Origin of the sequence: Clostridium frigoris (assembly GCF_018861865.1) — a bacterium.
GTDB classification, from domain to species: Bacteria; Bacillota; Clostridia; order Clostridiales; family Clostridiaceae; genus Clostridium_AD; species Clostridium_AD frigoris.
In genome coordinates, this window is the sequence record NZ_JAHLDV010000026.1 from 1 (window position 1) to 48477 (window position 48477).

Consider the following 48477-nt stretch of genomic DNA (forward strand, 5'->3'; position numbering starts at 1 on the left):
AAACATATTTATTAAAACATTAATTTCTATTGAACCGCCGTGTACCGAACGGTACGCACGGTGGTGTGAGAGGTCGCTAAATAAACTAATTATTTAGCTCCTACTCGATTAAACTACCTATTTTGCTACCTATTGCATAACCTACAGTTCCGAGTATTAATGTACATAAAATGTATATAAAAGCATTTAGCTTTTCTTTTTCTTGAAATAGATTAAAGCCCTCATACATAAAGGTTGAAAAAGTTGTGTATGCACCTAAAAAACCATCTCCTAGTAGTAACAGTATATTATTGCTTACTCCAATTGTGCTTACAAACCCAAGCAAAAGAGCACCTGTAATATTAATTATAAAAGTACCTATTGGTAAAGAATGTTTCGACTTTTCACTTATAAATTTACCAAGGCTATACCTAACCAAACTTCCGGCGGCTCCACCAACTGCAACTAACACATATGTCATGAAATAAACCTCCTAGGTTTCAACCTAGCCTAAATCGCTAGGACTATTCTTATTACTTATGAAAATTGAAACTACTTCTCTTGCAACTATTACTCCAAAGTAAGCTGCAGCAAGTCCAAGCATTGCGGAGAACCCCATATAAGATATAGAAGAATAATAGTATCCTTGATCCATGAGACTTACAGTTTCTTTGCAAAGCGTAGAAAAAGTTGTGAAGGCACCCAAAAATCCAGTAGCAATTCCCAGTCTTAAACCTTCATCAATCACATAAATTTCAAAAGCAACAGTTAGTATAAGTGATAATAGAAAAGTACCAGAAATATTTATTAGCAATGTGTTTAGTGGTATAACTTCTTTATAATGATAAATGTGTATGTTTTTTATATAATATCTTAATATAGCGCCCAGCATACCACCTATGGCTATAAATGTGTACTTTCTCATATTTTTTAATTACTCCTTTAACAAATCTATTTTAGTGAAGTTGTATATTTATTATAACTCAAAAAACTAATATATTGCAATAAACTGTTTGTACTCCTCAAATTTATTAAAATTTTTCTATTAAATAAAATAGTTGCAAAATTTATTTTGTAATAGAAATCTTTGTTTAATCGTAGCCATTTGAAAGTTTATAAATGTTATAATATATAATGCAAGGTTAACAACTTAGAGTTTAATTTCTTTGAATGTAAAGATAAGTGACTTAAAATATATAATTATTATAAATGGGGGCATAAAAATGGAAAATCAAGAAAATATGCTAAGAATAGAGATAAAAGACGAAGCTAATACAACTATAAGCGAAATGTCTGGTATGGAAGAAATTTCTCTTATACACACCAAAAGGTATAAAGAAGGGGATAAAATATGTTTTACTAATTTATCTGTTAATAAATATTTAGTTATTAATATAGACAATGAATTATCTGAAGCATTAATATATGTTCCAGGAAATATATTAGAATTTTCTATACCGTTTGGCGATGACTCCATACCATATTCGTTATGTTCATTTAAGGATAGTACCCATATTATTGATATGCGTTTTGCAACAGAAGAGGAAATTTATTGTTATAGAAACCTTGCAAAGAATGTAATGGATAAGCGTTGCGATACAACATATTATCCTCATGTTACAGCAAATGTTGAGACTGGAAATGATGCTATTTTTGCCGCTCGAAACACAATTGATGGGCAAACGAATAATCAGGGGCATGGAGTATGGCCATATGAATCTTGGGGAACTGATCAAAGAGAAGATGCAGAGCTGTTTTTAAATTTTGGTAGAGAAGTAGAAGTGGATAAAATTGCTTTATACTTAAGAGCTGATTTTCCACGTGATACTTATTGGAGTCATATAACAATAGTATTTTCTGATGGAACTGAAGAAAAGGTACAACCTATAAAAACTAGTGATGCTCAGTTTTTTGAGTTTGACAAAAAAAGAATTAGTTGGGTTAAGTTAATAAATTTTAAGATGGCTGATGAGCCAGCGGAATTTGCGGCTCTAACAGAAATTGAAGTTTATGGTACTGATATTAAAGAGGTATAATTTGATATTGAAAAAAATGTCAAATAAAAGGTGATGAAAAACATGTTAATTTAATGAAGAATATGGTAATATGTAAAATAAAGGATGTCAGAATTTATCCTTCATATAATAAATCAAATTCTTAAACATAGTTTGAAATGTGAATAGTACAAAGAAGTTTTTGGTAAAATACATGATTATAAATTTTTATAACAAATTAACTGACGAAATGGCAAATTCTTACTTTACAAATTTTCAAATTTTGTGTAAAATAGTATTTATGTTTTGATAATATAAATTTTTGTTTATATTATGTTGAAAGATAAAATTATTTGTAGGAGATGAAGAATTGAATAGAAAAATTATTTCAGCCATGATGGCACTTACTTTAACTATGAGCATTGGATATACTAACGTATACGCAGATACAGCTTCTGATAAGGCAAAAATCCAGCAGGTTCAAAAACAAAAAAGTGACCTTGAAACTAAAGTACAGATGATGGACAGTCAAATTGAAAAAATTATGTCTAAAATTAATACTAATGAAAAAAATATAAGTGATACACAAAATAATATTAAACAATCTAAAATAGATATTGCAAAAGCCGAGGATGATATTAAAGCAGAACAATTACTTTTTGATAAAAGAATGAGAGTAATGTATATGAATGGTACATCAAGCTACATAGACATTATATTAGACTCAAAAGGTGTAGATGATTTTATATCTAGAGTAGAAGATGTAAAAACTATAATAACTTTTGATCAGAATATTATTAATGATTTGAAAACAAAAAAGGAAGCAATTGATTTAAAGAAAGTAGTACTAGATACAGAAAATACAAAACTGTTAGCTTTAAGGGTTGACAATAAAAATAAATTAGGTGGTTTAACTAAACAAAAAGCAGCACAAAATGTATTGGTAGCTCAATTAAATGCTCAAGAAACTGAGTATAAGGCTCAATTAGTAGCAGACCAAGCGGCTGCAGCAAGACAAGTAGCTTTAGCAAAACAAGCAGTTATAGATGCAAAAAATGCGACTGAAGCAAGACAAGCTGCGCAAGAAAACCAAGCTGCTGCAGCAAATCAAGTTGCATTAAACCAACAAACAACAAATGTGACTCCTAGTATAAGTCCTTCTAGAGGTGGATCGGGAGCCTCATCTAATGCACTATTATCATATGCTTCACAATTTCTTGGCATTCCTTATGTTTGGGGTGGGACAAGCCCTTCAGGCTTTGATTGCTCAGGATTTACACAATACGTATTCGCACATTTTGGAGTAAATCTACCAAGGGTTTCAGAAGATCAACAAAATGTAGGTACAAAAATATCTAGAGGAGATCTTCAACCAGGCGATTTAGTGTTTTTTGGATCACCAGCTCATCATGTAGGAATATATGTTGGGAACGGTAACATGATAAATGCACCTCACACAGGAGCTGTACTTAGAATTCAATCACTAAATAATGACTTTACATATGGACGTAGAGTTAGATAAAAAGTTTTTAGATATTTTTATTAATGAATAATCCATCTGGAAAAGCATCTATATTAATTTATAGATGCTTTTTTAGTATTTAATAATAGAATTTATCAAAATAATTTCCTAACCAATGTGAACTTTTTGTTTAGTTATCCGTTATATTAGTGTAGAAACATCTAAATTAATAGATAAAAGGGAGATAGGCTAATGCTTGAAATTAAAAATTTTTCAAAGATATATAAGGGTGGGAAAAGAGCAGTGGATCATTTTAATCTTACAGTTGAAGCTGGAGATATTTATGGATTCATTGGTCACAATGGAGCTGGAAAGAGCACAATGATAAAGTCAATTGCAGGGGTACTTGATTTTGAAGAAGGAGAGATTTTTGTTGACGGACATTCAGTACAAAAATCTCCAGTAGATTGTAAAAAAGTAATCGCATATATACCAGATAATCCGGATTTATATGAGCATTTAACGGGAATTCAATATTTGAATTTTATCGCCGACATTTTTAAAGTGGGAAAGGAGGAGAGAGAAGAGCTCATTCGAAAATACGGTGAATTATTTGAAATTGCCAGTGTACTAGGAGATTTGATTTCTTCTTATTCACACGGAATGAAACAGAAACTTGCTTTAATTTCCGCTCTAATTCATAAACCTAAACTGCTATTGCTCGACGAACCTTTTGTAGGATTAGATCCAAAAGCAACTCTGATATTGAAAAATATCATGCATGAAATATGTAAAGAAGGAAGTGCTATTTTCTTCTCTACCCATGTGCTTGACGTTGCGGAGAAACTTTGCAACAAAATTGCAATTATTAAAGGTGGAAAACTTATAGAAGCAGGAGAAACGGAAAGGTTAATTAAAAATCAATCATTGGAATCACTTTACATGAAGGTGGCAGAAAATGAAAAATAGTACTTTGATTCTTTTAAAAGCACAGTTTCTTAATCAATCTGGAGTGAATACCTTTAGATACGAGAATGATAAAAATAAAAAAAATAAGATGGTTATATTCGCTTTCGCAATGACTATAACTGTGATTATGATGGTAGTATATTGTTTTATGATGGCGTATGGGTTGGGTAGCATTGGACTTAGTGGAATTATTCCGGGATATGCATTTACTATTACAAGCTTGATTGTTATGCTCTTTACTATATTTAAAGCAAGTGGTACATTATTTGCATTTAAGGACTACGATATGCTTATGTCACTACCGGTTAAAACAACTACAGTAATAACAAGTAGATTTTTATTGATGTATGAAATGAATGTACTTTTTTGCATTCTTGTTATGCTTCCTATGGGAACTGCATATGGCATGTTTGCACATCCACAAATACTATTTTATGTGTTGTGGGTTATTTCTATATTTGTAACGCCACTTGTTCCAATGACAATAGCTGCGGCACTTGGAGCAATTATTAGTGCAATTTCATCCAAATTTAAACATACTAATATGATCAATATCATATTATCATTTGTAGTAACGATTGGTTTTATGGGCGCAAGCATGAGCGCAGGAACCATGAGTGGTGGCCAAATAAATATTAAACAATTAGCGTCTCTTGGTACAATGTTAACCCACAAAATGAATCAGATATATCCCCTAGTAAGTATATTTGAAAAGGGAGTTTGCCAGTATAATATAATTGCATTTATTTCGTTTCTTGTAATATCAGTTATATGGTATTTCGTGTTTGTAAAAGTTGTTTCTATCAAATATAAAGCTATTAATACGGGACTCACATCGCACCAAACGAAGTCTAATTATAAATTGAAAAGTTCAAAAGTAACCTCGACCTTTAGGGCATTACATCGAAAAGAGATAAAAAGATTTTTCTCATCATATCTCTATGTGCTTAATGTGGGAATGGGCGCAGTGCTTTTATTAGCACTATCCATAACGTGTTTCATATTTGGAATAGATAAATTGCAGCGGCTAATGGGAATACCAAATATAAAAGGTATAATGACTAACTTTGCACCTTTTGTGATGTCTGGAATGTTAGCAATGACATGTACAACATCAGTATCGCTTTCATTGGAAGGTAAAAACTTATGGATATTGTTATCTGCGCCAATAGAAGCGGCAACTATATATAGAAGCAAAATGGCAGTCAATATAACATTGCTATTGCCTGTATCACTATTAAGCTCGATACTAATGAAACTTTGTTTGAAGCCTAGTATTATGTCGACTGTGTGGATGTTTATCACACCACTTGCGTATGTGGGACTCACTTCTGTGTGGGGAATATATATTAACCTTAAATTTCCAAATTTTGAATGGGAATCTGAAGTAACTGTAATTAAGCAAAGTATAGCATCTTTATTTGGAATTCTGGGTGGAATGTTATTTGGTTTTATACCTATGGTAATTTTATTAATTCTACCGGGTATAGACAGAAACTTAATTATGGGAGTGATTACCCTTTTAGTTATAGGTATTACATCGATTCTTTATATAAAAGTGTGCGGAACTAAGTTGCCAAAATAAACAGTAATTCAGGTTTCATTATATATTATTAGTATGGAAATTCTTATACTATAATCATATTAGTATGGGACAAAATATGCAATGATTTTGTTAAGGTACTTTAAGACACATGGCTATTTAATGGTATAATTGAAGAAAACCTGCATTATGGAAGAAGGCCTTATCCATAAAGAAGTGGTTTTAGTAGTTAGTGATACAATAATTATACGAAAAGGGGCAAAAGATTCATGGATAAATCCATAAAAACAGATAAAGTATTCTTTAACCAAATAATAGATAAAGCAGTCTCTCCAAGAGATATGGAAGGGAAAATAGAGGAATTAGAGGAACTTATAATGATTTACAGTTGTGCTATAAAAGAAGTTAGCACTAAACTTGAAATTTTAGACTATGAATTTAAAATAAGGGGCAAAAGAAATCCGATAGAATATATGAAATCTAGGGTTAAATCACCTAGGAGTATAATGGACAAACTTATTCGAAAGAATTTAGAACCAACTATTAAAGTGGCAAGGAAAAAATTCGATGATATAGCAGGAATAAGAGTTGTTTGTTCCTTCGTTAGTGATATATATAAGATAGCTGATATGCTAAAAAGGCAAGAGGACATTACTTTAATTGAAGAAAAAGACTATATTGAAAATCCTAAGCCTAATGGGTATAGAAGCCTTCATATGGTTTTGGAAATTCCTATATTTTTTTCGGATCATGTTGAACCCATAAGGGTAGAAGTACAAATAAGAACAATTGCTATGGATTTTTGGGCAAGTTTAGAACATAAGTTATATTATAAAAAAGGCGAAGACACTGCAATACATATAAAAAATGACTTAAAAGATTGCGCAGATATTATAGCTGCAACAGATATGAAAATGCAAAATATAGAAATTGAAGTAGATAAGTTAAGTTAATTAAAAGTATTAAAAAAATATTTACAACGTAAATGATTTAACTTATTTCGGTGTGGTTTTTGATGGGAATATTTTCAATGTAAAAGTTCTAAAAAGAGGATATAATGAGTTAATGGAGATAGATATAATAAACAATATTGGAAATTTAATAGATAATGCATCAAAAGAATTACTGGTAAATATCTATTTTTATTTTAAACAAAAATATTACTATAAATAGGAAAAGTATATGTTATAAGTAAATTGCGCATATTAAAATTAATTAAGAAGACTTAAAACAGTAAAGGGGAGATTGATTATGCAAAAAACAAAAATGATTTTCACAATAGGTCCTGCTAGTGATAGTAAAAGTGTATTAAAAAAACTTATGGAAATAGGAATGAATGTTACTAGACTTAATTTTTCACATGGTACACATGCTGACCACAAAATAAAAATTGATATTATAAAAGATCTTAGGGAAGAACTTAATAAACCCGTAGCTATAATGCTCGATATAAAAGGGCCTAAGATTAGGACTCACAATTTTATAGGAGATACTGTTGAACTTGATAAAGGGCAAAAATTCATATTTAGTTGCGGTAAAGAGATACTTGGTAATAAAGAGAGGTGTTCTGTTTCTTATACAGAACTTTGTCATGACCTTAAGGTCAATGGTAGACTTCTTGTGGATGATGGTCTTATTGAATTTAAGATTGATTCAATTGAAGGAACTGAAATAAATTGTACAGCATTAAATTCTGGTTTTATAGGGAATCATAAGGGAATAAATGTTCCTAATATATCTATTGGTCTTCCTGCGGTAACTGACAAAGATAAATTAGATTTAATATTTGGATGCGAACAAGGGGTTGATATCGTAGCTGCTTCTTTTATAAGAAAAGCTGGCGATGTAATAGATGTAAGAAATATACTTAATGCAAATGGTGGTGAAAGCATCCAAATAATATCGAAAATTGAAACTCAAGAAGGCGTTGACAACATAGATGCTATAATAGAGGCTTCTGATGGTATTATGGTTGCTAGAGGCGATATGGGGGTTGAATTACCTATTGAAAAGGTTCCAATAATTCAGAAAATGATAATACATAAATGTAATAAAGCTGGTAAGCCTGTTATAACGGCAACTCAGATGTTAGACTCTATGATTAGAAATCCAAGACCTACTAGAGCTGAAGCTTCAGATATAACCAATGCTATTTTTGATGGTACTGACGCAATAATGCTTAGTGGTGAAAGTGCTAATGGAAAATATCCACTTGAAGCTGCTTTAACAATGGCGAAGATTGCAATTGAAGCAGAGTCAAATATTGATTTTGGAGATGCTTTAATTAAGAAGATTTATGAACCTTTAGATAACATATCAGATGCTATAAGTCTTGCTACGTGTACTACAGCAGATAAATTGAATGTATCTGCAATACTAACAGCAACTCAAAGTGGTTATACAGCTAGAATGGTATCCAAATATAGACCAAGGTGCCCTGTTATTGCTGTAACGCCTAGCAAGCAAGTTGCAAGAGGTTTAGCTATTAATTTTGGAGTGCAGAGTATACTTTCAATTAAGTTAACTTCCACAGATGAGTTAATGGTAGATGCAGTGGAAAAATCCTTAGCTGCAGGGTATATAAAAAAATCGGATGTTGTCATAATTGCAGCCGGAATACCTGTTGGTGAGCCTGGTACTACAAATATGATGAAAATACAAAAGGTTTAAAGTATAAAACAAATTTATTAAGAGAACATATTTATTAAGATATTCAGGGCCTAGCGTAATTGCTAGACCTTTTTATTACAATTTATAAAAAAAATATAAAAGGGGATATTATGAAAATAAAAAATATTTATTATTATTTTCTACAGGCAATTTGGTACTGTTTAATTAGTTTTATAGCGTTAACATACTGGAAAAGACTTGGATGGGCATTTGTATTGGCAGCCTTTATTTTATTATATATTGGAGATAAATTGATAACAGAGTATTTTAAACCAAAGAGTTAAAGAACTGGTGGTGATTTTTGGATATATAAATAACTATAGGACAGGCAATAATGCTTATTAAAATCTTGAGAGGTGCATAATGAACAAATTAATGTTATTAGGTGTGGCTTTATTTCTTTTCTTATATGGAGCCATAAATTATTATATAGGGTTAAGGGGATGGCAAAATTTAGGAAGCCATATTTCGTTTTTAAATAATAAAGTATATTGGATAATAATTTCAATAATTGCATCGGCGTATATCATAAGTATGATATTGTCTTCTTATATACCTTCAGTTGTTTTAAATACATTGAATATTGTGGGAGCATATTGGATGGGAATAATTTTTTATCTTATTTTAGTATTGCCTATTATCGATCTAATAAGATTTTTAAATAGTAAAATGTCGTTTATTCCAAGTAATATAAACGAAACTGCTAATTTGTCAATAATAATAGCGATGGTAGTAATTGCGGGTTTAGTCGGTCTAATGTCATATGGTACTTGGAGTGCTAGAAGTTCAAAAGTAACCAAATATGATTTGAATGTAAATAAAACATCTGGTGATCTAAAGAAATTTAAGATTGTTATGGTTTCGGATATTCATCTTGGATATGAAGTAGATAATAGAAGACTTACTGTGATGGTTAATAAAATAAATGAATTGAACCCTGATATTGTGCTAATACCTGGAGATATAATTGATATTAGCATTGAGCCTTTTGTAAAACAAAATATGAGTGATAACTTTAAAAGACTTAAAAGCAAGTATGGAGTTTATGCTTGTCTTGGAAACCATGATGGAATGGGTAGCAAGATAGAGGATGTTGTTAAAACTTTTGAGGCTTCAGGAATAAATGTACTGAGAGATAAAGCAATCTTAATAAATAATAGTTTTTATGTTATAGGTCGTGACGATATATCACAGGAATCGCAGACAAAAGTTAAAAGAAAAGAAATATCTGACATAATAAAAGATTTAGATAAGTCGAGGCCTCTTATATTAATGGATCATCAGCCAAGAGATTTTGCTGATACGCAAACGCAGGGGATTGATTTACAGGTATCTGGGCATACGCATCGAGGACAGTTATTTCCTGCAAATCTTATAACAAATGCAATATTTGAACTAGATTATGGTTATCTTCAAAAAAATAATTCGAACTTTATTGTATCTTCAGGTTATGGAACCTGGGGTCCTCCAATTAGGATAGGAAGCCGCTCTGAAATAGTTGAAATTAATATATGGTTAAAAAGATAGTTTTTTTAGTACAGAAAATTAACTTAGCAAGGTAATTGACAATACAAGTTAAAATGGAGGATTAAAATATGAAATGTAAAAGTTGTGGGGCCCAAATACCAAAATAAAGTTTATTTTGTGGTATGTGTGGGTATGACTTGAGAGGTATTAGTGATGGCGATTCTATTGAAAATCAACAATTTACACAAAAGATTGAAATATATAAAAAACAAAAGTATCGAATATATTAAGGAAAAAAATTTCAAAGAATATGCATTCAAAAGTATTGGTAATTACTGATGGGTGGACATGGGTAACTGAAGGGAATTATACTTATGTGCGTGGTAGTGTAAAGAATATTGGAAATAGAGTGATAAATCATTTTGAAGTAAATGTAAAATATGAAGATACAAATAAAAATTATCAATGTATTAATATTTCAGTTAATAATTACAAAGATTTTTTGTAATTAATGACTAAAGCTGAGTTTGTATTGAACTATAACTTTTTATATAAGCACTGACATAACTGTTGGTGTTATTTTTTTTGTGCTCTTTTAATGGTTATTAAGTAATATAGTTATAAATCTTATATACTTACTGTTTATATTTAGAGACTTAAAGTAGTTACCTTGGGTATAATATTGTTATTACATATTTGATAGGAGTTGTTAAATCTATATCCTTCTTTATTAAAGATTCGCCGTCCCGTAAAAAATCGATTTTATCAGTGGTCCATTCTTTAGTGCTAACAGGCACGGATTTATATTATAGGCTATTATTATTTTATTTTTACTCGAAACATGAAAATACTCAAAATGAAGTATATTTTTAGCCAATTATCCAAATGATAAATAAGTAAAACAACATTCAAATAATGGATACAATAAAAGAAAAAGGGAATTTATATATAATAATATTGTTAAAAAACATATTTTATTAACGGTAATATGGCTTTAAGCTTTGAAACAATAAAAGATAGACTCATTTGATAAAAATTATTATAGGATGGTGAATGTCAATTAATATACAAGAAGGGTTAATTATAATAGGTGGAGCAGAGGATAAGAAAGGTGATAAAAAGATACTTAAAGAGGTAAGTTCACATATTAAAGAGGAAAGCCAACTTTTAGTTATCGTAACAGTAGCAACAGAGTTACCAGTAGAAGTAGGTAATGAATATACCAATATATTTCATGAGTTAGGTATTATAAATATCAGAGTACTTGATGTAAGAAATAGGGAAGATGCTTTAAAAACTGAAAATGTGGAATTAATTGAAAAAGCTTCATTAGTATTCTTTACTGGAGGTGATCAGCTTAGAATAACCAGTATACTTGGAGGTACTCCCTTATATAAAAGTTTGAAGCGTAGACATTCAGAAGATTGTGTCTTTGTTGGAACTTCTGCTGGAGCGTCAGTAATGAGTGATGTTATGATAGTAACTGGATTAGATGATGAATCTCCTAAAAAATGTACTCTTAAAATGGCTCCAGGGTTAGGATTAATTACTGGAGTTATAATAGATCAACATTTTGCTCAAAGAGGAAGAGTTGGAAGGTTGTTAGTTGGTGTAGCAGAAAATCCGGAAGTTTTAGGGATCGGTATTGATGAAGATACTTCAATTATTGTAAATAAAAATAATATCTTAAGAGTTGTTGGTTCTGGTGCAGTTTATATTATTGATGGAAGTAATATAAGCGATACAAATGTGTCGGAACAATATCAAAATAATATACTGTCAATATTCAATGTTAAAATGCATGTATTAAAGGATGGAAATAGGTTTGACCTAACATCTAGAATACCTATTGCGTAAATATGTTATTATAAAATACTGTCAGTATTTCTTATTATCTTTATAGGTGGTAGATATAGATGGTAGTATCTCATTAGGAGGAGAATCACATGAAAATAATTAATCATAGGGTATTTGAGGGAAGAAATATATATTCTCATAAAAAGTGTATAAGACTTGACCTAGATTTAGAGGGTTACAGTGAAATTCCTAGCAAAGATATTTGTGATTTTAATGAAAGTTTAGTACGACTTTTGCCAGAACTTAATAAACATAGATGTGGGATAGATGAAGATAGGGGTTTTATTAAAAGACTTACAGAAGGAACTTATTTGGCACATATAACTGAACATATTATAATAGCGCTCCAAAATATGGTTGGCGTAGAAGTAAGTTATGGGAAGTCTAGAGAGATATTAGGGGATAATTATTATGTTATATATCAATATGAATATAAGAATACCGGCATTGAGGCTGCAAATATAGCAGTTAATATTGTTAATTCATTAATTAATAAAAAAATATTTGATATAGATTTAAGATTAAAAGAATTAAAGGAAATATTAATGGATGAACAACTTGGGGTAAGTACATTTAATATTTGTAATGAGGCAAAAAAAAGAGGGATTCCTATTCTAAGGATAGGTGAAGATAGTATTTTTCAATTAGGGTATGGTAAGTATTCTAAAATTATTCAAGCAACAATGGGAAATGATACAAGCGCAATAGCTGTGGGTATTGCACAGGATAAATTGCTAACCAAACAAATATTAGTTACGCATTGTTTACCTGTAGCAAGTGGAATGAAAGTTAAAAGTAGGGTAGATGTTCTTTCCTTTGCAGAGGATATAGGTTACCCAGTTGTAATTAAACCTGAGTTTGGAAACCAAGGCAAGGGAGTTATTGTCAATATAAAAGATGAAAAACAGTTATCAGATGCCTATGAACTTTTAGTTAAAGATTTTAAAGAAGATATAATAATAGAAAAGTTCATAAGTGGAAGGGATTATAGAGTATGTAGTGTTTACGGAGATATAGTTGCAGTGTCAGAAAGAATTCCTCCATACATTATAGGTGATGGTATAAGTACTATTGAAAAGCTTATTCATACCACGAACGATGATCCAAGACGAGGTGAAGGTCACGAAAAAGAATTAACTAAAATTAAAATAGATGATAGACTTATAGAATATCTTAAACAAAAGGGATATACACTAAAGGTTGTTCTTCCCGAAAAAGAAAAATTATTTTTAAAAGATAATGCAAATTTATCTACGGGTGGATTCGCATTAGATTGTACAGATTTAATATGTGAGGAAAATATAGAAATATGTAAAAGAGCTGCAAGTGCTATAGGCCTTGATATTTGTGGGGTAGATTTAATATGTGAAGATATAAGTAAACCAATAACTGACGGCGGAGTAATTATAGAAATAAATGCTGCACCTGGTATTAGAATGCATCATAATCCGTGTATCGGATCATCACGAAATGTGGCAGGTCATATAGTCGATAAATTATTTAAGGATATACCAAAAAACATTCCACTAATATCAGTGACAGGAACCAATGGAAAAACTACTACTACAAGACTCATTTCACACATACTTTCCATTGCAGGATATACTGTTGGAATGACCACCACAAGCGGAATTTATATTGATGGAAAATGTACATTTAAGGGTGACACTACAGGTCCTAAAAGCGCTCTAGCCGTTCTTATGAATTAAAGAAATAGATGCCGCAGTTCTTGAAACTGCAAGAGGTGGAATGATAAGAGGAGGATTAGCTTATGACCTTGCTGATGTTGCTGTTATTACAAACATAACTGAGGATCACCTTGGAGTAGATGGTGTAGAAACTATTGAAGACTTAGCAAAAGTTAAGGCTTTGGTTGGAGAAGCAGTTAAAGAAGATGGGTATGTTGTCGTTAATGGAGATAATGAGATGTGTATAAGTATTTTGCCTAGGCTAAAGGGGAATCTTATTATTTTTTCTAATGATAGAGACAATGCAGTGATGAGAAGTAACATCGATAAGGGAGGATATGGAATTTATGTGGATGAGGGTAAAATTTTTATCCAAAAGAGCACTCATTCTGAAAGCTTAATAGACATAAAGAGCATAGGTATAACAATGAATGGCGCTTTAAAATATAATATTGAAAATGCTATGGCAGCATGCGCAGCTTCAATAGGGCTTGGAATAAGTTATGATATTATTAAGAAGGGTTTAACTTCATTTCACTGTAATAATGAGCAAAATCCAGGAAGGTTTAATACTTATTATGTAAATGATATAATGGTGGTATTAGACTATGGGCACAACATTGATGGCTACAAGTGTGTACTAGATGGACTTAAGCAAATAAAACATAGTAAACTTATAGGAGTTATCGGTGTGCCAGGAGATAGACCAGACAGCCATATCCTAGAGATCGGTAAATGCGCAGGTGAAAGTTTTGATTATATTTTTATAAAAGAGGATGAAGATAGAAGAGGCAGAGCTATGGGCGAAGTAGCAGATATTCTACTAAGAGGAGTACAAAGATCTAAGCTTCATAACATGAACACTAAGAAAATTTTAAAAGAGAAGGATGCATTTAAAACGGCATTAGATTTTGCGAAGCCTGGAGATATAGTTATTATTTTCTTTGAAAAGCAACTAGAACCACTTATAGACATAATAAATAACAAAATTAAGGAAAGTAAAAGTGAAACTAAATTATTGATTTCTGAAAATTATATTGATAAAAAAATACAATAGTTTTTTTTCTGATTTATGTTTAAAAGATGGTTTACCACATATGTGAGCCATCTTTTAATTGTTTACCTTATATAGTTTATAGATATTTTGACTTCTACTACTTCCAATAATAATTGATTTTACTATAGAATAATATGTTATGAATAAAAGGAGGAAACGGTATTTTATGATTACAATAATTAAAAACGGAGAAGTCTATGCACCTGAGTACATTGGGAAAAAGGATATTATAATTGCGGGAGGGAAAATTGAAGCTATTGTTGAAAATATAACAATTCCACAAAACTTTGCCCCTGTAAAAGTAATTAATGCGGAAGGTAAACTAGTATTTCCAGGTTTTATAGATGCGCATGTGCACATTATAGGTGGGGGGGGGGAAGGAGGATTTAAGACTAGGACACCTGAAATTCAACTTTCTGATATTGTGGTTGGTGGAATTACCACCGTAGTAGGCTGCCTAGGTACTGACGGTGTATGTAGAGACTTAAAAGCACTTCTTGCAAAATCAAGAGCACTTGAGGAGGAAGGAATAAGTACTTATATTTATTCTGGGTCCTATGCAATACCTGTAAATACAATAACCAGTAGCTGTAAATCAGATATTATGCTTATAGATAAAATTATTGGAATAGGAGAAGTAGCTATTTCAGACCATAGGTCCTCACAGCCAACTTATGAAGAATTTATAAAAGTCGTCGCAGATGCTAGAGTTGGTGGATTGCTTTCAGGTAAAGCTGGTGTTGTGAATGTTCATCTTGGTTATGGTGAGAGAAGGCTACAATATTTAGTCAGAATGATAAAGGAAACTGAAATACCAATTAAACAAGTTATACCAACACATATAAACAGAAGCACTTCTCTGTTTGAAGCAGGAATAGAATTTGCAAAACTTGGTGGAATCATTGATATTACTACTAGTTCAGATCCGGATCACCTTGAGAAGGATGAAGTTAAGGCAAGTACAGCACTAAAAATAGCATTAGAAAGAGGAATACCAGTAGAACAAATCCAATTTACTTCTGATGGACAAGGAAGTTTACCAATTTTTAATAAAAAAAGAGAATTTATTGGCCTAGGAATTGGGTCTACTAAGTCGCTGTATATAGAGGTCAGAGATGCAGTAATTAAGGATGGAGTAGATTTAGAGGTTGCACTAAAAGTGATTACTTCAAATGTAGCTACTAATTTGAAACTATATAATAAAGGATTAGTGCAGGAGAGTAAAGATGCTGACCTTGTAATAGTTAACAAAAGTGACCTAACTATACAAACAGTCTTTGCTAAAGGGGTAGAAATGGTGTCTGATGGCAAGGTATTAGTTAAAGGAACTTTTGAAAAATAAGGTTATATACTTATCAAGAGTTAATTTATGACTGGCTGGTACAAGAGAAAACGCACAGTTAACTGTGTTCACGGAAGGATAAAAGCCTGGGAGATATTATAATAATATTTCTTAAGGCTTTTTTATTTTACTCACTTTAAAATGATGACACGAAAATATTACACGGTTTGTTAACCATTATAGGAATGCTTACAAGTTTTTATTTTTTATTATTATCACTAAAAAGTCTGCAAATTGGAACTGCATATGCAGTTCCAATTGGTATAGGAACTGTTGGCACAGTGGTCTTAGGTGCTATTTTGTTTAAAGAGCCAATTGATATTATGCGTGTTATTTGTGTTGTATTAATTGTAAGTGGAATCATTGGCTTAAAACTGATAACAATAAAGTAGTAATATAGCACAAAGCATTATAAGTTAGATTCTGTTATATCTGTTGGTTATAAAATAAATTCAATTAAAGCTACACAATATGTATTGGACGACTCAGGTTTTGAGTGAGTATTCAATAAAAGGTTATGCTTTAGATAAAAAAAGATTAAAGAATGGTTCTTTTATAGGAGAAGATCAAGTGCTTATGCATTATTCAAAATGTACGACAAAAGTGTTTTCTTTGTGGTTATTAAGTAATATTTTTATAAAAAATCAGGAGTAACTAAAGCAATTTTGTGTATGGAGATATTTACAAAAGGTATTTAGCAACATGTAATATAATCTTCTCAAGAGTCCTCAAGCGTATTAAAATGCAAATAAGGCTTTCTTTTAAAAGGATGTTGATAATATAACAACTTTTAAAGAAGCCATCTTAACTTCCCTTAACTAACATTTTTAAAAGATTGTGAAGTAATATTAAAATACCTTCTTATAAATGAAGTTTATAGTACCACTTTTCATTAAGATAAAAAGATAAAAATTCCCATCCATATAAATATTATAGGAACGAAAATATGCTTATATTTTTCAATAGATATTATGTCATTCCACAAAAAAAGAAGGTGTTAACCTTCTCTCTTATTCTATATTTTTTTATGTCTACGCAATATAGCTCCGATTATACTCAGTTTAAAACTTTTTAAATTATAAATCATCTACATTTAATACTCTCATTGCATTAAAAACTGCAACTATTGTAACTCCTACATCCCCAAATACTGCTTCCCACATCGTAGCATGACCACCAACACCTAATGTTAGTATTATTACTTTTACACTTAAAGCGAGTATTATATTCTGCCATATTACATGTTTAGTTTTTCTTGCTATTTTAATTGCACTTACTATCTTCGATGGTTCGTCCGTAATGATTACAATATCTGAAGCTTCTATGGCTGCATCTGAACCTAAACCTCCCATAGCAACTCCTACATCAGCCATTGCTAGTACTGGTGCATCATTTACACCATCTCCAACAAACAGTAGTTTTTCTTTTGAAGATTTTTGACTATTAAGTATTTCAAGCTTTTCTACTTTTTGGTGAGGTAGAAGTTCTGAATATACTTCGTCTAAACCCAGTTGTTTTCCAACTTTAGCACCAACTGTCTGACTATTCTGGATATTGCTTAATTGCGAAAGCTCCAATAGTTGCAACACTCATTAAAAAAATTTCATCAAAGACTTGTCCTCTAAGTATATTTTTTGCAGATTTAATAAGAACTTTTGAACCTACTAAAATAAATGCGATAATAAATAAAGCAAACTTAACAGAAGAATTATCATTTAAGAAGAAAGTGATAATATATAGAAATGTACCTATAAGAATCCTTAAAAGGTCTTTTGTATTTTTTATCTTTTGAACCTTGCGAGCAAGCCCTTGCGATTTACTATTTTTTTTTATTTTCCTCATCTGTTACTATTGCGTCAGGCTCAACCAGTTTCACTATTTTTACTACTTCATCTACAATTTTGTTCATTTCGTTCTTATTTTCTACTTCTAAAACTAACTTTGATGAAATGAAATCCATTGAAATTGATTTTATGCCTTGCATTTTTTTAGATTTAGTTTCAATTTTAGTTGCACAGTTCGCACAACATAAACCTGTTACAAGTAATATTTTTTTGTCAGAGTTTGTTTTTATATTTTCTGTAATAATTGCGTCAGGTCTACTGTTTTCACTATACTCTCTATTTTGCTTAATACATCGTCTAATTTATCAACATCTTTAATATCAATAGACAAAATATTAGTTATAGTATTCATTGAAGAAACGCTAACCTCTTCTAATTTCCCAACCCTATCTTCAATTTTGGATGCACAATTTGCACAACACAAACCCTCTATAAGAAATTCTTTTTTAATGCGATTACTCAATTTAAACCCTCCATCCTATTATTTTAATACTTTAATTTATGAGTATTTATTTACCCATACTATCGGCAAAAATAATATTTAATTAGAACATAGATACTTTTAATTAAGTAAAATATTATTTTGTATTAAGGATAAACTATACATAGAAAATAGTTACTAAGTCTTATATGGAAAGGAACATGAATATGAATTATGGATTTATCTCTATATTTATTCCTATTATAGTTATTGCACTTGCAACATTTACTAAAAGAATTATATCTTCACTTGTAGTTGGTATTTTAGCGGGTGGTATTATGCTTGCAGGTGGCAACATAGTTAAAGGCATTATTTTATCTACTGACCATCTAGTAAAAGCAATAGCGTCTGAGGAAAGTGTTTATATTATATTATTTCTATTTGTATTTGGGGCATTCGGAGAAATAATGAAGGTTTCGGGAGGCATTAAAGGGTTTTCTAAAATTACAGATAAGTATGTAAAAACTGAAAAAGGTGCTCTGGCAGCAGTGTGGTTCGTTAGTATAGTTACATCTATAGATTGCTGTTTCCATGCAATATCATCAGGTACAATTGGAAAAGCATTGATTGAAAAAACAAATGGAAACAAAAAGAAATTGGCTTTTGTAGTAAATGTAACATCTTGTTTATTAATTATCCTTATACCATTTGGAACTACCTATGTTGGATATATAGTTGGGGTAATTGCTTCTTCATTAAGTAAAGCAGGAATAAATCAATCACCATATGAGTTATTTATAAAAAGCATTCCATATAACTTTTACGCCATAACAATGGTTTTAATAAGTATTATAGTTATTATATTTAATTTTGGATTTAAGAAGACAATCAAAGTAGATACAAAAAATGAAGAGACTGATACTCATGAACATGGTCAAAATGAAGCCCATGAACAATGTGAATTTGAGGAAAAAGCACCACCTCGCCCTTTAAATCTAATTTTGCCATTAACATCGTTAATAGTAACAACCTTTTTCTTTTTCTGGTTTACTGGCAAAGATAAAGGAATAGGATTTACTGGAGCAATTATGAATGCAGATTTTGAAAAATCTATTTTTATGTCAGCACTTATTACTTTAGTGATTACTTGTGTGTTCTATATTATTCAGAAAATACCTATGAGTGAAATAGAAAGCCATTTTTTATCTGGTGGAAATGAAATGATGCCTCCAATTATTGTATTAACTTTAAGTTGGGGACTTTCAAGTATAGTACAGGATTTAGGTTTTACAAAGTTTATAACGTCAGTTATGGGAAATCAAGTGCCTCGTTTTTTAATACCAGCATCAATATATTTACTCGGTTGTGCTATTTCTTATTCAATGGGTTCAGCATGGGGCACATGGGCTCTTATAATGCCAATCGCTATACCAATCGCTGTAGCTACTAACATCAATTTAGCTCTTATTATAGGTTCTGTCCTAGCTGGAGGCTCGTTTGGGGACAATGCATCACCACTTGGGGAAACTGCTATATTATCATCATCTATATCTGAAGTGCCCTTGATGGAACATATTAAATCAGAACTGCCATATTGCTTGATAGGCGTTGGAATTTCTACTATGTTTTTTATTATTTCCGCTTTTATCTTTTAATAGGGTTCTGGGACTTCTTTATTTCTAGGGACTTAAAGCAATTAGAATGGGTATAATATTGTTAATACATATTTGATAGGAGTTGTTGTAGCTATGACTGAACCTTATACTATTAAACAAAAGCAAAAACCTAACAGATTAATTAATGAAAAGTCACCATACCTTTTGCAACATGCGTATAACCCAGTAAATTGGAATCCCTGGGGTGAAGAAGCCTTTACTTTAGCTAAAGTAGAAGATAAACCAATATTCCTTTCAATTGGCTACAGTACTTGTCACTGGTGTCATGTTATGGAAAAGGAATCTTTTGAAAATGAAGAAGTAGCGGCAATATTAAATAGATATTTTATAGCAATAAAAGTTGATAGAGAAGAACGCCCAGATGTAGATAGTATTTATATGTCTGTATGTCAGGCTCTTACTGGCAGTGGCGGGTGGCCTTTAACAATCTTTATGACTTCGGATAAAAAGCCATTTTATGCAGGTACTTATTTCCCTAGAGAAAGTATGCATGGTATGCCAGGTATAAAAGATGTACTAATTTCTATTGCAGAGCAATGGAATGAAAATAAAGAGAATATTATAGAATCTAGTAAAAAAATAGTGGAGCATATAAAAAACATTGATGGTTTTGTTAAACCTGGAGAAATAGGTGAAGATGAAATACATAATGCATATAGTAGCTTTGAAAGTATTTTTGACGAGAAATATGGTGGATTTGGAAGGTCACCAAAATTCCCGGCTCCACACAATTTACAATTTTTATTGAGATATTGGAAAAATTATGATGAGCCTAAAGCATTAGAAATAGTAGAGACGACTTTGGAAGCAATGCATGCGGGTGGAATTTTTGACCATATTGGGTTTGGATTTTCTAGGTATTCAACAGATCAGAAATGGTTAGTGCCACACTTTGAAAAAATGTTATATGATAATGCCCTTTTAGCGCAGGTATATATTGAAGCTTTTGAAGCTACAGGTAAAAAATTCTATAAAGAAGTCGCAGAGAAAATATTTACTTATATCTTAAGGGATATGACCTCGACGGAAGGAGCTTTTTACTGCGCTGAGGATGCAGATAGCGAAGGAATCGAGGGTAAATATTATTTGTTAACGCTTGAGGAAGTAGCTTTAGTTTTAGGTGAAGAGAGCTATAAAATCTATTGCAAGCAATATGATATAACAAGGAAAGGTAATTTTGAGGGACAAAATATTCCAAACCTTATTGGAAAACAAAGTAGTGCTCATATAGATGAAGAAACGAATCATAATTTAGAAAAGATGAGAGAAAAGTTATTTGAATATAGAGAAAAAAGAATTCATCCTTATAAAGATGATAAACTATTAACGTCCTGGAATGGACTTATGATTGCAGCTCTTGCCTATGGAGGAAGAGTTTTTAAAAATACAAGTTATATAAATGCAGCTGAAAAAGCTATAAATTTTATACTAAGTAAGATGATTAATGATAAAGGGAGGTTAATGGCAAGGTACAGAGAGGGTGATGTTGCCAACCTAGGTTATTTAGACGATTATGCTTTTACAGTTCATGCTTTAATTGAACTATATGAGGCTACTTTTAACGTAGTATATTTAGCTAAAGCTATAGAACTTAATGAAAATATGATTAAACTGTTTAAAGATAAAAATAAGGGCGGATTGTTTCTATATGGAATTGATGGAGAAGAACTAATCTCAAGGCCTAAGGATATATATGATGGTGCAATGCCTTCTGGAAATTCAGTAGCTACTTTAAACATGTTAAGACTTGCTAGATTAACGGCTAATAGTAAATTAGAAGATCAGGCTGCAGAACAGTTTAAGACCTTTGCATCAAAGGTTAAGACTATAGAAAGTGCTCATGCTTATTTTATGATGGCTCTACTATATAGCACAGTACCAGGAAAAGATATTATAATTTCTGGGGATGCGAATGCAAGCGGAACTAAAGATATGATTAAAGAGATTAATAGCACATATATGCCTTTTGCTACAGTAGTATTAAATAATGGTGATAAAAAGTTGATTTCTATAAATTCTGAGCTAAATGAGCACAAACAATTGCTTGGTAAAACGACTGCTTATATTTGTGAAAATTATAATTGCAAAGAACCTATTAATGATTTAAAAAATTTCTCTGAAATTATTAAGAGTTAAATACACTTAGGAAAACAATTATGAATTGTTTTCCTAAGTAATTAAACAAGTAATTTAGTATAACCTATATATAATAGTAGTTAAGAAGTAAAGGAATTGACAAATATGAATCAATAGGGATATAATATAGTGTATTATCGAATAAATATAGAATTATTAAATTCTATGAAGAGGACAGTACTTTCTTATTAATCTTAAAGCGAGTAAGGGTAGAGTGTAAGCCTTATAAGGTATAAGAAGTTGAATAGATAACTATTTAACGAAATTAATGTTACATTGATTTTAGGAAAAGAACCTTGGAGAAGCTGCCTGAACTAGTTAGAAAGATCGACTTTTGACTCTTATAGGGTATGCCGCTAACTAGCGTTAAAATATTGAGTGGACTTTATAGTCACCTAGAGTGGTACCGCGGAAATATAACCCGTCTCTTTATTTAGAGATGGGTTTTTTGTTATATTACAATGCACATGAGTTGTCAAATTGGTGATAATTATCATTATGAAGCGAAATGAATTATAGGAGGGGATAACAGTTAATAATTGTTATCTACCCAGAGCAAAACAGGAGGGGAATTTTTATGGATTATAAAAAAATAGTTGCACAAAGAATTAAACAGTTGGTGGAGCTCGACATAGAAACAATAGAAAATTTAATTGAAATACCACCAAAACCTGAAATGGGAGAGTTTGCCTTTCCATGTTTTCAATTATCAAAAGCTATGAGAAAAGCACCGAATATGATAGCTAAGGACTTAAAAGAAAAAATAGAAAAAGATGGTTTTGAGAAAATAGAGTGTTTTGGTCCTTATTTAAATTTCTTCCTAGATAAAGGAGTATTTATTAAAAGAACTGTAGAAAAAATATTAGAAGAGGGAGACAACTATGGTTCATCTAAAATGGGTGAAGGTAAGAATATAGTAGTAGAATATTCATCTCCTAATATTGCAAAACCATTTCATGTAGGACATTTATTTACTACAGTTATTGGTAACTCATTATATAAAATACTATCTTTTGAAGGATATAATTGTACTGGAATTAATCATCTTGGAGATTGGGGTACACAATTTGGTAAGCTTATTTATGCTTATAAGAACTGGGTAGATGAGGATGCTTTAGCAAAAGATCCTATTAAAGAATTATTAAGAATTTATGTTAAATTTCACGAAGAAGCTGATCTTGACCCTACTCTTAATGAACAGGCAAAAATGTACTTTAAAAATTTAGAAGATGGATCTGCAGAGGAAGTTAAGCTTTGGACTAAATTCCGTGACTTAAGCTTAGTTGAGTTTAAAAAACTTTATGAAATTTTAAATGTTAAATTTGATTCTTATGCTGGTGAAAGTTTCTATTGCGATAAGATGGATGATATTATTAAGGACATAGATGCAAAGGGACTACTAGTTGAGAGTAATGGAGCTAAAGTTGTAATGCTTGATGATTACAATATCCCACCATGCATAATTAAAAAATCAGACGGAGCTACAATTTATGCAACTCGTGATTTAGCAGCAGCAACATATAGAAAAAAGACTTACAACTTTTATAAAAATATTTATGTAGTTGGGAAAGATCAAGCTCTTCATTTTAAACAAGTATTTACTACTTTAAAGCTTATGGGAAATAAGTGGGCAGATGATTGTGTGCATGTACCTTTTGGTACGGTAAGATTTGCAGATAAAAAATTGTCTACAAGAAAAGGTGATGTTATTTTCCTAGATGAATTATTAAATCAAGCAGTGGCTAAAACTCTTGAAGTAATAAATCAAAAAAATCCTGAACTTGAAAATAAAGAGGCTGTAGCTAAAAAGGTAGGAATAGGAGCTATTGTATTCACTTATCTAAAAAACCATAGAGAAAGAGATATCGTCTTTAATTGGGAAGAAATGCTTAGCTTTGAGGGAGAAACAGGTCCTTATGTTCAATATACTTATGCAAGAGCAAAAAGTATATTAAGGAAGGTTGAAGAGACTAGCAAAGAAACTGATATAGAACTTGATTACAATAAATTAAATTCTAAAGAGGAATTTGAACTTGTAAAGCAGTTAGAAGGTTTCCAAAAGGCAATCTTGTTTGCTATTGATAAATTAGAACCATCAATGGTTACAAGATATGTAATTGATGTAGCTAAGGCTTTTAATAAATTTTACAATCAGTACAACATATCTAATTTGGAAGATGAATCTGATAAAAAAGCCAAAATTAAAATGGTAGAAGCAACATGCGTCGTAATTAAGAACGCATTAGGCCTTATAGGTATAGAAGTCGTAGATAGAATGTAGTATTAGCACAGCATTTATTGAAATTTGCGTTGTTGCAGCATTTGCAATAACGCTGTTTTTACTGTATTATTAGAGTATAGAAAAATGTAAAACTTGTTTAGGACTACTTAGCAAATAAAAACACATTTGCTACACAAATAAAAATACATTTGCTAAGCAAATAAAAACACATTTGTTATAATGTATGCTTTTCTTTTTTTATAGATTAGGGGGAACTATGTTCATAAAAGAATATCAAATTAAAGTTGTTTTACCAAAGGAAATTTTCAGCAAATACAGGATGGATACTATTGCATATTTGGATATTGAAGCTACGGGTTTTGATCTAGAATATGACAAAATAGTACTAATATCTTTAGGGTATTACTTAAGCGAAGGTGAATTTAAAATTGTTCAATATTTCGCGGAGTCACCAAGCGAGGAAGTAAATATTTTAAAAGAATTCACGAAAGCTATGGGTAAGTTTAAAAGGTGGTGTTCCTATAATGGTACAGCATTTGATGAACCTTTCATAATTAGGAAGATGTATAGATACAATTTCGGCTATAGATTACCTAGAGAACACATGGATTTATATAAGTTTATAAGACCATTTCATAAAAGAATGGGAATTAAGAACTGTAGTTTAAAAAGTGTGGAGCAGTTTATTGGTATCAATAGAAAAGATGAAATTAACGGAGCAAAGTGGGTTGAACTCTACAATGAATACCTATTAAAACATGATGAAAAGCTGAAAGAGATTCTTATGCTTCATAATTATGAAGATGTTGTAAATTTGCCTGAAATTTTCAAAGTAATTAACACTATTGAAATTGATTTGGATCTTAAGAGAAAAGAAAAATTAGCTAAAAAACAAATGTCTCTTATGAAAAATGGTATAAACACAAAGCAGCCACTAAAAACAGTGAGCAGTAGGTTTTAAAAAAAAGTGGTATAGTACATTAATGTACTATACCACTTTTGTTATTCTGTTTTGTTATCTTTTTTATTAGATGTTTTTGTCTCACAATTTTGGTTACAGCCTTTACAGCCATTCCCACAGCCACAATCACCATGTGATTGTTTCTTTATAGTAGAATACAAGATGTATCCTGCTACAATAACGATAACACCAACAATAATATATTCCATGGGTGACTCACCTCTTTATTTTTTATATTACCTCATTATTATGCTTCCAACATTAAATATTATGAAAGAAACTACCCAAGCGAGTGTTAATTGATAAGCCACAGAGAAAATAGCCATTTTGTTTCCATATTCCTTTTTCATAGTTGCAATTACTGATACACAAGGAGTGTATAATAATACGAAAACTAAAAAACTATAAGCAGATAGTTGCGTAAAATGATTAGCTAAAGCATGTGTTAAATTACCACCATATATAACACCCATAGTTCCTACAACTACTTCTTTAGCCATAAGACCAGTTAAAAGTGCTACTGAATTTTGCCATGAGGCAAATCCAAGAGGAATAAATATTGGATTTATAAATTTACCTATACTAGCTAAAAAACTAGAGTTTATATCAACCATACCTGTAGTGTTAAAGTTTGATAAAAACCATACTAGTACGGAAATAGAAAAGATAATAGTACCGGCTTTCTTTAAGAAACCTTTACCCTTTTCCCAAGTATGTATTAATAAGCTTTTTAGTTCTGGTAATTGATATTCAGGTAATTCTATAATAAAAGGTTCTTCGTCTTTCCTAAATAATGTGTTTTTAAATAAAATACCAATTCCAAAGGCTATACAAATTCCTAGTAAGTACAATGAAAATACCATGAGGGTTTTGCTACCGGGGAAAAACACTGATGCAAACAATGCATAAACTGGAAGCCTAGCATTACAAGACATAAGAGGTACTAAAAGTGCTGTTAATTTTCTATCTTTATCGCTTTCCAGTGTTCTAGCAGACATTATAGCAGGCACAGAACAGCCGAAACCAACAATTAAGGGAATAAAAGCTTTTCCTGATAAACCCATTCTCCTCATTAATTTATCCATAATAAAGGCAGCTCTTGCCATGTAGCCACTGTCTTCTAAAAATGAAATACCTAGAAATAACGCTAATATTACTGGTAAAAATACTATTACTGAACCTACGCCACCTATGACACCGTCAATTAGTAGAGAAGAGAACCAAGCACTGTTATCCGATAATATATTAGTTAGGAAGGGTACAATAATATCATTAAGCAATTTATCGAGTAAATCAGCTAAAGGTTGTCCAACCCAGTTAAAGGTAAACATAAAAATTACAAATAAACTTAGGAAAAATAGAGGATAAGCAAGAATCCTATTAAGCACGATTTTATCTATTTTTTGTGTAATAGAAACTTTATCATTTTTCTTTTTATTAGTGCAGGATTTTAGTAAAACTTCAATGTACGAATAAGTTTCCTTTTCATCTTTGAAGTTTAGACTGTTTGTTGTCTTACTAACATAATCACCTTTAAGAAGACAATCTTTAACATCTAAAATTCCTTTTCCCTTTGAAGCGACTATTGGTATTATTTTTACACCTAGTTTTTGTGAAAGCTGGTCATAATTAATATCCAAACCCTTAGCAACTGCTACATCAATCATGTTTAATACCAAAATTATTGGTTTGTTAAACTTCTTTAATTGAGTTGTAAGGTATAAATTTCTATCAAGACTTGATGCATCGACAATATTTATAATTACATCCACGTCACCGCTTTGTAAAAATTCCTTGGAAACTTTTTCTTCATTTGAATAAGTATCCATGGCATAAATGCCCGGCAAGTCAACAATTTTAATTTTATTTTCTACGAAGCCTTCCTTTTTTTCTACTGTTACTCCAGCCCAATTCCCTACATATTGGTTAGAACCTGTAAGTGCATTAAATAGAGTCGTTTTACCAACATTAGGATTACCTAATAAAGCGGCAGTAATCATTCAAATCCTCCTCTGGGTATCTTGGGTATAATAATTACGATTTTAGTATAGATATATTTTTAGCGTCATTCTTTCTAATGGCTATATTAAAACCACGTAAATTAATAATTATAGGATCTCCTAAAGGTGCAGTAGCAATTAATTTAACTTCGGTACCTTCAATGAAGCCTAATGCGAGTAGTCTTTTAGCAAACTTATCGTCCCCGCAAACGGATTGAATTAGTGCTTTATCTCCTGGTTTTAAATCATAAATGCTTATAACAATCACTCCTTAATGAAAACTATTCTCAATATAATATTAACATGGTTATATATTAGTGTCAACAAAGAACAATAATAAAATTTATTAAATGATTAAAATGCTTTTATAAAATAGTTAAAATGTGATAACATGTACATAGGGCAGAGTTTTAAATTATATGTGTGCAAATTTACGGTTTTGCTTCTTACAAAACTTAGTAGAAAAGAGTGATATTGTGATTACAAAACTTAATAGTATTAAGGTAGGAGATATTTCGGTAGAAGGCTCTCTTACCATAGACGGAAATAAACAACTCTTTAAAGATGCATTGTTTTTTGATTTAGAGCATTACATTTATAAAAAGCCTATATGTATTGGAGTATTTGGGTGCTGCTATTATGATGAAACAACAAATGAATTAAAGGTTACGCAGTATATGGCAGAAAATAAAAAAGATGCTATAGAAATATTATCTTTAGCTAAAAACTATTTTGAAGAAATGAAGACTAAGTATAATAAAAAATACATTGTTACGTTTTCGGGAAACAATGATTTTACAGTTATAAACTATCTATTAAAAGCTTATAAAATAGACTTTATATTAGAAGGTTATTTTGGAGAAGTGGATTTACAGAAATGTTTTGAAAAAGCAGAAGGAACTTGTATTGGTCTTAAAGCTTTAGAAAAGATATTTGAGATTGATAGGGAAAGTGAAGTAATAAGTGGTTCTAATTTAGCAAAAACATTTAGTAAGATAGTAAGGGATAATGATTATATTAATAGAATGCCTCCTGAGAAGAAAGAAAAAATACTATTATATAATCAACAAGATGTTGTAAGTTTATTCTATATATATGTAGATTGGTATAATAGAGTAGGGTTAAAAACGGAGGAAGATGAAACACAGTCTAACTGTGATGAAGCACAGCAATAGCTGTGTTTTTTATTTTTTATAATTAAAGACAAGTATAAAACAAGAAATTTTATGTTTAGAGTAGTAATAAGGAATACTGTAACCATTTTCGTAATAATTTATATAAAGGGATTAGCAAATATTGAGGGAGGGAAGCATATGGATCAAGTTAAGAAAAACATTGATGCCGCCATGGGAAGAATAAAGGCAGATTTGGTGCTTAAAAATGCAAGGTTTATTAATGTGTTTACTGAAGAGGTAGATAGAGGCGATATTGCAATAGTTGACGACACTATTATAGGTATTGGTGAGTACTCAGGAAGTCTTGAAATAGATTGTTCAGACTTATATGTAGCGCCGGGTTTTATTGATGCACATGTTCACATAGAGTCCTCCATGATTATGCCAAAACAGTTTGGCAAGGTAGTAATTAAAAAAGGTATAACTACCATAATAGCAGACCCTCATGAAATAGCTAATGTAGAAGGAATAGAAGGTATTAAAGCAATGATTAAAAGCAGTAAAGAAGCCCCGATAGATACATTTTTTATGTTGCCATCTTGTGTTCCGGCAACGAAATTTGAGGATAGTGGGTACGTACTTAATGCTGAAGATTTAGAAGAGTTAATTGATAATGATTGCGTGCTTGGCCTAGGTGAGGTAATGGATGTTCCATCAGTTGTGAATAAGGAAGATAATATACTAAAAAAATTAGATATGGCAAAAAATAAACATATTGATGGGCATTGCCCTAATATATCACCCAGTGAGTTAAATACATGTCTAAGCTGTGGGATAAAAACAGACCATGAGTGCAATAATGAGAAAGATGCATTACTAAAAGTTAGTAGAGGAATGTACGTTATGCTAAGAGAAGGATCAGCTGCAAAAAATTTAAGGGCAGTACTTCCAGCAGTTAATAATCGTAATTATGGAAGGTTTTTATATTGCACGGATGATAGGCATATAGATGATCTACTAGAAAGAGGGTCTATAGATAATTGCATTAGAATTTCTATAAAGCAGGGACTTAATCCTATAAAGGCGTTTATAATGGCATCATATAATGCAGCTAAGTGTTATGATTTATTGGATAGAGGAGCTATAGCTCCAGGGTATAAAGCAGACCTTGTGATATTTGAAGAACTAAAGGGTTTGAATATATTAAAAGTTATAAAAAATGGTAAAGAGTATAAGGAATTACCGGATAAAAAACGTTCCAAATTAAATATAAAATCTTCTATGCACATGGAGTTTATAAAGAGTGAACTATTTAAGGTTGAAAGCAAAACTCCTACAGTGAATGTTATTAAATTGATACCACATTCATTAGAAACTAAATTAGTGCAGAGGAAAACAGAAAATGTAGATGGTTATATAAAGAGGATAATTGATAAAGATGTATTAAAAATAGCAGTATTTGAGCGTCATCATAATACAGGTAGGCATTTTGTTTCATTTATAGAAGGATTAGGTCTAAAAAATTGTTCCATAGCACAAACTATAGCTCACGACTCTCACAATGTAATAGTAGTTGGAGACAATGAAAAGGATATGGAGGTTGCAGTTAATACTCTTGTTTCTATCGGTGGCGGTATAGCAATGGTTTCAGAAGGAAAGGTTATTGCTCAGTTAAATTTGCCAATAGGAGGAATAATGACATTTGAGGCTCCATACATGGTAGCAGAGAATTTAAAAAGACTTAGTAGAATGGCCAGAGCTTTTGGAGTGAGGACAGAATATGATCCTTTTATAAGTTTATCTTTTATGTCACTTCCCGTAATACCAGCAGTTAAATCATCACCTGCGGTGCTGAAACATTAACGACTTCAGAAGGAGGTTTACATTTAAACTTAAGTTTTGTTTTTGTTATAGTATTTAATACCACCTATAGAAATGGAGGAATTACCTTCTGAAATGTCGTTAAAATCACTGCTAGAGGATTGTTTGATTATAACAAATTTGACTTTATAAATTCTGATGTTGAATAAGATGAAAAATAAAAATTAAACTGAATAGGAAATACTCTTTCTTGGCAATAATTAGATAAATAAGTTGTTGTAAGGAGGAGTATTTTTATGTTGAATATTTTAGAGCAGATACCAAAAAATAAGACGAATAAATTTAAAAGAAAAGGATTTACATTGATTGAACTTATAATTGTAATTGCAATTATTGGTATCTTAGCAGTGATTGCGGTGCCTAAGTTTAGTGGAATATTAAAGGATGCTAAGGTAAAGGCCGATATATCTAGTGCGAAGGTTATTGCTGATGCTACATATGCACAAATCGTAAAAGGTGAAATAATACCAGGTACCGACGTCACACCAGTAGAGATTAAGGACAGCACAACTGGAGTGAGTAAAACAATAACAGATTATCTTCAGAAAGTACCAACTCCTAAAGCTATATCAACAGCTAATTTTACGGTTGTTATTAATACAACTGGTGATGTAAGTGTAAAGGTTGGAGAGAATGAATTGTATCCTACAACAAGTTCAGGATACCCTACAATAAAGTTAAAAGATGTAATTGATTAACATATTTAAGACGTAAAATTCACTTTATAAAACTTATTGTCGATTAAAAGAGGAAATAAAAATCTTACAATAATAATTAATATTATTGTAAGATTTTTTTTATTTGTTTTTAAAAAATGAATTCAGAAATTAGTAAGATACCTTTATAAAAAAGAAAAAGGAGATAAATTAGAACATTTATAAAGGGTTTTTACTTATATTAGTCTAAATTTGCAATCACAATATTTAATTGCAAATATTATTAGATTCAAAGGAAATAAATAGTATAGGTTCTTAGATGAAAAATCATTTATTTATTACATAAACCAACAATATTTATCATAATTTAGTTGAATTACCATAAAAAAAGATATATAATAATTTTACATAAAGTTTACAAAAAAAATTACAGAATTAGTAATTAATTAATAGTTGACATTTAATGAAATTTGGTCGATAAAACCTAAATTAATATGAGATTTTATAAACATTCTCTTTTGATTTAATAAAATAACATATGGGTGATTGAAATTAATTTAATAAAATAAAGAATATTGCAAAAAAGATTTGAATAACAATTTAATAGAAGAGAATATTTAAACAGAAGATAAAATAAATACTATTAAATCTCGAAACGAGGTGTTTATATGGATAACAAAATAAAAAGACGGCTTGGAGATTTATTAGTACAAGCTGGAAAACTTACAGTAAGACAATTACAGGATGCCTTAAGGAGACAGAAGACTTTAGGGAAAAAGCTAGGTGAACTTTTAGTCGATGATGGAATTGTAACTGCTGAAGATATAATAAGTGTTATCGAGGAGCAAACAGGAATAACTAGAGTTAAATTAGATTCGATTAATATTGATAGGATGGCTATTAAGGCAGTGCCGCAAAATGTTTGCGAAAAGCACCATTTAATACCTTTTGGATTTAATGAGAATAAGATAAAAATTGCGATGTGGGATCCACTTAACATATATGCAATTGATGATGTTTCTATAGCTTCAGGTTTTGAAGTCGAAAGTTATGTAGCGTTAAAAGAAGAAATAAAGAATGCTATTCATAGGTGTTATTCAGATGAACAAGTAACTAAAGCGGCGGCAGAATTATCAAAGGAAAAGGAGAATAATAAGGTACAAGATCAGCAAGAACTAGCTTCCATAGATGATGTAAAAAATGCACCAGTTGTAAAAATGGTGGATTATTTGATTAAAAATGCTATTGAGGCTAGGGCTAGTGATATTCACATAGAGCCTTTTGAAAAAAATATAAGAATAAGATTTAGAGTAGATGGACAACTCCAACAAATATCAACCCTTGGAGTGGATACATTAAGTGCTTTGGTTGCTAGAATAAAGATACTTGCTAATTTAAATATTGCTGAAAAAAGAATACCTCAAGATGGAAAAATAATTATGACAGTAGAAGATAAGACAGTAGATGTAAGAGTATCTATTCTCCCTACAGTTTATGGCGAAAAAGTAGTAATGCGGGTACTAAATAGGGCTTCAAATAGAATCGGTATTGAAAGACTTGAAATGAGTGAGTACGAGCTAAAACAGTTAAAAAACATTATTAGAAGTCCTCATGGAATTATGCTGGTTACAGGACCTACAGGTAGTGGTAAGTCTACAACTTTATATACTATTCTGAGTGAACTTAACAGTGAAGATAAGAACATTATAACAGTTGAAGACCCTGTAGAATACATGCTTGATGGTATAAATCAAGTTAATGTTAACACAAAAGCAGGGCTTACGTTTTCAAATGGACTTAGGTCTATATTAAGGCAAGATCCAGATATAATAATGATTGGGGAAATAAGGGATGCAGAAACTGCTGAAATAGCTGTAAGAGCAGCTATAACAGGGCATCTAGTCTTAAGCACATTGCATACAAATGATGCTCCATCCTCAATATTAAGACTTATAGATATGGGAATAGAACCGTATCTTGCGGCTTCATCGATTTGTGGAATAGTTGCGCAAAGACTTGTTAAAAAAATATGCCCTGAGTGTAAAAAAAGTTATTTGGCTTCAGATTATGAAAAAAATATTTTAGGGGTAGCGCAGGAAGATGATATGATTTTATATAAGGGTGAAGGATGTGGATTTTGTAAAGGGACAGGTTATATGGGAAGAACTGGTGTTTATGAAATAATGGAAATAACAAGAGAACATAAAGATGCAATAATTACTTCAAATAACAGTGAAATATTAAAAGAAATTTCAATCAAAAATGGTATGAGAACTCTTGGTCAGGCATGTGGTGAATTAGTACTTAAGGGAATAACTACAGTTGAAGAACTTGTAAAGATCGCATATCAATAATAAAGAAATTGAAAGAGGGTTGTAATTACAATGCCTAAATATAAATACAAGGCAATGAGTGATAAGGGCGAAAGATTGGAAGGCACTTATGAGGCAAAAGATAAGGATGGAGTTATGGAGATGATTAGTCTTAATAATTATTATCCTCTTTTAGTAGAAGAGATGCAAACTGGTGTAAATATTGAACTTAGTTTATTAGAAAAAATAAAAACTAAGGACATATCGATATTTTGTAGGCAGTTTTACACTATGCTTGATGCAGGAGCGACTATTAGTAATTGTTTGCAGGTATTGGGGGAACAAATGACGAACAAAAAATTCAAACGTGCACTACTTAAGGCTAATGATGGATTAAGAAAAGGAGCCACCCTTTCAGAAGCTATGAAAGAGCAAAAAAATATTTTCCCGGATCTGTTACTTAGTATGATAGCTGCAGGAGAATTGTCAGGTAATCTTGATACCATAATGCTTAGAATGTCTAGCCATTATGAAAAGGAAAATAAAATTAATAACAAAATTAAGTCAGCTATGATATACCCGATAGTACTAGGCATAGTTGCAGTAGCAGTAGTGGTAATATTATTAGTTTTTATAATGCCGATATTTGTTGGAATGTTTACTAGCAGCGGAGTTGAACTGCCAATGTCTACTAAAATAATGCTAGGGCTGAGTGCAGGTTTAAAAAATAATTTTATCATAATTATAATTATGGTTTTAGCTATAATTTTTGGATCTAAATACTTTTTAAAAAGTGATACTGGTCAAATTTTTTCGAATTCTTTAAAACTTAAGATTCCTATTTTAAAAGGACTTAATCAAAAGATAATAGTATCCAGGTTTACTAGAACTCTTTCAACTGTGCTTGCAAGTGGCATAACATTGGTGGATGGACTTGATATTGTATCAGAAGTAGTTGGTAATATTATAGTGAAAAAAAAAGTAATAGAAGCTAAGGAGCAGGTTATGAAGGGTAATGGGCTTTCAGAATCTATTAAGGAAACTAATCTTTTTCCTCCGATGCTAATATCTATGATTAGCATCGGTGAGGAATCGGGTTCCTTAGATGAAATACTTAATAAAACAGCAGACTTTTATGATGACGAACTTGATGCACAAATTACTTCCTTTACTTCATTACTAGAACCTTTAATGATTATAATAATGGGGATTTTAATTGGATTCATGGTAATTTCAATTATGCAGCCGATGTTTAGTATGTATAATACCATTACTTAAATCATCACCTGCGTAGATGTTCATCATCTTCGATGCTGCAATATTAAAGACTTCAGAATGAGAATTTTCTTCTGAAATGTCATTAAAAATTAATTCAATGATTAGTCCACTGTAAAATTACAGTGGATATAACATAAATAAATGTTTAGGGGGATTAAAAATGGAGAAGATAATCCAATCAAAGAAGAAAGGATTTACGCTTATCGAACTTATAATTGTTATTGCAATTATAGCAATTTTGGCTGCAATAGCGGTGCCTAATTTCATTGCTCTTAGAAATAGATCCGCCAATAATGCAGATCTTCAGAGTTGTCAAACAATAAAGAAGGCTGTAGAGGTTATGGTGGCTGATAATACTATATCAGTTACAGTGGTAAGTGATTATACTGTTACTGGATTTAATCCTGCAGTAGTAACAACAGGAACAGGTGGTACTACTGCAGGACATGATGGAATAGTAGATGCATTATCAAATGTAAGAGCTCCACAAGGACATGGAATGCTCGCTACAGTAGATTTAAATAATCCAAATGCAGTAAAATACGGTTCAACAATGGCAACAGGATATAAAATAACTATTTCTGCTGCTGGTGTAGTTCAAGTATTCACAACTCCAACACCAACATCATAGTATCTTTCATATTAGTGCAAAGTTTATTTAAAACTTTACACTAATATTTACATTTATACATTGCTAAAAAAAGTAGTGATATAAATAGAAAAGCTAAAAAACTAGAAAAGCAGATATAGCATAAATAAATGTTTAGGGGGATTAAAAATGGAAAAGATAATCAAATCAAAAAAGAAAGGCTTTACACTTATTGAACTTATAATTGTTATTGCAATTATAGCAATTTTGGCTGCAATAGCGGTACCTAATTTCATAGCTCTTAGAAATAGATCGGCCAACAATGCAGATCTTCAGAGTTGTCAAACAATAAAGAAGGCTGTAGAGGTTATGGTGGCGGATAATACTTTACCGACTACAGCTGATATTAGTTTTACTGTTGCATTTGATACAGTAGAACTTCCAACAACGGCAAAAGCAACATTAGTAGCTACTCCTGCTACATCTACACAAGCGGATGCGATATCAACATCATTATCGAATGTAAGACCTCCACAAGGACATGCAATGACCGCTACAGTAGATTTAAATAATCCCAATGCAGTAACATATGGTTCAACAACTGCATTAGGATATACAATAACTATTTCTGATACGGGCATAGTTCAAGTATTCACAACACATTAGTATTTTCCATGTTAGTGTAAAGTTTATTTAAAACTTTACACTAATTCTTATATTAATATATTATTTTAAAAAAGAGGTGTTTAAATGGAAAAGCTAAAAAAAATAGATCTTAAAAAATTACTTAATTCTGATTTATCTTCTCTAAGAAAACAAGAAAAAGTTAATATTGATTTAAAACCAAATAAACCTCTTAATGGAAAGAAGTTTGTTTCTTTAGATATAGGTTCACAAAATACTAAGGTGGTAGTTGGAAAGTGTTCTAAAAATAAAATTATAATTGAAAAGGCTTTTATGTTTAGGCCTTCTGTTAGTTTTATTAGTGAAACTAACACACCAAACCTTGAAGTTTTTCCAAAAGAAATTGAAATATATTTATCTAATAATAAAGTCAAGCTAAAGGATGCAAATTGTACTAGCAATAGTACTACGGTAATTAGTAGAGAGGTACTTGTACCAGAAGCTAATGATGCAGAGCTTGAAACTATGGTTAAATTTGAACTTCAACATTATTTACCTATAAATATGGATGACTATATTGTTCAATATAGTATTTTGGAAAAGGTAAATATTGAAGATGTTAAGAAGTTAAGAATTCTAGCTGTTATTTATCCAAGAAAATTAGCTGAAAATTACATGGAACTTTTAAGAAGTGCTAAATTAAGACCATATGCTCTTGATGTCAATTATAATACAATTAAAAAATTAATTCAACATAAGGATATAATTAATGAAAAAGAATATGATTCTGAAGCAACTATTGCTGTTATTGATATGGGAGCGGAGTCACTTGAGGTTAATATATATACTGGAGACAAATTAGAATTTACTAGAATAATTAAATCAGGTGGTAAGCAAATCGATTTACATATTGGAAAAATATTTCAAATAGGCGAAAGCCAAGCAGAAGTTAAAAAAATTAAAGAATCTGATCTTTTAAACCAAGATATAAATGATATTACAAAGATTGCACGAGAAGATGTGGAAGAATGGTTAGATGAACTAGGACGGATATTTCGATTTTTTAAAAATAAAAATGTTGATAATAAAATAGAAAAAATATTTATACACGGTGGAAGCTCGAGGCTTAAGGGAATTGAAGAGTTTATGGGAAACAGTTTAAATGTTCCTGTGAAGAGAATTAACACACTTAATAATGTGGAATTAAAGGACAATATTAAAAGTGAGGATATAGTTCATTATTTGAATGCAATTGGAGCAATAATAAGAATTTAGGCAGGTGAATTAAATGACAGATTTAAACTTTTTTCTACCATATACCAATTCTACAAAAAGGTCTAAGAATGCAAATGTTTTTATGTATTTACTTGTTGGGATAATATTAATATATGTAATAGGTTCTACAGCAATGTTTTTTCTGAATAGTATATTGTTGAATAAAGAGATTAGAAATCTTAAAGCAAATATAACTGATAAAACTTTCCAGGAAAAGTATAAAAATTCTGGAACCACTATAAAGAAGTATGATTTAATTAATAAATATGATGTAGGAGCTAGGGCTTCATATACAAGTATTTTGAGCAAGAAAGTAGTTAGTGGAGAACTTATTAAATCTTTATTTTCAACATTACCTCAGGATATGTCTATATCATCAATGACTATTAATGAAGGCTTAGTTCAACTTCAATGCACGGCTGCAAATAGAGTTAGTGTAGCAGAGTTTGAACACAATTTATTAAAACTGAATAATATTAGTGCAGTAGATATTAATGCTATAAGCACAGATTCTGTAAAAGGTAAGTATAGTTTTTCTGCCAAATGTACTTTAAAAGGTGTTGGTGTAAAATGAAATTAAATAAAAATGAGAAAGTATTAATTGGTATTCTAATTTTAATAATAGTATTTGGTGGTTATTACAAGTTTATATTTACAAGTCAACATAATAAATTAGAAGCTTTGAGGAGTGAAAAAATAAAGTATAGTGCTCAGCTAGAACAAATGAAATATCAAACTATAATGGCTAGTAAAAGGGAAAAGGACATAAAAGTCATTAATTCAAAGCTACAGGATATTGTAAATAATACGTACCCTGCTATACAACAAAAAAAAGTAATAATAGAAATAGACAGTTTGTTAAATAAATCCAAGATAGAGGGTTCATTTGCTTTTAGTGGAGAAGATAAATCAGTAGATACAACTAAAAATAGTGAAACTAACGCAAGTAATTCTAAAACCAAGGTATTACCTTTACAATCTATTGTAGATCAATATAATAAATTAAGTTTAGCGAGAGTAAGTACTACTGCAGACAAAGCCTCAGATACGGAAGCTGTGATTTCAAGTAAAGATAGTGTTGAATATATGCAGGCTGCTATTAGTATTAAAGGCTCTTACGACAATATTTCTAGTTTCATTAAAAATGTAGAAAATCAAGAGAAAAATATAATTATATCTAGTTTAATACTAAATGGTGAAACATCAACAGAGCTAGTTGGAACTATAACATTAGACTTTTATTCAATTCCTAAACTAGATACTATGAACGATGATTATTTTAAATGGGATTATAATAATAAGTATGGCAAGGACAATCCATTTACTAGTGGTAAGACCTCAATACCTATTATTAAAACAACTATAGAAGATGCTAGTAAACCAAAAGAAGAAGTTAAGGATTTTGTTATGGGAGTAAGATCAGTAAACTCTGATCTGCCAGCTATTATGCTTGGGACGTATAATGATAAAGATAAAAAAACTTATGTTTATGATGATAATAATATAGCCCAAGCTGTAGAGATATCTTTTATTGAAAAAGATGGAAAAGAATATTATAAATATAAAGTAGGCAATGAAACTTATCCACAACAATATAATACAAATGGTGTAGAGTTTACACCGGTTGGTAAGGACATATCTATTGCTATATTCTCAAACAAAAGATTATCAAATAGTGATAAAGCTGGAGCTAACGTAAGAATAATTAATAAAACTTCAAGGGTAGTAAATGCATATATTTCATATGAGGATAGTTCTAAACCCAGAGTTGCAATTATAGGAGAAGGAAATACGGTTAATTCAATAGTTCAATAGGGGGATGCTTATGGGAAACTTAATTAAAAAAAAGAAAAGAGGTTTTACATTAATTGAAGTTTTAGTAAGCATTGCGATATTTAGTATAATGAGTATTCCTGTAAGTATGATGGTAATATCAGGGGTGAAAAACAGTAAATCAGGAGAATATAAACAGAAAGCTGCGGCTATTTCCCAACAAATAATTGAGGAATTAAAATCTAATAATGCTGTTAGCGCTTCTAATAGTAATAAAATAGAACTTAGAAGCGGAAGTTTAGATGCAGTTCCTGCTACCACTGGTCATAATATTAGGTTTAGTAAAACAAACATAAATGTAGATACTAAGAACTCATTAACTGCAGATGTGACATTTGAGAGAAGAAACTTGGAATACAATAATAGGTCAATTGAAAATACAGTTGCATATGATTTAACTATTGAAATGAATAAGGATACTATTAATGTAATTAAAGCTGATAAATCTCACAAATTAATTCCAATAGTAATTGGCAGTGATTTTGAAATTATTAATAATCCTAATAATGGTGATAATGACAACATAAAACTTGTGTGGAAAAATCGTAATGATCTTACCGAAATAGGTTCTTATAAAAGAATAAGCGATTCTTCAGGTATAACAAACTCAGGCAAGATAAAGATAGTTTCTGGTGATAATACAGATAATATTTTTTTAGAAAATAATTTGACAAATCCTCTGCAAATTTATGTATTTAGTGGAAATGATTCAAAGGTAAATAATTTTACTTATTCAAATGGTCTTGTTCAGCTTTACGAGGATAATTTAAATCCTCCTACAGGTGAGGATTTAAATAATAATGGAGTTTATGATATCACTGTGAAAATATATAAAAATGAGAACTCAAGTAATGAAGTTAAAGTGTATGAGGTTAGTACAGCTCTAAGTCTAGTTAGGTAAGGAGGAATATATATGAACTTAAAAAAAAACAAGGGTTCCTCGTTAATTATTGTGGTACTTATATTTGCTTTATTAACTATTTTTGGAACTGTAATTTTAGCTGCAACGGTTTCTGATTATCAAATGAGGATTGTTGAGAGTAAAAAGACAAAGAGCTTATATTTATCAGATTCAGGATTAAATATAACTGAAGAAATACTAAAGAAACTTGTAGAACAAGGAGTAAAAGTGGGGAACAATTCAGTTAAAGTTTTTATGGACGACTTTAATACTAATCCGGATGCGCCTGAATATGATGATTTATATGATATTGAAGGGAAATCTAAGGTTCTTAATAAAAAAAATTTTAAGAAAAAACAAAATACAGAATTTAAAACAGCATATAAGGCTTATATTCAAGAATATATTGATAATTCTGCTACATATCTTCAAAAAGGTTTCTATCCCAACGATGTAGATTATTTAGTAGATTACATTAAAGATTACAAGGATAATCCCGATAACTTTAATGGAAATGATTATTTAAAAAAAGCGGAAAATAATTTGAAATTATTATACTCTACAGATGTATCTAATAATATCAAAATCACAGCAACACCTCCGATAGCAAGCTTTTCAAGTACCGGTGTGATGCAATTTACAGTTAATTCAACTTTTTCGGATCCAAAGTTAGCAGGGGAAACATCTAATGAAAAGGCATTAAGTGCACATGTTACAATTACCACTCCTGAATATGGGAAAGCATATTACGTTCAAACTAAAGGTGAAACTATTAAGGTAAATCCTGCTTGGAAAAAGGCAATTGCTATTGATGGAAATATGAATATAGATTGTGATTTAACAGTAAATGGTGATGTTTTTGTAAAAGGAAAGCCTACCAAGGTTACTGATAGTAATAAAGTTTATAGCAAATATAATGGTGGTATAACAATAGGTTCTGATAGTACTGGTATTAAAGCTATATTTTCAAAGGATGTAAGCACACCAAATAGTTTTAACATTACTGGGAGTGACAATGAAGTGGATATTACTAATGGTGGCAATGTGTTTGCTGGAAATGTTTATATTGGTAAACAAACTGCTCTCTCTTCTTCATCAGGTTTAAAATTAAATGCAGCAAACAATGGATCGATATATACCAATAATGATTTGAGTTTAAATGCGTCAGGTAGCACTATTAATATTGATAATTACTATGGAGTTAATGAGATAAGTAAATTAAAGTCCGGTGGAGGTCTTTCAGATTATAACTCCTCAAGTAGTATTATTGTGAATTCGGATGATATTGGAGTGGGCTCTGCGATTAGTATAAATAAAGCAGCAATTATTATGGGTGCAGCATACATTAACACTTCACCATCGTCCTATGAAACGGGTGAATCTTTGGCTATAAAAGGTAATTATAAGGCTTATGCTACTCCAATACCTGATGAACAGACGTCAACTGATGCATATTATCAAGATTTAATTACTAAGTATAGTGAAGGAAGGTTAAGCTTTTATGACTTTAATTCATTGTTATTAGCTAACAATTTTAATGATACAAATAATACTGCTTTAAACATAATTGATAAAGCAAAATATTTTCAGTTATATGATCACTTGTTTAGCGAAGATCCGATAAATAAAAGTGGAATTACACTTCCAGACAATACTATTAGCATAGGTGCAGTGATTAATGGTGGTAAAGTTTCAGGTTCTAGTTATATTGGTACTGATGAACAATTAAATACAATAATTCCAAAACGAAGGGCATTAGCAAGTCATATTTATGAAATGGGGTGTGATGGAGGATTTATAGGAAGTCTTGATTTATTAGATGTGTATAATAATTATAAAATAAACAGAGCTGTATTTGAGGGGGATAAACAAAGAAATTCAGCAACTAATCAAACTAATCAGGTAGCACAGGTATTTTTAGATACTGATGAATTTGATGCTGAAAAGATTGATACAACTACAGAAGAAGTAATATGTAGGACTAAGGACAAAGATGTAATCATTGTTGGTAATGATGCAGTTGGTAGTTTTTCAGATGATGACCATACGGAGGTTATAGATTTGCGGGCAACAAACGGTGTTGCTAAAGGCATTATAATTACCAAAAAAAATGTACTGGTCTATGGAAAGGTTAATTTTACTGGAACTGTAATTGTAGGTGGAGATTTTATTACTGCGAAAGATAATTTGTTAAAAACTTTTGGGTATGATGAAAATTATATTTTAAATCTAATAGCTAAAGATTACACAACGTATAGTAAAATATTTAATGAGGATACACCTCAAGGTATACAAAATGTTTCATTTGTTGATAGAACTGGTGAAGGTGAAGAAACAGGAAATGCAATTAATAAAGATCTTGTTGCTTTAGATAAATGGAAAATATTAAAGTAAAATTTAAGTTATGAGGTGATATAGTTGGTTAAGTTAAAAACTAAAAAAAAAGGGTTTACTATAATTGAATTATTATTAGCTTTATCCTTATCAGGTATTGTACTAACTATATTTTTCTCGTTTTTTATGACACATCAGGAGGCTCTTAATAAGACACAAAAGAAGTCAGAACTTCAAATGGATACTCAGTTATTAACAGAGTACTTTTCAAAAAGTGCTATGGAGGCTTCAAAAATATCACAAATAGATTTAGCAGGTGAAGCTTTAAGTATAAGTGCAATTTCTTCGCCATATACACTAAAGGATGGTATAACTTTTTATGTTGACGATACATTATCCTATGTTTTTACTATAAGTGAAAGTGGTAAGAATGTTTTTTATAAAAAGGATGATAAAACTTCAAATCCTGTAGTGCATGAAATAAGTAGCAAAGTTGAAGCAATTAAAATTATGCCTGTTGGTGGTAGTAATCTTTCAGATTGTAAAGGAATTGAACTGGAAATTGACCTTGTTAGTGATGATGGTAAGGTTACTTATGATACTACTAGTTCTATGTTTTTTAGGAACAAAAAATAGAATAGAATATTATAATAATAAGGGGTGGTAAATATGAAAATCAAAAAAGCATTTAAGGGGAAAAGGCTGCTTTTCAAACAAATAACTAGCAAATTATTAGTTATTTGTATGATATTCACGATTTTAGGGGCATTCCCTAAAAATGCTTATGCTGTTGCACAGGAATCAATTGGAGGAAGGGTGTTCTATGATGCTAATGGTAATGGTAAGATAGAGTCCAACAAAGATTTAGGTGTGGTTGGAGTAAAAGTCGAGTTATATTTAAATAATAATAATAGTTATGTGTATCAAAAAGAGACCACGACAACATCCACAGGAGATTATTACTTTTATGGGTTAGATAGTAGTAATTTATATAAAGTAAGAGTAATTTCGCCTTCGGGATATGGGTTTACTAAAATAGGAAATGGAAAAGGTGGTGGTGTTCAGCCACGTATATCAAAAGTAGATCCCACAGGTATAAAAATTGATATAAAGCCAACAGACATGGATATCAATGCAGGATTAATTGAAGGAACATCTCCAAATGTAACAAGTCTTGCAAAAGTAGGTATTCAAGTAAAGGATACCACTGGAAATGTAGGAGAAACATATAATGTTGAAAGCACTGAAACCAAACAAAGAGTAGATAAAAATTTAAATCCATCAGTCTTCTTACTGGGAGATTCTTATGCCAAAATGTCAGTAGCAGGAAGTTCTGTGGGCTTCTTTCAATACCAATTTTTAAATCAAAATAATATCCCAACTTCTATGCCTACAACTGATTGGATTGATATGGATTTGGATGGAAGCAGTTATAATGATGATGTAGAGACAGATAAACCCGGTAAGTTAAAATGGAGAAGTTATGATGTAAATCATATGCTTACACTTACAGATACAAAAAATTGGAGTGATCCTCTACAAGTGTTTAAATATCCTTCGGATGCTACAGGATATAAAACTACAAACATTTCAAGCACCTCTGGCACATATGGAGGATTCGAAAGTATACCTTCGTATACTGTAAAAAGTGTAGATAGCACTAAGCCTGATGTCGTTGTAAATAAAAAATGGGTATCAAATTCTGCATTTATGGGTTCAATGTCAATAGGTGGAGATTACAAGGAAGCATCAAAGTTTTGGGGATACATTAAAGTTCCCGAGGATGGAGATTATCAATTTGGATCAATTTCTGACGATGGATCAAAAGGGTCTATTACTGTAGTTGGACAAACTAATACGTTTGCAAATATGTTTAAACCACAATCATCCACATTTGGAACAAGCAATAAACCATATAGTTTAAAAGCAAATCAATACTATCCTATTTACTTGGAATATTTTAATTGGGGTGGTTCTGCAGAATTTAGAATGGTATATAATAAAGGAGGAAATGTCTCAAGTTCTAGTTATAATGTTCCTACAAATTGGTTTTATCCATCAAAAAGTAATGAACCAGGTGAAAATGCAAACACAATATTTACTGGAGAGCAGGGTATAAAATTACCAACAGAACCAGGAAATTATTACATTGCTTATCAGACAGGAAATGGAACAGATATACAAAGAGAAGGTTTCTATGGTTCATTTGTAGTGGAAAACAGATTGGCTTTATCTAAAACACTTGTTGGTGGAGGTAATACGGTACAGCAAAATCTAGGATTTAATTTACAATACACAATTCAACCAAAGAGCATACCTGTAAATGATAGTTTTAGAGATACAGATGGAAAATACAGAGATTATATGTCTATAAGTAATATTACGCTGAGAGATGAGTACCCACAGGGTATAGTCATTAATAATAAAAATGCTACAGTTGAAGTGAATGGTCAAAGTGCTATTACACAGAATATTACTGTGAATGATACTATGAATAGTAAGAATGTTTCAGTTAAAAGCATTGAAGCAAAAATTCCTTCAGCTATTACTTATAATTTAAACACAGTAGATGGAAAGCAAGTTTATACAGCATCACCAGTGATTGTTAAGATTCCATTGAAGGCAAATGATGCTAAAGATAATTATAGCTTAAGTGATTCTGGAAAATCAATGCTTACTTATACAGAGTTGGATGGTAAAGGCGAGAAACAAATGGAATTTCCTACATTTGTATTAAGAGCGACATCATCAGCTACAGTTGCATTATCTAGAGCCTTAAGCGCAACGAAAGCGTATCTTAAACAGGTGTTTACAATAACTTATGCATTAAACCCAACACCAATATTGACCACAGCTATAGCAGGAGATCCATTGACTAAGACTGTAAGAGATGTTAGGTTCACAGAAACATTACCAGTTGGCATTAATGTGGACAGTAGCTCATTACCACAAGGAGTCACTTTATTAGGGCAAACTCTTACTGGAAATATACCAACTATTACGTATACTTTAAATGCAAATAATACAGCTTATGAAGCAAGTCCTGTTCTTCTTTCAATTACTGCATTTTCAATTAATGCAGCAAAATATGTATTTGGAGGAGATACAACTATAAGTGGAAGTTATACAAATGTAAATGGAATAAGTACACCAACTTCGTATATAGGTACAAATACAATAGATATCCAAAGAAGGAAGCTGGTTATACCAAGTATTAATGTGAGTGAAGATTGGACAAGTGCAGCAATGGTACCAGTGACGATCACAGCAGAGGGAATAGATTCTGTAGTAAAAACACAGTATTCATTAGATAATAGTACTTGGATTGATTACACAGGTAACTTAGAAATCACTCAAGAAGGTCAGACTATTGTTTACGCGAGAACTATAGATGATGTTGGCTATACTTCAGATGTTTCTAATAAAACAATTAAAATTGACAGAACAGCGCCTACTGCGCCAACAATAACGCTTACTACAGAGAACTGGACAAAGGATAATGTTGAAGTTACAATAGCGGGAGGTTCTTCACTTTTAGGAATAAAAAAATATCAATATAAAATAGGGGCCGGTGAATGGATAGATTACAGTTCAGTGCTTAAACCAATAATTTCTAGTAATGGACAAACAACAGTACTTGCTAGAGCTGTAAGTAAATCGGATAGCGTAGGAGTTCAAACCTCTAAAGTTGCGAAGATAGATAAAATAGTTCCAACAGGTAATGTCACTGGAATTCCCATTAAATGGGTTAGTACATCAGCTGTTTTAACCTTAAAGGCAAGTGACGGAGGATCAGGAGTAAAACAAGTAAGGGTACAAAAAAAAGATGGAAGTTGGCAGAATTGGGTGAATGGAGATACTATGACTTATGAGGTGTATTTAAATGGTAGCTATAACTTTCAAGTAGAAGATAATGCAGGAAATACAAATATCATAAATTGTATCGTAAGCCGAATTAGTATGGGGGTAGATTATTTTTAAAAGTTTAAAACATAAAGACATTGTCAATACTTCTAATTAGAGGTGGTGGCATGTCTTTTATTATTTCTCTAATAAAACGGAGTGATTTAGCATTAATAAGGAAAAAGTTAATTACAATATACATATTGAATGTAACGGATATTATATTTACCATTTTTCTATTAAATACAGGTATGTTTATGGAAGTTAACTCTATAATGGCACCTTTAGTAAACAATAGAAAATTATTTTCTATAATAATTAAGCTAGTGATCCCATTTGTATTGTTGCTTGTTGTATCCAAAAGAATGAAAGATGCAACAGAAAAACAATTACATCAAGCAAATATTATGATTAATGGGTGCTTAATATTATATGTACTTATAAATATATCCCACATAATTTGGTGTGTTTTATTTGTTTTTACTAATGCTAAAATTATATAGTCTATCTGTATACTTAATTAATATTATTTAAATGTCCAAAGGTATTATAACTTTGGGCATTTAATTTTTTTGAATACTTTTATTTGCATATATGGTAAAGTAATAATGGGAATAAATACAATAGAGTTAAAATTATGTTAATATTTCAGCTCCGAAGGAGATGATTTAATATAAATAAGAAAATAAATTGTTAATTACTGTATTTATATAGTAAATTCAATTAAGGAGGTTCCATAAATGGAAAGCATTATAGCAATATATATTTTTGTAATAGGTTTATTAATAGGAAGTTTTCTAAATGTCTGTATATATAGGATACCAATAGGAGAAAGTATATCATATCCGCCATCACACTGCACATCATGTGGAAATAGGATAAAGCCTTATGACCTTATACCAGTAATTAGTTGGATTTTTTTAAGAGGAAAATGCAGAAAATGTGGTGAGAAGATATCAAGTAGATATGCATTAATAGAACTTACCACAGCTGTACTTTTTTTGTTAACGTATTTTCAATATGGGTACAGCATACAGCTTGTAAAATTTTTAATACTTATACCTTTTTTAATAGTTATAGCCATGATAGATTATGATACTATGGAGGTTTATACAGCGACTACATGGCTTGCAATAGCTATAGGCATTATATCGCTAGGAGTGAATTTTTATCTGGGAGAGCCAGTAATTGAATATGTATACGGTGGATTACTAGGCGCAGGCATCATAACTTTTATTATTTTAATGTCCAAGCTTATTTTAGGAACAGAGGGCATGGGTTGGGGAGACGTAGAAATTTGCGGGCTTTGTGGACTGTTTTTAGGATTTAAGTTAACATTTGTGATGATATTTTTTTCTTTCATAATTGGAGGAGTAATTGGTGTTTACTTATTGAAGGTTAAGAAGAAAAATGGTAGATCTGAAATGGCATTTGGTCCGTCTATTATAATGGCTACTTTGTTTATGATAATTTGGGGAGAGAAAATTGTGAATTGGTACTTAGGTACATTTTATAAATATTAATATTTCAGCGAACTAGGAGATGATTTAACGAGAGCTAGAACTACAGTATGAATTGAAAGCTAGAGTAATTAATAGACTATTGTGAAGAACGTCTATATTGGCTAATTTAATTAAAAGTTGTATAATAAGACATAGAAGAATGTTTATGAAGGGTTGATAAAATGCAAAATATATTACACAGGCTTAAAACTAAATTTAAGAAAAGATATGTTAAACCAAAGAGAAGTGATTATCTTCAAAAAATTTATGAGCGAAATCCTACTACAGGGAATTACGTTATACAGGTAGGTATAGAGAAGTATACTGATATATTTAATGACTGGGATAATGCCCCCTTTAGAAAAAGAGATATGGATCCAGATTTAGTAATTTTTCTTGAAAACTGTTTTGAAGAAATTCCAGAAAAACATGGAGTGGACATATGTTTTTATTTACCAAAAGCAGAAAAAGACGTAAATAGAGAAGAATCATTAATTGCAGGAATTAAAACCTACTACTCCTTTTATTTACATCAAGAAATTAAAATACTAAAGAATAATTATCATAAGATATTTAAGTATGTACTCATAGCCTTTAGTCTACTATGTGTATCTGTTTTTTTAGGTTCAAGTGGTGATAAAAACATAATACTTGGAACTATACAACAAGGATTTAACATAGGTGGATGGGTGTTTTTATGGGAAGTTATTTCCATGGTGTTTTTTCCTGGACGTGAAGTTAGCTCTGAAATTAGTAAATACCAAAGATTTTTAAATTCATTAATTTATTTCAAATACGGTAATGATAATCCATTGCCATAATATTAACAAATAATAAAACTCTATTAAACTAATAAAAGGGGCTGTCTCAAAATAGAAAGTAATTTCTATTACGAGATGGCTCTTTTTTTTTCTGCAAATACAAAAGTGGATTCCGAGGAATCCACTTTTGGTGTATAATTTAAGC

40 protein-coding genes and 3 pseudogenes are annotated in these 48477 nt (G+C 30.8%); 34 read left to right on the plus strand and 9 right to left on the minus strand.

Annotated features, from left to right (window positions below; translation table 11 throughout):
* Window positions 1-100: 100 nt before the first annotated feature.
* Together crcB (KPL37_RS11655) and crcB (KPL37_RS11660) are read right to left on the minus strand one after the other, a co-directional pair.
* Complete coding sequence (gene crcB, locus KPL37_RS11655) at window positions 101-460, minus strand: fluoride efflux transporter CrcB (RefSeq protein ID WP_216149522.1); 360 nt, start codon at window positions 458-460, stop codon at window positions 101-103.
* A 24-nt stretch (window positions 461-484) separates the two neighbouring features.
* Complete coding sequence (crcB, locus tag KPL37_RS11660; RefSeq protein WP_216149524.1) at window positions 485-904, minus strand: fluoride efflux transporter CrcB; 420 nt, start codon at window positions 902-904, stop codon at window positions 485-487.
* Window positions 905-1202: 298 nt separating this feature from the next.
* Between crcB (KPL37_RS11660) and KPL37_RS11665 the strand changes: the two genes are divergently transcribed.
* The 13 genes and pseudogenes from KPL37_RS11665 (at window position 1203) to KPL37_RS11725 (ending at window position 16682) form a co-directional block, all read left to right on the plus strand.
* The gene (locus KPL37_RS11665; RefSeq protein ID WP_216149526.1) at window positions 1203-2015 is read left to right on the plus strand and encodes a carbohydrate-binding protein; all 813 of its coding nucleotides are present in this window, start codon (window positions 1203-1205) and stop codon (window positions 2013-2015) included.
* Window positions 2016-2343: 328 nt separating this feature from the next.
* Window positions 2344-3495 (plus strand): C40 family peptidase, encoded by a 1152-nt coding sequence (locus KPL37_RS11670; RefSeq protein WP_216149528.1) that lies wholly within the window; start codon window positions 2344-2346, stop codon window positions 3493-3495.
* A gap of 192 nt (window positions 3496-3687) precedes the next feature.
* Window positions 3688-4404 carry an ABC transporter ATP-binding protein gene (locus KPL37_RS11675; RefSeq protein WP_216149530.1) on the plus strand — a complete coding sequence of 239 codons (717 nt, stop codon included), beginning with the start codon at window positions 3688-3690 and terminating at the stop codon, window positions 4402-4404.
* Entirely contained in the window at window positions 4394-5989 is a 1596-nt protein-coding gene (locus tag KPL37_RS11680) for a putative ABC transporter permease subunit (RefSeq protein ID WP_216149532.1), read from the plus strand. Before KPL37_RS11675 ends, KPL37_RS11680 begins: the two co-directional genes overlap by 11 nt.
* Window positions 5990-6216: 227 nt before the next feature.
* Window positions 6217-6900, plus strand: coding sequence for a GTP pyrophosphokinase (locus KPL37_RS11685; RefSeq protein WP_216149534.1), 684 nt, complete (start codon window positions 6217-6219; stop codon window positions 6898-6900).
* 298 nt (window positions 6901-7198) lie between these two features.
* The gene (pyk, locus tag KPL37_RS11690) at window positions 7199-8617 is read left to right on the plus strand and encodes a pyruvate kinase (RefSeq protein ID WP_216149536.1); all 1419 of its coding nucleotides are present in this window, start codon (window positions 7199-7201) and stop codon (window positions 8615-8617) included.
* Between the two features lie 363 nt (window positions 8618-8980).
* Entirely contained in the window at window positions 8981-10144 is a 1164-nt protein-coding gene (locus KPL37_RS11695; RefSeq protein ID WP_216149538.1) for a metallophosphoesterase, read from the plus strand.
* Between the two features lie 250 nt (window positions 10145-10394).
* Window positions 10395-10592: a hypothetical protein gene (locus KPL37_RS11700; protein WP_216149540.1), complete on the plus strand. Its 198-nt coding sequence runs from the start codon at window positions 10395-10397 to the stop codon at window positions 10590-10592.
* Window positions 10593-11137: 545 nt separating this feature from the next.
* Complete coding sequence (locus KPL37_RS11705; RefSeq protein WP_216149542.1) at window positions 11138-11941, plus strand: cyanophycinase; 804 nt, start codon at window positions 11138-11140, stop codon at window positions 11939-11941.
* 89 nt (window positions 11942-12030) lie between these two features.
* Window positions 12031-14686 (plus strand): annotated as a pseudogene (gene cphA, locus KPL37_RS11710) (cyanophycin synthetase).
* Window positions 14687-14852: 166 nt separating this feature from the next.
* Window positions 14853-16028, plus strand: a complete 1176-nt coding sequence (gene iadA / locus KPL37_RS11715; protein ID WP_216149544.1) for a beta-aspartyl-peptidase — start codon at window positions 14853-14855, stop codon at window positions 16026-16028.
* 149 nt (window positions 16029-16177) lie between these two features.
* Window positions 16178-16420 (plus strand): annotated as a pseudogene (locus tag KPL37_RS11720) (DMT family transporter); the annotation flags it as partial.
* 100 nt (window positions 16421-16520) lie between these two features.
* Window positions 16521-16682, plus strand: coding sequence for a virulence RhuM family protein (locus KPL37_RS11725; protein WP_246578250.1), 162 nt, complete (start codon window positions 16521-16523; stop codon window positions 16680-16682).
* A gap of 422 nt (window positions 16683-17104) precedes the next feature.
* Here KPL37_RS11725 and KPL37_RS11730 read toward each other — a convergent pair.
* The 4 genes and pseudogenes from KPL37_RS11730 to KPL37_RS11745 all read right to left on the minus strand — a co-directional run.
* A pseudogene (locus KPL37_RS11730) lies at window positions 17105-17575 on the minus strand (HAD-IC family P-type ATPase); the annotation flags it as partial.
* The gene (locus tag KPL37_RS11735) at window positions 17571-17870 is read right to left on the minus strand and encodes a hypothetical protein (protein WP_216149548.1); all 300 of its coding nucleotides are present in this window, start codon (window positions 17868-17870) and stop codon (window positions 17571-17573) included. The gene KPL37_RS11735 and the pseudogene KPL37_RS11730, both read right to left, overlap by 5 nt.
* Window positions 17848-18174 (minus strand): cation transporter, encoded by a 327-nt coding sequence (locus KPL37_RS20380; RefSeq protein WP_216149596.1) that lies wholly within the window; start codon window positions 18172-18174, stop codon window positions 17848-17850. The genes KPL37_RS11735 and KPL37_RS20380 overlap by 23 nt, the downstream gene beginning before the upstream one ends.
* Window positions 18099-18335 (minus strand): cation transporter, encoded by a 237-nt coding sequence (locus KPL37_RS11745; protein ID WP_216149550.1) that lies wholly within the window; start codon window positions 18333-18335, stop codon window positions 18099-18101. The genes KPL37_RS20380 and KPL37_RS11745 overlap by 76 nt, the downstream gene beginning before the upstream one ends.
* A gap of 167 nt (window positions 18336-18502) precedes the next feature.
* Between KPL37_RS11745 and KPL37_RS11750 the strand changes: the two genes are divergently transcribed.
* From KPL37_RS11750 to KPL37_RS11765, 4 genes are all read left to right on the plus strand, one after another.
* Window positions 18503-19948 carry a Na+/H+ antiporter NhaC family protein gene (locus tag KPL37_RS11750; RefSeq protein WP_216149552.1) on the plus strand — a complete coding sequence of 482 codons (1446 nt, stop codon included), beginning with the start codon at window positions 18503-18505 and terminating at the stop codon, window positions 19946-19948.
* A gap of 93 nt (window positions 19949-20041) precedes the next feature.
* Window positions 20042-22105 (plus strand): thioredoxin domain-containing protein, encoded by a 2064-nt coding sequence (locus KPL37_RS11755; RefSeq protein WP_216149554.1) that lies wholly within the window; start codon window positions 20042-20044, stop codon window positions 22103-22105.
* Between the two features lie 577 nt (window positions 22106-22682).
* A complete protein-coding gene (gene argS / locus KPL37_RS11760; RefSeq protein WP_216149556.1) occupies window positions 22683-24386 on the plus strand; it encodes an arginine--tRNA ligase in 1704 nt (567 codons plus the stop codon).
* 217 nt (window positions 24387-24603) lie between these two features.
* Window positions 24604-25308, plus strand: a complete 705-nt coding sequence (locus tag KPL37_RS11765) for a ribonuclease H-like domain-containing protein (RefSeq protein WP_216149557.1) — start codon at window positions 24604-24606, stop codon at window positions 25306-25308.
* Between the two features lie 41 nt (window positions 25309-25349).
* Here the strand turns inward: KPL37_RS11765 and KPL37_RS11770 are convergent, their stop codons facing one another.
* From KPL37_RS11770 to KPL37_RS11780, 3 genes are read right to left on the minus strand one after another with little or no spacing between them, the layout of a single operon-like run.
* The gene (locus tag KPL37_RS11770; protein WP_216149559.1) at window positions 25350-25517 is read right to left on the minus strand and encodes a FeoB-associated Cys-rich membrane protein; all 168 of its coding nucleotides are present in this window, start codon (window positions 25515-25517) and stop codon (window positions 25350-25352) included.
* Between the two features lie 27 nt (window positions 25518-25544).
* The gene (gene feoB, locus KPL37_RS11775) at window positions 25545-27308 is read right to left on the minus strand and encodes a ferrous iron transport protein B (protein ID WP_216149561.1); all 1764 of its coding nucleotides are present in this window, start codon (window positions 27306-27308) and stop codon (window positions 25545-25547) included.
* 34 nt (window positions 27309-27342) lie between these two features.
* The gene (locus tag KPL37_RS11780) at window positions 27343-27567 is read right to left on the minus strand and encodes a FeoA family protein (protein WP_071615015.1); all 225 of its coding nucleotides are present in this window, start codon (window positions 27565-27567) and stop codon (window positions 27343-27345) included.
* Window positions 27568-27784: 217 nt separating this feature from the next.
* On the opposite strand from KPL37_RS11780, the gene KPL37_RS11785 reads away from it, so the two are divergent.
* The 17 genes from KPL37_RS11785 to KPL37_RS11865 all read left to right on the plus strand — a co-directional run bounded on the left by KPL37_RS11785 (window position 27785) and on the right by KPL37_RS11865 (window position 48332).
* Window positions 27785-28483 carry a ribonuclease H-like domain-containing protein gene (locus tag KPL37_RS11785; protein WP_216149563.1) on the plus strand — a complete coding sequence of 233 codons (699 nt, stop codon included), beginning with the start codon at window positions 27785-27787 and terminating at the stop codon, window positions 28481-28483.
* 138 nt (window positions 28484-28621) lie between these two features.
* The gene (gene ade / locus KPL37_RS11790) at window positions 28622-30286 is read left to right on the plus strand and encodes an adenine deaminase (protein WP_216149565.1); all 1665 of its coding nucleotides are present in this window, start codon (window positions 28622-28624) and stop codon (window positions 30284-30286) included.
* A 254-nt stretch (window positions 30287-30540) separates the two neighbouring features.
* Window positions 30541-31002, plus strand: a complete 462-nt coding sequence (locus tag KPL37_RS20095; RefSeq protein WP_216149567.1) for a prepilin-type N-terminal cleavage/methylation domain-containing protein — start codon at window positions 30541-30543, stop codon at window positions 31000-31002.
* Between the two features lie 626 nt (window positions 31003-31628).
* Window positions 31629-33314: a GspE/PulE family protein gene (locus KPL37_RS11800; RefSeq protein ID WP_216149569.1), complete on the plus strand. Its 1686-nt coding sequence runs from the start codon at window positions 31629-31631 to the stop codon at window positions 33312-33314.
* A gap of 30 nt (window positions 33315-33344) precedes the next feature.
* A complete protein-coding gene (locus KPL37_RS11805) occupies window positions 33345-34550 on the plus strand; it encodes a type II secretion system F family protein (protein ID WP_216149571.1) in 1206 nt (401 codons plus the stop codon).
* 160 nt (window positions 34551-34710) lie between these two features.
* Window positions 34711-35181, plus strand: coding sequence for a prepilin-type N-terminal cleavage/methylation domain-containing protein (locus KPL37_RS20100; protein ID WP_216149573.1), 471 nt, complete (start codon window positions 34711-34713; stop codon window positions 35179-35181).
* A 147-nt stretch (window positions 35182-35328) separates the two neighbouring features.
* Window positions 35329-35805, plus strand: a complete 477-nt coding sequence (locus KPL37_RS20105) for a prepilin-type N-terminal cleavage/methylation domain-containing protein (RefSeq protein WP_281418676.1) — start codon at window positions 35329-35331, stop codon at window positions 35803-35805.
* An 84-nt stretch (window positions 35806-35889) separates the two neighbouring features.
* Window positions 35890-37038, plus strand: coding sequence for a pilus assembly protein PilM (pilM, locus tag KPL37_RS11820; RefSeq protein WP_216149575.1), 1149 nt, complete (start codon window positions 35890-35892; stop codon window positions 37036-37038).
* Window positions 37039-37051: 13 nt separating this feature from the next.
* Entirely contained in the window at window positions 37052-37612 is a 561-nt protein-coding gene (locus KPL37_RS11825; protein WP_216149577.1) for a PilN domain-containing protein, read from the plus strand.
* On the plus strand, window positions 37609-38853 hold the full coding sequence (locus KPL37_RS11830; RefSeq protein WP_216149579.1) for a hypothetical protein: 1245 nt from the start codon (window positions 37609-37611) through the stop codon (window positions 38851-38853). The genes KPL37_RS11825 and KPL37_RS11830 overlap by 4 nt, the downstream gene beginning before the upstream one ends.
* Window positions 38854-38863: 10 nt before the next feature.
* A complete protein-coding gene (locus KPL37_RS11835; RefSeq protein ID WP_216149581.1) occupies window positions 38864-39772 on the plus strand; it encodes a type IV pilus modification PilV family protein in 909 nt (302 codons plus the stop codon).
* A 12-nt stretch (window positions 39773-39784) separates the two neighbouring features.
* Window positions 39785-42166 carry a hypothetical protein gene (locus KPL37_RS11840; protein ID WP_216149583.1) on the plus strand — a complete coding sequence of 794 codons (2382 nt, stop codon included), beginning with the start codon at window positions 39785-39787 and terminating at the stop codon, window positions 42164-42166.
* Between the two features lie 24 nt (window positions 42167-42190).
* Window positions 42191-42742 carry a PilW family protein gene (locus KPL37_RS11845; protein ID WP_216149585.1) on the plus strand — a complete coding sequence of 184 codons (552 nt, stop codon included), beginning with the start codon at window positions 42191-42193 and terminating at the stop codon, window positions 42740-42742.
* Window positions 42743-42775: 33 nt separating this feature from the next.
* Window positions 42776-46087: an SdrD B-like domain-containing protein gene (locus KPL37_RS11850; protein ID WP_216149587.1), complete on the plus strand. Its 3312-nt coding sequence runs from the start codon at window positions 42776-42778 to the stop codon at window positions 46085-46087.
* A 50-nt stretch (window positions 46088-46137) separates the two neighbouring features.
* A complete protein-coding gene (locus KPL37_RS11855; RefSeq protein WP_216149589.1) occupies window positions 46138-46512 on the plus strand; it encodes a DUF5658 family protein in 375 nt (124 codons plus the stop codon).
* A gap of 237 nt (window positions 46513-46749) precedes the next feature.
* Window positions 46750-47532 carry a prepilin peptidase gene (locus KPL37_RS11860; protein WP_216149591.1) on the plus strand — a complete coding sequence of 261 codons (783 nt, stop codon included), beginning with the start codon at window positions 46750-46752 and terminating at the stop codon, window positions 47530-47532.
* 161 nt (window positions 47533-47693) lie between these two features.
* Entirely contained in the window at window positions 47694-48332 is a 639-nt protein-coding gene (locus KPL37_RS11865; protein WP_216149593.1) for a hypothetical protein, read from the plus strand.
* The last annotated feature ends 145 nt before the right edge of the window (window positions 48333-48477 follow it).

Bases quoted from the DNA above. Each gene is read 5' to 3' on its own strand.
- KPL37_RS11735 (WP_216149548.1), bottom strand. From the start codon at position 17,870: ATGAGGAAAATAAAAAAAAATAGTAAATCGCAAGGGCTTGCTCGCAAG.
- KPL37_RS11830 (WP_216149579.1), top strand. From the start codon at position 37,609: ATGAAATTAAATAAAAATGAGAAAGTATTAATTGGTATTCTAATTTTA.
- KPL37_RS11675 (WP_216149530.1), top strand. From the start codon at position 3,688: ATGCTTGAAATTAAAAATTTTTCAAAGATATATAAGGGTGGGAAAAGA.
- KPL37_RS20100 (WP_216149573.1), top strand. From the start codon at position 34,711: ATGGAGAAGATAATCCAATCAAAGAAGAAAGGATTTACGCTTATCGAA.
- KPL37_RS11860 (WP_216149591.1), top strand. From the start codon at position 46,750: ATGGAAAGCATTATAGCAATATATATTTTTGTAATAGGTTTATTAATA.
- KPL37_RS11750 (WP_216149552.1), top strand. From the start codon at position 18,503: ATGGAAAGGAACATGAATATGAATTATGGATTTATCTCTATATTTATT.
- ade (WP_216149565.1), top strand. From the start codon at position 28,622: ATGGATCAAGTTAAGAAAAACATTGATGCCGCCATGGGAAGAATAAAG.
- KPL37_RS11770 (WP_216149559.1), bottom strand. From the start codon at position 25,517: ATGGAATATATTATTGTTGGTGTTATCGTTATTGTAGCAGGATACATC.
- KPL37_RS11705 (WP_216149542.1), top strand. From the start codon at position 11,138: ATGTCAATTAATATACAAGAAGGGTTAATTATAATAGGTGGAGCAGAG.
- argS (WP_216149556.1), top strand. From the start codon at position 22,683: ATGGATTATAAAAAAATAGTTGCACAAAGAATTAAACAGTTGGTGGAG.
- KPL37_RS11685 (WP_216149534.1), top strand. From the start codon at position 6,217: ATGGATAAATCCATAAAAACAGATAAAGTATTCTTTAACCAAATAATA.
- KPL37_RS11825 (WP_216149577.1), top strand. From the start codon at position 37,052: ATGACAGATTTAAACTTTTTTCTACCATATACCAATTCTACAAAAAGG.
- KPL37_RS20105 (WP_281418676.1), top strand. From the start codon at position 35,329: ATGGAAAAGATAATCAAATCAAAAAAGAAAGGCTTTACACTTATTGAA.
- KPL37_RS11840 (WP_216149583.1), top strand. From the start codon at position 39,785: ATGAACTTAAAAAAAAACAAGGGTTCCTCGTTAATTATTGTGGTACTT.
- feoB (WP_216149561.1), bottom strand. From the start codon at position 27,308: ATGATTACTGCCGCTTTATTAGGTAATCCTAATGTTGGTAAAACGACT.
- crcB (WP_216149522.1), bottom strand. From the start codon at position 460: ATGACATATGTGTTAGTTGCAGTTGGTGGAGCCGCCGGAAGTTTGGTT.
- KPL37_RS20095 (WP_216149567.1), top strand. From the start codon at position 30,541: ATGTTGAATATTTTAGAGCAGATACCAAAAAATAAGACGAATAAATTT.
- iadA (WP_216149544.1), top strand. From the start codon at position 14,853: ATGATTACAATAATTAAAAACGGAGAAGTCTATGCACCTGAGTACATT.
- KPL37_RS11855 (WP_216149589.1), top strand. From the start codon at position 46,138: ATGTCTTTTATTATTTCTCTAATAAAACGGAGTGATTTAGCATTAATA.
- KPL37_RS11755 (WP_216149554.1), top strand. From the start codon at position 20,042: ATGACTGAACCTTATACTATTAAACAAAAGCAAAAACCTAACAGATTA.
- KPL37_RS11695 (WP_216149538.1), top strand. From the start codon at position 8,981: ATGAACAAATTAATGTTATTAGGTGTGGCTTTATTTCTTTTCTTATAT.
- KPL37_RS11850 (WP_216149587.1), top strand. From the start codon at position 42,776: ATGAAAATCAAAAAAGCATTTAAGGGGAAAAGGCTGCTTTTCAAACAA.
- KPL37_RS11835 (WP_216149581.1), top strand. From the start codon at position 38,864: ATGGGAAACTTAATTAAAAAAAAGAAAAGAGGTTTTACATTAATTGAA.
- KPL37_RS11865 (WP_216149593.1), top strand. From the start codon at position 47,694: ATGCAAAATATATTACACAGGCTTAAAACTAAATTTAAGAAAAGATAT.
- KPL37_RS11700 (WP_216149540.1), top strand. From the start codon at position 10,395: ATGCATTCAAAAGTATTGGTAATTACTGATGGGTGGACATGGGTAACT.
- pilM (WP_216149575.1), top strand. From the start codon at position 35,890: ATGGAAAAGCTAAAAAAAATAGATCTTAAAAAATTACTTAATTCTGAT.
- KPL37_RS11765 (WP_216149557.1), top strand. From the start codon at position 24,604: ATGTTCATAAAAGAATATCAAATTAAAGTTGTTTTACCAAAGGAAATT.
- pyk (WP_216149536.1), top strand. From the start codon at position 7,199: ATGCAAAAAACAAAAATGATTTTCACAATAGGTCCTGCTAGTGATAGT.
- KPL37_RS11805 (WP_216149571.1), top strand. From the start codon at position 33,345: ATGCCTAAATATAAATACAAGGCAATGAGTGATAAGGGCGAAAGATTG.
- crcB (WP_216149524.1), bottom strand. From the start codon at position 904: ATGAGAAAGTACACATTTATAGCCATAGGTGGTATGCTGGGCGCTATA.
- KPL37_RS11800 (WP_216149569.1), top strand. From the start codon at position 31,629: ATGGATAACAAAATAAAAAGACGGCTTGGAGATTTATTAGTACAAGCT.
- KPL37_RS11680 (WP_216149532.1), top strand. From the start codon at position 4,394: ATGAAAAATAGTACTTTGATTCTTTTAAAAGCACAGTTTCTTAATCAA.
- KPL37_RS11665 (WP_216149526.1), top strand. From the start codon at position 1,203: ATGGAAAATCAAGAAAATATGCTAAGAATAGAGATAAAAGACGAAGCT.